This window comes from Rheinheimera sp. UJ63 (assembly GCF_021568285.1).
In the GTDB taxonomy this organism is placed as follows: Bacteria; Pseudomonadota; Gammaproteobacteria; order Enterobacterales; family Alteromonadaceae; genus Alishewanella; species Alishewanella maricola.
In genome coordinates this window covers 633,976-691,646 of record NZ_JAKGTQ010000002.1, presented here as the reverse complement: position 1 = coordinate 691,646, position 57,671 = coordinate 633,976, and the positions used below count along the sequence as shown (strand labels likewise).

The following is a 57,671-nucleotide window of genomic DNA, read 5'->3' as shown; positions in this document are numbered from 1 at the left end:
TATTCGAAAACATACAGGGTACCGAATGTGCCGTTGCTGTGCCGCAAGAGCTCACTTGCTGAAAACTAAATACCGGTAATTGACTTAATTTAGGGTTAGTGGCGCGCTGATAACCGTTTAATTGAAAATGATCAGCTCGGGCGGTTTCGCCTAACACCATGATAATTAACCGCGGTTTGCTTGGCCCAGCATAAGGCACGCGCACCGCATCTTGCCCAAGCAAAGTAAACTCTGTTGGAAATTGTTGTTGCAGCAAAGTATTTCCCATGGATACCGCAGCAGACACCGTACTTAACGGTAATGCCATATGTTTAACTTCACGGTTATTGCGAAAAAAAGGCGCGAGCTGTGCATATTCCACCACCACGATACTGCTTAAAGCCAACATCATTAACACTAAACACAGCAGCCAATGCTTAAGCCATTGCATACGGGGCAATCGCCGTATTTTAATCAAGGCGCTGGCCAGAAGCGGAAACAACATAATAGTGATCACCTGCCAGTACAGGTTTAATGACAAGATCCCTTGTGCTTCGGCTGCATCGGTTTCGATAGCATTTTGTAACATGGCTTTATCGATAACGATGCCAAAATTATCGATAAAGTAAAGACTGATGGCCCCTAAAGCAAACAGAGCGATTGAAATAGGCTTTTGTAATCGATTAACACTCAACAAAACCAATAACAACAAATTAAGTAACAGCAACATACTAAGTAAAAATGCTTGTAACACATATTGGCCTGGCACCTTGGCTTGTAATGCGGATAAAAAAGGCGCGTTTAACATGAAGGTCATGCCCATGGCCATTAATACGGCAAACCATAACGGATGCCAGGCATGTTGTAGTGCCCGTAAACTAAAGGTTGTATGATTTATCGTTAATGCCGCTTCAGCCATATTGACCCCTCTTAAAACCTTGCCATGTTTTTCGGCGCTGAAACACCGAGCTAAGCTGATGGCTCAGCTAACACCTAGCCGTTGTGGTAAAACACAGCATCGGGCAGCTGCTGAGCACCGAATACCGCGCAGCTTAGAGCAGCTTACTTAAGAGAGACTGAAGTTGCAGGATGAAGCAAAGGCAGTTTGCGCGTTAAATTTAAAGAAAATACCGCGCAACAACAGCAGCGTTAAACCAATAAAAGCGCCGCTCTCCTTATCGGTCAGGCTTAGGGTAAGTCGGTGTGATCAGCCTACACTTTCGCTAAGCCCCCTTAAATTTAACGAAAAGTACCAGAGCTAGGTTTTCGGTTGTTGCGGCATGTCGGCCTGCTTTTGCTTCCAACTCAGGCTTTCTTCTACCGCATTTAATACCCGATTAAAGGATAATGGTTTCATAATAAAGCTATTTATAATGCCTTGATCCATCGCTTCAGATAGCTGTTCAGGATAACTACCAGAAACCAGCACAATAAAACTATTTGCATTGTGTAAACGCAACTCATTGGCTAAATCGATACCATTCATTTCGGGCATGCTGTAATCAATAAAGGCTAATGAAATATCAGCGGCATGTCGTTTAAAAAAGGCCAAAGCAATCGAAGGCGAGGTAAAGCCTTTATTATCAATTTGCTGGCGCTCTAATAACTGACCAAGCGTGATCAGAAAATCCGCATTATCGTCCACTAACACCGTTAACCCCGTCCGGCTTTGATGGTTTTCTCGATCGGTAGTCGCAGGCGCGTCATTATTTAACTGATTAAAACGCTCGTAAGGTAAATAAACAGTAAACTCTGAACCCACACCGACTTCAGATTCACAGCGCACAAAACCTTGATGATTACTCACAATATTTTGTACTAATGACAGCCCAAGCCCCGTACCCTTACCTTCGGCCTTAGTCGTAAATAGCGGTTCAAACATATTATCCATAACAGTTTTACTGATGCCACAGCCATCATCGGTAACCCTTATTTTCACCCAAAAGTCGAAGCTCGACAGGGCAAAGAAATCGGTGTGATCAACAATGTACAGCTTGATATTTAAATGACCTTTCGCTTTACCGCCATGTTTAATCGCATCAATGCTATTACTGAGTAAATTGATAAACAGCTGATGTAACTGCGAGCGATTACCGCGCAAATTCAACATACCATCACCGGAATGATTACTGATGGATAACTCGATATTACTGGCAAGATTAGCTGAAATGAGTGTTTCTACGCCTTTAAGTACCTTGATCAGTGATACCGTACTTTTTTCTTCCTGCTCATTACGTGAGAATAACAAGATCTGGTTGATTAATTCTGCAGCACGTTCAGAGGCCGCCACAATATTATCTAAAGCGTCATGTACTTTGGGATCCGTTTTAATGCCCGACTTCTCCAGTAATAGTTGGCACATATCTGCATTAACAATGGATGCTGCCAAAATATTATTAAAATCATGCACTACGCCACGGGTTAACGCACCTAGCGCTTCAAGTTTATTCGATTCACGTAACTGTTTTTCTAAAGCGCGGATCTCGGTCAAATCTTGAATATTGGCTACACGAAAACATTCGCTACCCTCTTTGTTATTAACTTGGGAGACGTTGACGATAACCGGGATATGCGTGCCGTCTTTTTTAACCATAACGGATTCAAAGGATACAAAGCCCTCTAGTGCCACACGTTTAATAAAACGTGGTATTTTCTCATGCTCTTCCTCGCTATAAATATTTTTAAGCACATGGCCTTTCAGCTCGCCAATTTTATAGCCCAACATATAAGCAAAATGCGGATTATGCTCGCCAATAATGCCGGTTTCACCACGCGAAATGGCAATGCCCCAACGCGCGCTATGAAAGATTTGCTTCCAGATACTTAATTCGTTTTCAAAATTAACTTGCTGGGTAATATCACGTTGTAATGAAAAGTATTCTTTAATATTCCCTTGCGCATCCAGCAGCGGATGAATGGTTAATTCTACCCAATAAGGTTTGTTATCGGCGGTATAATTGACTAAGCGGCCTCTATATACATCCTTGGCATGTAACGCAGCGGAGATTTGTTTAATGACCTGTTTATCCGTATCAACACCCTGCAACAACAAACCAGGATGTTGGCCTTTACAAGCGGATAACGAATATCCGGTACAACGTTCAAAACTGGCATTTACCCATTCAATTTGTCCATTTTTATTGCACAGCACCACCATATCCGAGGTGCTTTGGACTACTTTGGCCAAACGATTAATTTCATCAATATCCGTATTTTGTTGCTGTAAAGATTGCGCCAAACGTTGCGTCAGCTTGGCAAAGGCAAGTTCGATCACTTTAATTTCAATCAAACTAGAATGAGGTATCACTTTGGGTATAGACAGCGCCAGCAATCCCTGCTCATTGCGCACGGCCACCTGACTAATATAGTTATTCACTCGAGCAAAGGCTTTAGCTAAACGCTGGATCGTTAATAAAATGAGTGCAGAGGAAAGTAAAAACAAGATAACCAAACCGAATAGCGCTTTACGATGCTGTGCTTTTAATGGCACTAAATACTCGCTGTTATCAAAGGCATTAATAACAATCCAGCGATAATCGTCGTTTATATTAATCGTATTAATGCTAATCGAATAGGCTTGTTGATCGTACTCTATCGTAAAATAATCAGTCTGATTAGCCAGATTTAACGCTTGTTGGTGGTGTTGTTGGTAAGCCTCATTAACCCGACTTAAAAATTTATCCTGAGTAAAAGATAATTCAGTGGTGCGCAGCGCCGTTAATGAAGAATGACTAATAATATGCCCAGCAGAATCAATAATGACGGCGCGATCACTAGCATGCAATAATAATTGCTTTAACATGTCATCAATAAAATCGACGAACAAATTAAGACCAAACACCCCCACTAATTGCTGCTCTTTATCATAAATCTTCGTACTTAACGGTAAAGCATAACGATCGTAAGCATGGTAGACAAACATCTTGCCCCACACCGGGCTATCACTGTTTAAAGCATCTAAATACCAAGGCCGCTTTGTTGTCATAAACTCGTTACGTCGCGTCATCAGATTGTTTATTTTGCCGCTGTTGTGCGTATCGTAAAACTCTATAGCGCCCTTGCTATCCGGTGTAACTTGCATTAATTGAATATCATCAATACCTATTCTGCTGTAACCGGTAAACAGGCCGTCTGGCGTACCAAAAAAAATGCCATCGATATATTCAAAAGACTGTATTTGATTGAAAAAAAGCTCAGTTAATGCGGTTAAGTCAGAACGAGTGGCTTGGGCTAAGATCACTTTAATTTCTTGTTGGTTAAACTCGAGTACCGATTCAGAATTGCGTAGCATCAAACCAATTTTTTGTTGAATTTGACTGGCCATATTTTCATGTAAGTTCTGTTGTACTTGTTGTAATGAACTGTTGTTCACTGAAATCATGGTCAGCGCAATAAAACAAAAGGTTATGCCACTGATACTGAGCCACAAAATAGAGAGATAGGCTTTCAAACTAATGCGTTTAAACATAATAAACCCTTTAAAATGGGTACGCTTCCAGCGTAGTGTTGCCAGTTAAACCACTAACTTGTAGCCAAAATTACGCACCGTAATTAATAGCTTCGGCGTGCGACTGTCTTGTTCAATTTTTTTACGAAGCCGGCTGATACTAATATCCACCGCCCGCTCCGACTCTGCCGTTTCAAGTTTTAAACAACTGTCGAGTAATTGCTGCCTGGAATACACCTTGTTCGGATTGCTGGCGAGTAACTTCAGGATCTGAAACTCACTCGGCGTTAGCGGTTGCACTTTACCCTCTTGATCCTGTAAATCGTGCGCTTCAATATCTAAACGCCAATCACCAAATTGTAAAACTGTCGCTTTTACCGGATTTTGATGTTGTGCAGTCAGTGCTAAACGCCGCTCAATGCGCAAACTTAATTCACGAGGCGAGAACGGCTTAACTAAATAATCGTCTGCACCTAACTCTAAACTGGCCACCCTATCGTCTATATCAGTTCGACCACTGATGATAATCACCGGTAATTGTTGGCTGTAACGCAATTTTCGTAATAAACATAAGCCATCTTCATCGGGTAAGCTCAGATCTAACACTAAAAGATCAGGTTTAATATTATCGAGCATGCTTAAGGTATCCGCCGCGTTTTGACAATACGTTACACGGTAACCCAAAGCGTCTAAATAGGCCTGCAAGGCAATACCAAACTGATAATCATCATCAGTTAATAACAAATGCTTTGCTTTCATGGTGTAATCCTTTTGCTGTACATTATTACACGGTAACAGCGCGTGTCTGTGGCGCTATAAACGGTTGCCACTGCCCATACGTTGAATTTGGCTAACCACCACCTCGGCGACATCAGCTAAAGGGCTGATCACTTTGACACCCCCAACCTTTATCGCTTCACCTGGCATGCCAAATACCACGCAACTCGCTTCATCTTGTGCCACAGTAAAGGCACCTTGCTGAAATAATGACAGCATCCCTTTGGCGCCATCTTTACCCATGCCGGTCAAAATCACCGCCAACACGTTTGCCCCCGCGCTGCGCGCTAACGAGCCAAACATGACATCAACCGAAGGCTTATGACCAGTAACCCGCTCACCATCATCAAGTTTAATGCGGTAATCAGCACCGCTGCGTTCAATTAACATATGCAAATCGCCTGGAGCAATATAAGCATGCCCTGGCAAAACACGTTCGCCATTCACAGCTTCTTTCACATTGATTTGACACAGTTTATTTAAACGTTCGGCAAAGGTTCGGGTAAATCCCGGCGGCATATGTTGGGTGATCACAATACCCGGCGAGTTTGAGGGTAAATCAATTAACACCTCTTTAATGGCTTCGGTGCCGCCCGTTGAGGCGCCTATGGCAATAATTTTTTCAGTACTGCTGTAACTCAGATGTTGCGGTTTACTTGTGCCGCTGCGTGTTTTTGTTTGTTTAGCCTTAGCCGCAGCAACCATTCTGATTTTTTCTAAAATCATGCCACTGTATTGCTGCATGCCTTCGGCAATGCCGACGGAAGGCTTAGCGATGTAATCAATTGCACCTAACTCAATAGCCCGCAAGGTGGCATCGGCGCCTTCTCGCGTGAGCGTTGACACCATGAGCACCGGTGTTGGCCTGGCGCGCATTAATTTATCTAAAAAGGTTAAGCCGTCCATTTTCGGCATTTCAATATCTAGCGTGATCACATCCGGGGCAAATTGATTCACCATATCTCTGGCCGCATAAGCATCCGCTGCCGCGCCCACTACCACCATATCGGGTTGGGTTTGCACAATAGCGGAAAGTAACTGCCTGATCAGCGCAGAATCATCGACAATCAGTACTTTTATCGCCATGCTCACTCCTCAAATAACTCAACATCACCTGCTCTAACAATTTCACGTAACTTCGAGCGATATAAACTTTCCCGATCCAAAATAGTGGTGTTGTTTAATGATTTAATCTTTCTAACTGAAACCTTGCCACTTTCTGGGAAAAAGTAAACTTTGCGTGGATAACAATCGAGTAAATCCGCATTTAACAGCGTGATATTTTCAATCGCCAGATAATCTAAAATAAACTCGGCGTTACGTTCCCCCACATTATTGATGGTTAAACCTTTTAGCACATTGCCCCCACCAAACACCTTGGCTTGTAACCTTTCACGCTGCGCACCTAGCTTCAACATTTCGTTAATTAACTTCTCCATCGCAAAATTGCCATAACGCGCTGAATCAGCGATACCTTGTGCGCTAATATTAGTATCGGTTGGTAATAAAAAATGATTCATCCCCGACACTCTTGCCACCGGATCGCGTAAGCATGCCGCCACGCAAGAACCTAATACCGTCACAATCACGGGATCTTTGCGTGTAGCAAAGTACTCACCTGGCAGTATTTTTACCGCCTCGCGCTTAAACTGCGTGTCAAAATAACTGTTAATGCCATCAACTAATTCTTCGCGTTGCGACGTCATGCCATGGTTTCCTGTGCAGCGCGATAGGTGGTTTTGCCCACAGGATGCACCAAATCCTTTAAATGACTAAAATTTTCTGAATGCCCAGCAAAGTACAATCCAGTGGGTGACAATAACGAAATCATCCGAGCCAATAACTGCTCTTGAGTAGGTTTATCAAAATAAATCATTACATTACGGCAAAAAATAATGTCGAGTGGTCCTCGTACTGGCCATTGTTTGTCTAATAAATTAATTTGCCGAAACAGTACCGTTTTCGCTAGCTCGGGTACTACCCTGACTAAGCCCGCATTACGGCCACTGCCCCGTTGAAAAAATTGCTTTTTGTACTCTAATGGCACGCGCTCAACTTTATCCTCGGTGTAAATAGCCGTTTTGGCCTGAGCTAGCACTTTACTATCGATGTCGGAGGCGATAATGCTTATCCCCGTATTAAATCGTTGCTTCACTTTTGCCACTGTCATAGCAATAGAATAAGGCTCTTCACCGGTACTGCTGGCGGCACACCAAATGTTTTTCACTTCAGGGTGCCGTCTTAGGTACTGCTCTAACATATCAAAATGATGCGGCTCACGAAAAAACGCTGTTAAATTGGTTGTTAAGGCATTAATAAAGTTTTCAGTTTCGGCCTTATGCTCGGCTAAATAACGCAAGTAACTGCGAAATGAGGCCATTTTTAAGGCCCGTAAGCGGCGACTCAAACGGCTGTACACCATGGGTTGTTTTGAGTCGCTTAACTTAATGCCGGCCAGCTGATACAAGGTGCGACGAATAGCTTCAAAATCTGCCGCGTCAAAACTAAATTCCCTTGCCTCATTAACCATAGTTAAAATTCATTCCATTCATCTTCATCCGACGGCTTAGCTTTTAACGCTTTCGGCTCCGGTTTTGCCACTTTTACCGGCGACTTAGTCGCTTTTTTTAAAGGTGCTGCCAGCTGTTTTTTCGGTGCCGCCTTTGCTGTTAAACCAATGGCTCTGGGCTCAGGCGCGCCTAAAATTTTAAATGACGCCACATTTAAGCTTAATTGCGAGGCTTGTGAGCTCATGCTCTCAGCAGCTGCCGCAGCTTCTTCTACTAAGGCGGCATTTTGCTGTGTTACTTCATCCATTTGCGATACGGCCTTACTGACTTCATCAATTCCCGCAGCTTGCTCTGCTGATGCGGCAGCAATTTCTGACATAATGTCGTTCACCCGCTTGATCGACACCACAATTTCTTTCATGGTGGCACCGGATTTATCGACCAGCGCATTACCATTAGCAATTTTACTGACAGAGTCTGATATTAAACCTTTAATGTCTTTGGCCGCATTGGCCGAACGCTGCGCTAAGGTTCTCACCTCAGAGGCGACCACGGCAAAACCTCGGCCTTGCTCGCCGGCTCTTGCGGCTTCTACCGCCGCGTTCAATGCCAAAATATTAGTTTGAAAGGCAATGCCATCAATCACGCCGATAATATCGGCTATTTTCTCTGACGATTCTTTGATTTGCGCCATGGTTTTAGTGACTTGATCAATCAGATCGCCACCTTCAGAGGCTACCTTGGTTGCACTCGAAGCCAAGGTACTGGCTTGATTGGCGTTTTCTGAGTTTAACCGTACCGTACTATTTAACTGTTCAATACTGGATGCGGTTTGTTCTAAACTGGCAGCCTGCTCTTCGGTACGGCTTGATAAGTCAGCATTGCCGGTAGCAATTTCTTCACTGGCTGTTTTAATCGTATCGGCAGCTTCAGCAATCTCACTGATCATCTGCGAAAGTTTTTCAGCCGTACTGTTAGAGAAGTCTTTTAACTCACCGAAAGTACCACTGTAATCGGTTTCGATACGATTGGTTAAATCACCATCGGCTAATGCATTTAACATGTCCGCCAGTTCTTGTAAGCTGGTACCCGACACCTCCATCAAAGCATTTAAGCGCTCGGCTAAACTTAAAATAAAGCCCTCTTTACCTTCAACAACAATACGTTTAGTAAAATTACCTTTACCTGCAGCTTCCACTAAGGACGAAACTTCAATTTCCGCTTCAACTTCGGCTGTACGATCTAACCATTCGACGCTGGTTCCTAAACGCGTTTCGCCATCAAAAATAGGATTAGCAACTAATTTAAAATGCAAACGTCCAACTTTAATTTGTGCTTCATGCGTGCCGGTTAATTTATCCAGTAAATTCATTTGGTGAGCGGGGTTTTTATGAAAGATATCAATAGAGCTGCCGATCACTTTATCTACAGCAAAATGCGGTAAGGCTTTACGTAATTCACTTTCTTGCCGGCGCAACATCGCTTCAACCGAGGTGTTCATATAAATAATTTTACGTTCGGCATCGGCAATCATAATATTGGTGGTGGTGCCATGCAGCGCAGTCATCATACGCTTAGCATTTACCTCATTAATCAGCGTTTGGGTAAAATCAATCCATTCTACTGAGGTACCTAAGTGACGATTTTGATTATCGATGATCGGGCTTAAAAACAATTTAAAGGTGCGGCGACCAATTTTAATTTGCGAAGTATGGGTTTGTGATAAACGCGATAACATATTACGCTGATGCGCGGGGTTTTTATGAAAGTTATCAATATTGGTGCCCACTAAATTTTTCACAGAAAACTGCGGTAGTTCTTTGCGAATATCGGCCTCAGCATCGGTTAATAATGACACCACCGATTTATTAACGTAAATAATATTCAGATCGTTATCGGCAATCATAAAAGCATTAGCGCTATTTTCCAGCGTTTGATAATAACGATCACGTTCAGCGGTTAACTCGGTGTTATTGTTAAACCAATTTAAATATTTCATGCAGTTACCCCTGTGACGTTGTAGTGTTAGCATCAACCAGGCCAAGCTCATCACTGCCGATTAACGCTTCAATATTGACTAAAATAAGCATCCGCTCTTCAACAGTCGCCAGACCTTGCAGGTACTTACTGTCGAAGGCGACACCAAACTCCGGTGGTGGCATGATTTCGGTAGCGGCTAAACGCACGACGTCAGACACGGCATCCACCACGATGCCGACAATACGCCCTAATACATTCAGCATAATGACAATGGTAAACTCATTGTATTTCGCTTCACCGATGGCAAATTTGATGCGCAAATCGACGATCGGCACCACATCGCCACGTAAATTCAACACCCCTTTAATATAAGGGGGGGCATTGGCAATTTTGGTCACGGCCTCGTAACCACGAATTTCTTTCACCTTCATAATATCGAGCGCATAGTGTTCGTTACCGAGCACAAAGCTAAGAAACTCAAACATTTCTGAATCTGAGTTCACGCCTTTGGCATTGTCTTTTGTCGCGTGATTCATACCATTTCCTTAGCACTGGTGTGGCTAACTAACCGAGCCAATGACTCGATATCTAAGATAAGCGCGACACTGCCGTCGCCCATGATCGTGGCTCCGGCTAAGCCATTGACCTTTTTGTAGTGTTTTTCTAAGCTTTTAATAACGGCTTGTTGCTGACCTTCTAGTGCATCGACAAATAGACCAAACCGATGTTGATTACTTTCAACCAACACAATGATGCCTTCTGCTGGAGTCGTGAAATGTGGTTGCACCCCCATCACTTCATATAAATTTAACAGCGGCCAATACTCCCCGCGTACTTTTAATAACGCACTGCCCTGAACCGTTTTAATTTGCTCGGGTTTGGGTTGAATCGATTCGATAATATTCACTAGCGGAATAATAAAGACACTCCCCCCGACCGACACCCCCATACCATCTAGGATCGCTAGGGTCAGCGGTAAATAGATATGAAAACTGGCACCAAGGCCATCGCGCGAGTCAATTTCGACACTGCCGCCTAGATCGGTAATATTACGTTTCACCACATCCATACCGACACCACGTCCAGAGACATCCGTTACGGCTTCGGCAGTAGAAAAACCTGGGGCAAACACCAACTGCCAGATATCTTGATCTGTCGGATTTGCAGGGATCTCAATGTGGTTATCTGCCGCTTTTTGTAAAATTCGTTCGCGATTTAAGCCTGCGCCATCATCAATAATACTGATTTGAATATTACCGCCACGATGCTGCGCTTTTAAAATCACACGACCGCTTGGATTTTTGCCCGCCGCCAGCCGTTTTGCAGGCAGTTCAACACCGTGATCGATGCTATTGCGCACTAAGTGGGTAAGCGGATCGGCCAGTTTTTCAATCAGGCTTTTATCAATTTCCGTATTACCACCCTCAATCAATAAATCAATTTCTTTACCTAACTTGGTGGATAAATCACGCACTAAGCGAGGAAATCGGTTAAATACAAAGGAGATCGGCAACATCCGGATCGACATCACCGCATCTTGGATCTCGCGGGTATTTCGATCTAATTCTAATAATGCCGATTGCAACTTTTCTGCCAGCGGCCCTTCTAGCTGCGCCCCAACCAAAGACAACATTGATTGGGTAATCACCAATTCACCGACCATATTCACCAAGTTATCCACCTTGCCGGTATCAACCCGAATGGTGGCACTTTCCACGGATTTTGCTGCAGCAGTAGGAGGCCGAGCTTTGTTCATCGGTTCAATATCGGGCGTTTTTGGATTAACATCGGTGGTTGGTACGGGGCTATTGTCAGTGACGGGCTCAAATAAACCAAAGCCGTCATCCTGCGAAACTTTCAGTGGTGCAGGGCTATCGAAAAAGCCGAAACTGTCCTCTTCATCCGCAGGTTTGCTTGGAACATCGGTGAAAAAACCAAAATCCTCATCTGCTTTGTTGTTGGCAGCTTGCTCAAATAAACCAAAGCCCTGTTCCGCTTCTTGTTTCGCAATAACGCTATCATGTTTATCTAATAAGCTTTGTAACTTCAATTTGGTTTGTGAAATTAATGCGGTATCTTGCGGCGCATCAGAGCGGTATGCCGCCAAGATGGCTTTTAACACATCACTGGTAATTAAGAATTCATCCACTAACTCGCGGTCTAGTTGTAATAAATGTTTACGCGCTAAATCAAGTAAGCTCTCCATAATGTGGGTGACTTGCGCCAGATGATCAAAACCGAAAATACCACTGCCGCCTTTAATAGAGTGTGCTGCACGGAAAATCGAGTTTAATTGCTCATCATCCACTGCCGTGATATCGATTGCCATTAATAATTGTTCCATTTCATCTAAATGTTCCTGACTCTCGTCAAAAAACACTTGATGAAATTGACTCATATCCACACTCATGACAACTCCTGTGTTAAGCCAATACTTTGGCAACCACTTCTAGCAATTTAGCCGGATCGAAGGGTTTAACCATCCAACCGGTCGCTCCGGCAGCACGCCCTTTTGCTTTCATTTCATCACTGGCCTCGGTGGTTAACATGATCAATGGCACCGTGCGGTAGGCCGCTAATTTACGTAACGACGAAATTAACGTCAGGCCATCCATACGCGGCATGTTTTGATCGGTTAATACAAAATCAAAACGTTTGACCTGGCATTGCTCTAACGCATCTTGACCGTCTTTGGCCAGTGTCGTGTTATAGCCTTTTGATTTAAGCGTCGTTTCAACCATTTGTCTGATTGACGCTGAATCGTCCACAATTAAAATCGCTTTACTCATCTGCAGCAAACCTCATGCTATTTATACTGGCGTTGCGCCATAGGTTAAAACAAGTCAATCGAGCCACTGTCCATTGACGTGGCAGAAACGGGATTGTAAATACTCTTGCGTTTCTCACGAACGTCGGCAAAGTAATGCTGGCATTCTGTCAAGACACTTTGAAGATGCTCACTGTCGTTGAATTTAAAGTGCTCTGATATAAAACCCAATATTTCAATAATATAGGTAATGTGTTGGCCGTTAATATCACCAAATTGCAAACCGCGAATGGCTTCGTTAATCGCCAGTTGTAACTCTGCGGCCAGTGTCGCTAGCTGGGCCACATTCTTTTCGTCTTTACTGGATTTTTCTAGGATTTCATCCAGTACCTTACGCACATCTTTTTTTGCTTTCGGTACAAAAGACAAATCTTGATTAGCCATGGTTTGTACCGATTCATTGATCACTTGAATTTGTTTGGTGATCGATTTCAGCTGCCCTTGAATTGACTCGCTAAAAGCAGCAGAACGGCTTGATAACGCCCGAACTTCATCGGCAACCACCGCAAAGCCGCGCCCAGCATCACCCGCTCTTGCCGCTTCAATCGCGGCATTCAGCGCCAGCAAATTGGTTTGTGATGCAATTTGGTCGATGTCTTGCAAGGCGCGCAGCACTTGCGGCATATGTGCGGAAATATCGCTGACTTTTTCGGTCAGTGCTGCGGTTGAACTAGCCGTAAAATCAGCCACTTCAGCAAACACATCAAAAGTACTGCCAATATCAAGGGCAAAATCATGGATCTTTTCTATATAAGATTTTTCGTGATTAGCGCCAAAGGTGACTAAATCTTCGATGACCTGTTGCTGTTGCTCTGATAATGAAGAGAATTGCGAAAATGCTGTGGTTAATGTTTCAACAGCATCTTGTTGAGTGGATAACACTTGCTGCAAACTTAATGCACTTTCTTGTAATGGCGGGGTGAGTTCGCTGGATAATTGCGCCAGCATTTGCTGCTGCTTTTGTTGCTCGCTGGCAAGATTTTGTTTGGCTTGCTGTAATTCGCTATTGTTGTCTGAACTTAGCGAACGCGCAGAATAGAAACTACTCCCTAAACACCCTAACATCGCCACAAGCGCGGCACTAATGTTGAAATGAGCCAATAATAATCCTGCACTTATCAGCACGCTGACCAGTGAAATTTTTCCCTCTACACTTTTGAACCAGTTTGAAATATTCACGCAGCTTCCTTCTTGGATAATGGGAAGTTTTTTAACAAACTCTTATTAACTGTAGTCTACAATTTGTAGGTTAACTGGTTTATTTCTGAAATATTGAAATAATTTCTGACATGAAAATTCGATGAAACATCATTCATAAGCTAGCGTTAGTGAAGAGCAAACCGCTCTTTCAATGCGCAATAGGAGTTTATATGTTTCTCGTTCAAACCATTTATTACAGTGAGGTTAATGCGTCATTAACTGCAAAAGATATTGAGCAAATTCTGCTGTCATCACGCAAAAATAACGCTAATAAACAATTGTCTGGCATCTTAGCTTTTAATGGTCAATATTTCCTACAAGCCCTAGAGGGCCTGCGTTCTGAGGTGTGTGAAACCCTATCAGTGATCGCTAAAGATCCCCGACACAATGCCATTTATATTACGTCTCATCGCGAGATCGCTGAGCGTGATTTTTCGGGTTGGGATATGGCCTATGTTGGCCAAAGTAAATTCAATCGGGAACGCATGTTACGTTTTTCGGGTCATGGTGACTTTGTGCCGAGCATGCTATCAGGCGCGAGTTCTCTTGCCTTGTTAAAATCACTGGCAACACATGCAGAAGACATAAAATGAAATATTATTGAAATAATTAAGAAATAAACTTTTGTGGTTTATTTTCTGTTTTTTGACGCAACACTGAAATATTAATGAAAACAAACTGAGGTATTAGCCAACTACCATTTAAACGTACTCCCTCGAAAAGGATAATCGACATGGCAATGTTACCTAACGGCATGATTAACAATGAGTGTGTGTTAATTGTTGATGATTCTAAAACGATGCGTGATTCGTTAAGTACGTTAATTAGTACGCTCAATTGCCAAACGGTAACAGCCAACGACGGCATTGAAGCGCTTAACGTGCTGCAGCTGCAACATATTGATTTGGTGATAACCGATTTACTGATGCCGAATATGACCGGGTTAGAATTATTAACTGAAATCAGAAAAACATTTTCATCGGCTGAACTACCTGTGATCTTGGTCAGTGGTAATCTTGATAAAGCCACTAAACAGCAAGCATTACACTCTGGCGCCTGTGATGTACTGAAAAAACCGTTTGAAACAAAACAACTGTTATTAGTTGTGCTAAAACAATTAACTACAGTGAGAGGTGGACCATGCTATTCCAACCTACCCATCGCCCCGTAATTTGTGCCGAACGCGCATCCTGTGTTAAATGCGAACAAGTTGAGATCGTCAATACACTGCCCGTTGCCGTCATTGCCAAAATTGTAGATGAAGTGGCATTATCTGTGGTGATCACCGATCATCAAGGGATTATTCGCTACGCAAATCGCCATGCGACGAGTGTGACTGATTTACCGCAACAACGGCAGGTTAACGAAACCGATCCGCTATTAGACGAGCTGCTTATTGGTGAGCAAAATAAAGCCATTATTTTATCCAGTCTAATAAAACAAAAGCGTTGGCAGTTTGATCAAAAAATTGTTTTGCATGATGATACAACCCAATGGGAACGCGTTTCCATGTCTGCTATTTCTGATGATGAAGGTAAACTCTGCCATATAGTTATTTATCGACATGATATTACCGAAGAACGTAACTCGTTAGAACAGCTGTTTTATAACAGCCGACATGACCGCTTAACCAAGCTAGTGAACAAAGATTTTTGCATTGAGCAATTACAAAAATCCCTTGCCACCTTTTCCAGTGATAACTGTAATATTGCGTTATTGGTATTAGACATTGATAACTTTCACGTCATCAATGAAGCGCATGGTTATAGCATTGGCGACCAACTGCTAAAAGATATTGCGGCCCGTTTAACCACACAACTGCCTACCGCCAAGCTGATCGGTCGATTATCTGGCGATAAATTTATTTTATTATTTAATGGGGTTAACGCGCTTTATAGTGTGCTGGATAATATTGAAACCATTCAACGTATTTTTAATCGTGAGTTTGAGTTTACCGACAGAAGTATTTTAACCTCAGTTTGTATTGGTGTGTCTTTAAGTTCGGGTGGAAGCGATGCCATTCAATTGTTACGCGATGCGGATAGCGCGGTACACCACGCTAAGGCTTCTGGGAAAAACAGCTATGTGATTTTTAATGAACAGTTGAAACATGGTGTGCTGCGCTCGTCACAAATCGAAGTCGCGATGCGTAGTGCCATTAGCAATAATGAACTGGCGGTGTATTTTCAACCGATTGTCGATAGTCATAGTGGCCAGATCGTCTGCGCTGAAGCCTTATTGCGCTGGCACAACCCCGCCTTAGGTTGGATCTCTCCAGCAGAGTTTATTCCAATTGCCGAACAAAGTGGTCAGATCGTCAAACTCGGTAACTGGGTGCTAGAGCAAGTGTGCCAACAGGTCGCTCAATGGCGCCAATTAGCCTTGCCTTTGTATGCTTGTGTCAATGTGTCGGCAGTACAACTGATTGAACATTATCAGTTCTACGCAACTTTTATGGCGTTACTTGAACGTTATGATCTCACCAGCGCTGACTTAGAGCTGGAAGTGACCGAAAGCTTGATGCTAGATAATGACGAGCGTCACGCTGAAACCTTACAACAGTTAATTGCGGCTCAATGTCGTTTTGCTATTGATGATTTTGGTACCGGTTTTTCGTCATTAAAAACCTTAAGCCAATTTGAGTTTCATAAGCTTAAAATTGATAAGTCTTTTATTCAAAACGTTTTAACCTCAAAACGTGATCGCTCAGTAACACAGGCCATTGCCCAAATCGCTAAAACTTTAGATATGCAAATTACGGCAGAAGGCGTTGAAACCGATGAGATGCTGCAGTTTTGTAAAAGCTTAGAGTGTGATTTCATTCAAGGTTTTTTGTTTTATAAACCGATGACAGCAAAAGCGTTGTTTGCTTTATTACAACAACAGGCCAGTATGCTGGAGACGAATGAAGCACGTTAACTGGCCAGTGATCCTTAATACCAAAACGCTAAGCCTCTTAGCGGCAACGCTAAACTGCTGGGTATAACACAGGTACTCTACTTTTAACGTGCTGTAGTGCAACAAAGCTTAAGATGATTGCTCTAACCAATAATTCACGGCAGAGAGCAATTCATCGGGGTGGAATTTAGCAATAAATTGCTCTGCCCCAACTTTTTTTACCATAGCTTCGTTGAACACACCGCTCAGTGACGAATGAAGAATAATGTGGATGTCTTTTAGCTTAGCATCGGCTTTAATTTCGGCGGCTAAGGTATAACCGTCCATCCGAGGCATTTCGATATCCGAAATCAATAACGGTACTTCATGAATCAAATTCGCCCCAGCACTTTCCGCTCGCTTATGTAACCAATCGAGCGCTTCTTGGCCATCTTTAACTAATTCTGCATGAATATTCACGCTATTTAACGCCCGTTTTACTTGGTTACGCGCTACCGCCGAATCGTCGGCTACCAGTACCACGATTTTGCTCAGGTCTAGTTTATGTGACTGCGCTTTAACTTGCTCGCTAACCTCTTCTTCCATTGGAATAATTTCAGAAAAGACTTTTTCAACATCAATAATTTGAATTAACTGCTTTTCTATTTCAGTCACCGCCGTCAGGTAATGACCCCGGCCTGCACCTTGTGGTGGCGGCTTAATTTGATCCCAATTTAGATTAACGATCCGATCCACACCCGACACGAGAAACCCTTGTACATGACGGTTGTACTCAGTCACGATAACAAAGGCTTTAGACATATCGGCAATCGGCACACCGGTTGTGGCTTGGGATAAATCCACCACAATAACGGAATCCCCCCGCAGCTGAGCAATGCCTTTAACACAAGCATGTGAGCCGGGCATTTCTGATAATTCGGGAGCTTGGATCACTTCGCGTACTTTAAATACGTTGATACCAAATAACTGCTTACCGTTTAACCGAAATAGCAGTAACTCAAAGCGGTTTTGCCCAGCTAAGTTAGTACGCTGATTAACTGAATTTAAAACATTACTCATTACTGCAACCCCTGCTTGCACGCATTCTGCTCATTTGGCAAAGCGTTATTTATTCTCTTCTAACGATAGCATAGTTTTTCCGCTTTCTTTTTACCACATCGTTAAATCTATGAATTAATTTAGCCAAGGTGCATAAACAATTTGTCGATTCAGCCCTTCACTGTCAGGATCGGCCACTGCCGGCAGAAATTGCCAGTGTTTAGGCTGACTCGCCGCCAGTAACAAGACAAACGCATCGATAATATCATCGGGTTTCGCGTGTTTTTTTAAGGTTTCGCTTAATGCCTGCTCAATAACGGGCAGCCAGTGCGGTACTTGTGCCGCGATCACCGCTAAGCGTGCTTGTTGCCCAGCGACAGTGCTTTTCAATTCTGCCATCGGCGCTTGGGCAAAGCCGGCAAACACCAATTCCGGATGCGATTCGTAATAGCGGCCATGACAGCCTGGTTGCATTTGCAATAATTGATGAACTTCACGCATTTTCGGCACTATGTGCCAGGTTTGAATGGGAAAACGTTTACCGATCTCAGCCGCATTAATGCCACAGGCGGTAGGATAATCATCCGCATACACCGCCTGACGACAAGGCACCGGAAAAACGCTACCGCGCCGTCCGGGTAAAGCCTGTCGGGCTAAGCGATCGCATTGGCGCTGCGCTTCACCGGGTTCAATAAAGCCAATGGGCATATCAATAAACACAATACTGTGCCGAGGCAAACGGGCATCCACTTCAGCTAAGGTCTGACACAGCTGAAAACGAAGCTGCTCGCCCTGCAATATCGCTACAAACCAACCGCTTTTGCAGCCATCAATGCCCACATAGGTTGTGCTATGCTCTGTTGGCGTTGTTTGCATAAATACTCCTTTTGTTTATTTCGCGATGAGCCCCGCTATTTCTGAGATAACTCTAGGGATTGTTGACGCCTGCTGTTTAGATTTTGTTCGTTTGGCGGTGTTTCGATCGCGAAACGAGGAGTGTAGTTTAGTCACTCTCAATAAACGACGAGTCACAAAAAGCAAAGCATCGCCAAACGAACCCTTCGGGCAGCGTGTGGCTGGCATTTCTACTACGTTATCGCTTGTTTATGTAGAATAACTACACGGCACAAGCTCTGCCTTGTATAAATACCAGCCACTCAGCTGCAAAAACAACCAGCAAACGTCAACAAGCCCTATTAAAACCCGCGTTTTCAGTTAGGATAAGCGCATACCTTACGTGCTTTAACCTGCTTTGTGCCAACACTCAGCTGAAAAAAGGATCATCTTATGATGTCTGTCTCTTCTTATTTGGTTCGTTCTGCGGTAGTCACTGCCTTGCTTGGCAGTGTTGTTTTAAGCGCTACGCTGACAGCCGCCACGCCGGCCAGCCAAGGCCGGGTGCTGAATAGCGCTGCTGATTTTGCGGTACTTAGCCCACGCCAGCGTATTGCACCTGAAAATGCGTTACTCAGTGAGCGTATAGATAAGCTTTTACCCGCCTTAATGGCCGAGCAAGATTTGGATATGTGGTTAGTGATTAACCGAGAAAACGCTGAAGATCCGGTGTATTTCACCTTAGTGCCACAACCCACTTTTGCTGCTCGACGCACCACTATGCTGGTGTTTCATCGTTTAGCCGACGGTACTATCGAAAAACTCACGGTGAATCGTTACCCGTTAGGTGCACCTTACAACTCAGCCTGGCAAGGCGGCAGTTTAGATGAACAATGGCAGGCCTTGGGAGAGTTAATTGTCAGTAAAAAACCGAAGCGTATCGGCATTAATGTGTCTAAAGATTGGCCGGTCGCCGATGGTTTATCGTCAGCTTTACATAGCCGTTTACAAGCCGTGCTGCCGCCAGCGTATCAATCGCGTTTAATCTCCGCTGAAAAGCTGGTGGTACGTTGGTTTGAACAGCGCACAGCAGCCGAGCTGAGCGTCTATCCACACAGTGTTAGCCTTGCTCGCGGTGTGATTGCCGAAGCCTTTAGCAGTAAGGTAATTACCCCCGGTGTAACCCATACCGATGATGTGGCATGGTATATCCGTGAACGTTTTGCTCAGTTGCAACTGCCGGTGTGGTTTATGCCCTATGTCAGCTTACAACGTGCCGGCACTGCTTGTGCGGCTGATGCTGCAAATTGTGGTCAAAGTGGCGTGATCCAACGTGGTGATATTTTGCATACCGATGTTGGCATTTGTTATCTAACCCTATGTACTGATACCCAAGAGATGGCTTATGTGCTTAAAGCCGATGAGGAGCAAGCGCCAGCCGGTATTCGTGCCGCTTTGGCCACCGGTAATCGTTGGCAAGATCTGTTAACTGAGCAATTTGTGGTGGGTCGTACCGGTAATCAGATATTAGCCGGCGTTCAACAAAAAAGCCAAGCAGCAGGTATCATCAGCAGCACCTATACCCACCCGATTGGCTTTACCGGCCATGCCCCAGGCCCAACTATTGGTATGTGGGATAATCAAGGCCCTACCGAGATCCATGGCGATTGGCCGCTTTACAGTAATACCGCTTATGCCATTGAAGGCAATATCAAGCAAGCCATACCCGAGTGGCAAAACCAACTGTTGCAGGTCAAGCTAGAACAAAGCGCCTATTTCGATGGCCGACGCGTGATCTATTTAGCCGGTCGGCAAACACAGTGGCATCTGGTGCGTTAAGCCCGTTACTTTTACGCCTCGTTGCTTAAATACGGGGCTAATAAAGCCCGTACATTAACGCGCGCTTTTAGCCGCGCCGCCAACAAATACAAACCGCCTATTTTACGATGTAAAAATATCGCATCTGCCGGCGGTGTATGCCAGTAATCTTGCTGCATACTTAAGGCGGTGCCCGCTTCACGAATTCGCAGTGCTAAATCCGTTTGCCCAAAATCAAAGGCGCTATCGTGCTTTAAAGGCTCGGCTGCTAAATTCACTAAAGCAAGTACCGCTTGTTTTTGTGCGGGTAAAATTTGTTGGCTAAAAAAGCCAATCTGCGTTAACGCAGCGGCCATGGCCGCGTGATCTTCTGCTAACGCTGCTGCAAATAATTGACGATAACCATTACTAAAGCGGCTGCTGTAATGCCTACAAGCGCCAAAATCTAACAACACCAACTGTTGGGTTTTCGTGTTGTATAAATAATTGGCAAAGTTCGGATCGGTTTGCACCAGTTTAAATTCAAATAATTCACGAAACAGCAGTTCAAACAACAAGCCCATCACCCGATCGCGCTCGGCTTGCTCATGGCTGCTTAATGCCTCTAACGCACTGCCTTCCACAAAACTCATTACCAAAATGTTTTCGGTGGTTAATTCTGAGAACACTTCGGGTACCACAAAGTGTGGGCTGTGCCCCAAGGCTTGGCGATACTGCCGCAAGTAGGTGGCTTCTTGCAAATAATCGGCTTCGCTGTGTAATTGTGCTTTTGCCTCGGTTAAGAGCCCACGATAATCGACACTTTTGGGCACCAGCCCGCTAATGCGTAATAAGGTCGCCACGTTATCCACATCGCTGTCGATACTGGCTTTAATCCCCGGATATTGAATTTTTACCGCAAGGCGCTGGCCATTGTCATGATAAGCCTGATGCACCTGACCTATCGAGGCGGCGGCTAAAGGCGTAAAGGTAAAATCACTGAAATGACGCTGCCATTGTTCACCCCATTCGTTGCGTAACACCTGTGCTAACTGCTTAACGGGCATCGGGTTACCGCTGGCACGCAAGCGCGCTAAGATCTCAGCTAAGGCCGGTGGCAGCATCTCACCGCTGTCCATCGACAATAACTGACCGACTTTCATCGCCGCACCGCGCAAATGCGCCAATTGATCGGCGACGCGTTTGGCATTGCCTGGGGTAAGTAACAAGTCTTTTTTAGACGGCACTTGGCCTTTGGCTAATTGCCGAGCCCCCTCAGCCAGCATGCCACCGGCCACACGACCGGCCAGTGAGGCTAAACTACCAAAACGGGATATCCGGTGCGCGGGCACCTTTGAACTACCTGCCGACATAAGTACCTTACTCTTGCAATCTGTATAGTAGGCTATACGCAGCCAAGCGCTTTTTGGTTGCTTCTCGGGCATAAGTTAGCACTTGTTGTGCAACCTGAAGCAAGGCATACTATACTGTATAGATAAACAGTATTCGAGGTAATGCCATGTCTGTTCAGTTTCTCGGTCAGGCGCAAGCCGGCGCACCCATTCGGTTGCCTTTCTTTAGCAGCAAGGTGCCTGCGGGCTTCCCTTCACCCGCGCAAGATTATATCGAGCAAAGTATCGATTTAAACCAGTTGTGTATTCATCACCCCACCGCCACATTTTTTGTGCGCGTATCGGGTGATTCGATGATTGAAGCGGGCATTTTTGAAGATGATGTCTTGGTGGTTGATCGCGCGCTGACCGCCGAACACGGAGACATTGTGGTGGCCTCAATCAACGGCGAATTTACCGTGAAGCGTTTAAGCTGCAAAATGAATTTGATGTTGCTGCCTGAGAATCCACGCTACCAGCCAGTGCACATTAAAAACGCCGATGAGTTACAGATCTTTGGCGTGGTAACCAATGCCATTCGTCGGTTTAATCGTAAATGAAAGCAACGTGTTTTGCGCTGGTCGATTGCAATAACTTTTATGCCAGTTGTGAAAAACTGTTTCGGCCTGACTTAGCACACCGCCCGGTGGTGGTGTTATCGAATAACGACGGCTGTGTCGTGGCGCGCTCTAAAGAAGCGAAAGCGCTGGGCATAAAAATGGGCGTGCCGTTGTTTCAAATTAACGAGTTAATTAAACAGCACCGTATTGTCACCTTTTCATCGAATTATGCATTGTATGCCGACTTGTCTGCCCGGGTGATGACCACCTTAGAATTAATGGCCCCCGCCGTTGAGGTGTACAGTATCGATGAAGCCTTTTTAGATCTGAGCCTCTTACCGCATACCGAGTTAACGCAGTATGGCCAATTCATTCGGCAGCGCATTGCCCAGTGGCAAGGCATTTCCGTGTGTGTCGGTATTGCGCCGAGTAAAACGTTAGCCAAATTAGCCAATCATGCCGCAAAAACTTGGCCAAAAACCCAGGGTGTGGTTGACCTTACTGCGGTAACACGTCAACGTAAGCTGCTGGCCTTATTACCTGTTGGTGAAGTCTGGGGCATTGGGCGCAAGTTATCGATCCGTTTACAAGCACTGGGGATCCACACCGCTTTACAGTTAGCCGATGCCAATCCCAGTTTTATTCGCCAGCAATTTTCGGTGGTGGTCGAACGTACCGTGCGCGAGCTGAATGGTGAGTCGTGTATCCCGTTAGAAGAGCAGCCCCCCACCAAAAAAGAGATTGTCAGTTCGCGCTCTTTTGGTGAGCGCATTACCGCGCAGCCGTTATTGCAAGAAGCCATTGCCGAGTATGTGGCACGGGCCTGTCAAAAGTTGCGCAAAGAACGGCAACATGCTCGACAACTGACGGTATTTTTACGCAGCAGCCCATTTAGCAAACCACAAGAGCCTTATTATGCCAACAGCGCCAATGCCACGTTGGGCGCGCCTAGTGCTGATACCCGTGATTTTCTGCCCTTAGCTAACCGCTTATTACAGCAGATCTGGCGCGATGGCTATCGCTATGCCAAAGCCGGCGTAATGTTAAGTGACTTTTATGATGAGGGCGTATATCAACCCAGCTTATTTGAACCCACCGCCAGTTATCATGCCGATCCCAGTTTAATGCAAACACTCGATCGGTATAATCAGTCGGGTAAAGGTAAGATCTGGTTTGCCAGCCAAGGCGTGAAGCAAAGCTGGGCGATGAAACGGCAACATTTGTCTCCGGCGTATACCACCAACTGGTTGCAGTTGCCGGTGGTAAGCTAAGACGGGGTAATCACCGGGTAAATCGCCTCACCCCATAATTGATCGGGCGCATTCATCATCAAACCAATAATCAGCGGTACCAGTTTACTCTGTAAATTACTGGCATCGTTCACTTGTTGACGATTTATCTGGCTATTCCACGTCGAGCCGCCATGCATAAGTTGATTACGTAAGGTGTATAAACGATTAAAAATATGCGATAGCGCCAGCGGCACATTCTTGTTGGCTAAGGCGTTGTGGGTTTGCTCTTTAGACTGCGCAAAACGTTTTAACCACTCAGCCTCACTGATACGACCGCGCTGAAACTCCCAATACGGTGCATAGACAAAATGATTACTGATTAACAGCCGAATACTGGATGAAAATTGCTGCCAAATCAGCTCATACAAGTGTTCACCGGTATCATAAGCGCAGATCTTAGCTAAAAACTGCTGAAAGTGTTCTTGCTCCGGTAACCGGTCGGCTTGACCAAAATCATTGGCATAGGCGGCATTAAAGCTGATCCAATAAAAGATAAAGGCACTGTCGCTATCTTGCGCCGCTCTGGCGGCTTCGGCGCGGGCTAGCCAACTCAGCGCCCGATGCACCCGCAACGCTAAATTTTCAGGGAAATGATCACGATGTAATCGCTGATAGGTTTTTAGTTTAGCGTAGGATAAATCCGTTAAAGTCAACATAAGAGCCAATCCATAGCATTCAATAACTTATGATGCATAAATATCGCGAGGATGGCAAGTACCATTCCCCCCTGAATAGCGCAGCTTATGCCGCGTTATCAGGGGGAGATTGACCGTAATATTAACGGCATGGGCTAGGGGCTAAAAGATAGATGCAATTGCCCTGCCCGGATCGTTGGCCGATCCACCGCGCCTATTAGCACCGCCCATGACGGCACCACTAAGGTCAGTTGCTGAGCAGCGCGGGTTAAGCCGGTATATAACAGTTCACGGCTTAACACCGGGTTATCACGATCCGGCAGTACTAACACCGTATGCGTAAACTCTGAGCCTTGTGACTTATGCACCGTCATGGCAAAAACAGTCGTCACCTCGGCTAAACGGCTGGGTAAGATCCAACGAAGCTGATTATCACTGTCCACAAACACCACCCGTTTCTGCTCTGTATCGGCGGATCGCAGCACGATACCAATATCGCCATTACGCAAATTCAAGTTGTAGTCATTCGCCGTGATCATCACCGGCCGCCCTTCATACCAGCTATCTTGCCGCCCTTGTGCCGAGGCGCTACGTGATACAAAGCTAAGGCTTTGCTGCACTAACGCATTTAAACCGCTGACACCAAAAGGGCCATCGCGTACGGGCGTTAACAGTTGAAAGCCTTGATAAGCCTTGAGCACCGAGCGTGCCCACCGCTCAAACTGCTCAGCACTCGCGCCAGGCGCAGGCCGAGCTGAAATTTGCTGCAAATAACCGGCAAAACCTTGCTGACAAAGTTGCTGCAGAGACGCTAACAGCGCTTGCTGACCTTCTGGATCTGGCTGTGTTGGCTGTAATAAATGCAGATCGGTAAAACCACTGTCCGGTTTAAATAATGCCGCTACCTCGTTACTGCGACCGTGATTAACAACACGAGCCAGTGCGCCAATACCACTGCTATCATCAAAACGTCGACTGACGCGCAACATGATCACATGCTGTAAATGCCGCGGTGCTTCAGCATCATGCATAAATTCAGGTAAGTGACTTTGAGTAAAACTTTGCAAGAAGGCTAAGGTTTCACGGCTATAACCGCCCTGCTCAGCGCCAGCACATAACTGCCCTAAAATGGCGCCCGCTTCCACCGAGGACAGCTGATCCTTATCGCCCAGCAATACTAATTTCGCACCGGGCGGTAAAGCCGCTAAGGTGGCATGCATCAATTCAATATCCACCATAGAGGCTTCATCAATAATCAATACATCTAAGGCTAAAGGTTTGGCGCGGTGGTGACGAAATTGCCGTGTACCTGCTTGCACCCCAAGTAATTTATGTAAAGTCGAACTGTCAGCGCTAATCTGCTGAAGCGCACTGTGCCAACTGGCCGGTAACTGCCGTAATTGCTCGGTGGCCGCTTGGATCGACTCTTTTAAACGTGCCGCCGCTTTACCGGTAGGCGCTGCAAGTTTAATCACCAACGGCCGAACCTGAGCATCGGCTGAGTCTGCCAAATGCAGCCGTTGCAATAAGGCCAATAAGCGCACCACCGTATAGGTTTTTCCGGTACCAGGCCCGCCCGTGATCACACTAAAATGACTGCGCAGCGTGTTCACACAGGCCAGTTTCTGCCAGTTAATGGTAGCGGTGGTTTGTGGGGTATCAAATAATTCACTTAACCAGCTATTAAGCTGCGCCACCGGCGGTAATGCTTTGACAACCGGCTGCATTAAACGCTGTAAATCAGCCGCTAACTGCCGCTCATATTGCCAATAACGGTAAAGATAGAGTGTCTCACCCACCAGCACTAAAGGATGTGCTTCCTGCTGTTCACTCGAACCTTGCACCGCGGCACTGTGCGCTAAGGCCTGCTGCAGCTCGGTAAGCGTTAAGCCTGCTAATAACGCTGTAGGCGTCACAAATGAAGCATCCTGCTCGTTGCCAAGGCTTGGCGCGAGTAATGCAGAGGACACCGCTGAAAGCGGCGTAAACGAAGCGCTAGTTGGCGCTGATAAGGCACTCTCCACAGAGATATTCAACAACCGCTCTGGCTCGGCTAATAACGCCCTAAGCGATAAACAGACATGACCACGCCCCACTTGATGCGAAAGCAAAGCGGCAAGTAGCATACTGATATTGTTAGACAGGTCCGTGGCAGTGCGGTTAGCTGTGTCACACTCAGCTGGGCTTGCAACCGCCGTATGCTGCTGAATAAAACGAGCAAAGGCTAAATCGAGCGCAGTTAACCAACCGACTCGCTGCCAATCAACCAATAACTGCAATAATTGCGGGCTGTTGATCTGTTTAAGTAAGGCGCTCTCGACGGCATTGCTCACCAGGTTATTCGACATCTTGCGACTCCTTACTGACGGTTTTAGCCGAGTCACCCTGCGGTGAACCTTGGTGTAAATAGTGCTCCAGCGCCGTAATTAGCGAGGCCGGTGGCAGATCGGTAAAGGCGGCACAGCCGTTAGATGTTTGGCCGCGCAAAAATAAATAGGCTACGCCGCCCATATGCTGCTCATAACAATACTGCTCTTTTAACCGCACTTTTAGCAGCTTATGTAATGCCAGCGTGTACAACACATATTGTAAGTCGTAACGACTACTTAATATTTTATCGCGCATCGCACTTGGCGTGTAAGCACTGTTATCTGGCCCTAAATAATTCGACTTGTAATCAATAACGTAATAACGTCCATTATGCTCAAACACTAAATCGATGAAGCCTTTGAGCATGCCATTCAAATAATTCGCTTGTAAACCCGGCCGGGCATAACCTGGCAGCACATGCTGACAGACCAACTGATCGAGCTGCAGCGTACTGATACCATTAACCGCAAACCAGAACTCGGGTTCAGCCTTATAGTGCTTAAGATCGGCTAAACACAGCTGAGTGCCATCGGCGAGCGTAAAACGAGATTGCAAATAGGCCATCAGCCAGCTATCGAGCTGCTCCCGCCGTGCCAGCCAACTGCCATGACGACAGCGCCGAGCCAAAATAGCGGCGCGAACAGCAGCGCCATGCGCCACGCTAGCAAAGCCTTCATCGGCTGCATCTTGCAATAGGTTATGTAAAAAGGTGCCGGGCCCTGCGCCGCGGGGTAAATCGTGTAGGTTCAGCGCCATAGCTTGCTTGCTTACGGCAGTGTCATGGTTCGGTGCACGACTTGCAGTATCTTGCGCTAAGGCATAAGCCAATTCATCCCGTGCATCGTCTTGCTCATCCAAAAGATTATGCTCACTCGGACTGTCCGGCTGGCGCAGTGCACCGTATTTTAACGCGGAATAACTGGCCACCCACCATAAATCAAACCGATGATCGGCTGGCGTATAACGCACTTGCGCAGCGGCGGCGGGCTCGGAGCTTGGCGCTACCTGATAGAACACGTTGCTACTAGCTTGCGGCAAAGGCGTAATAGCAATCGCCGGGTGTTGCCACACCTGCTGTGCTTGCTTAAGCAACTCATCAGGTAAGGCGTTGTTAGCCAAGCCGGCTAAATGTGCCCAGGCGGTTTTTTGCCAAACCCGATTGTTACTGCTTCCCACTGGCGCTAAACTCACCCAGCAGGCATGCTTGGCACGGGTGAGTGCCACATAAAGCTTACGGATATCTTCGCCTAAACGCTCTTTATCGGCGCGAGCCAGCATCAACTCGTCTGCTTGCAATACTTGCTGTAACTGACCGTGTTCATCATGAAAATTAAACACCTTGTCATCGGCTTTAATGGGTCTACAACTGCTGATAAAAGGTAAAAACACCAGCGGATATTCTAAGCCTTTTGATTTATGGATCGTGACAATTTGAATCAGCTCAGCATCGCTTTCTAGCCTAACAATTTGCTCATCGGCCGCTTGCTGCAAACTGTCACGCTGATAAATATGTTCATGTAAAAAACGGATCAGCGCCAAGGGCCCATCCAATTTCGCTGCAGCTTGTTGTAACACTTCAGCCAAGTGCAGCAGATCGGTTAGGTAACGCTCGCCAGCGATACCGCTGTTGCGGGCACTGTCGGCTAATAAACGCTCTGCAATAGCAAATTGCTGTAATAACTGGCGGATCATCGCCAGCACACCTTGCTGCTGCCAGGTAGCGGCAAATTGGTAGAATTGCCCGACCCGCTGATCCCAATACTGGTCATCATGCTGTAAGCGGTCGAGCTCAGTTAACGGCAATTGCAACAACGCGGTATAAAGTGCCGCTAACAGCGCACGCCGATCGCCAGGCTCAGCACAGGCATGCAAAACCGTTAGCAGATCGCGCGCCACTTCAGTATCAAACACCGATTGCCGATCAGACAAATAGACACTGGCCAGCCCACGTTGGCGCAATGCTTGCTGCATTAAATGCCCTTCCTTGTGGGTACTGACTAAAATGGCAATATCATTACTTTGCAGCGGCACTAACGGCTCGTCGCCCTGCTGAAATCCGGTTTTGCCGGCTGCCGCTTGCAATAACAGCTGCACGATATAATCACTAAAGTGCTCAGCCTGACTTTGCCGATAGCGTTCAATGCTCAGTGGTTTGCTGTCATCCATACTGCTATCTAGCATCGAGGCGCTGCACTGCCAAAGCGTTAACGCTTGGCTTGGTACCTTGCCATCAATCAGTAATTGCGCTTTAACGCCTTTGGCCGCGACCTCAACAAAGGGCACCTGATTACCTTGCGCGCTATTAAACAAAAAAGCTTTTTCGCCAGCGGCCTGCTCTGCTGGCATAAAGATGGCATTGGTGGCACTGACTAATGCTTGGCTAGAACGGAAATTCGTTGCTAAGGTGTAATGACGCCCCGCCGTGTCGCGTCGGGCTTGCAGATAGGTAAAAATATCGGCGCCACGAAAGGCGTATATGGCTTGTTTTGGATCGCCAATTAAAAATACCGCAAGATCTTGCCGATCGTTGGCTAACTGATACACCGCATTAAAGATGCTGTACTGCGCCGGATCGGTATCTTGAAATTCATCAATCAGCGCTACCGGATATTGCTGTCGCAGTACCTCGGTTAATTGTGCACCGCTCGCCGACGTGACCGCGCGCGCCGTTTGTTCAATAATATCGTCAAAACCCATTAATGCATCCCGCGCTAACTGCTGTTGAAACCGCGCTTTACACCAACTGACGGCATGGCTTAATAAACTCAGGGTTAAATCCGGGCCTTGGTTAAACAAGCTATTCAGAGCCAATAACTGCGCCGGAAAATCTTCCTCTAAAGCTGGGCCAGTGTAATTACTCTGAAAATCGCTACCGTAGTTTTTTAGTAGCGCGTCTTTTAAATCAGGAAAATCTTGCAGTACCTGCTCATCGGCAGTGGCTAACCATTGATTTAATGCCGAAAAGTCTTTGCGTACCTTATTACTATTATAAGTGCGTGGTTTATCCAGCCATTTGTTGTTGCAGGCCAAATCAACCCAATCGATATAACGTGGTAAGCGCGTTTGCCAATCTTGCTGCGCCGCTAAGATCTGCTGCTGATACTGCTGCTGTTGCGCGTTGATCATCTCGGCCAAATCAAGGGGCGTTAGGCTTGGCTTGGCATGCTCCCATAAACCGTTAATCCGCTCTAACAAGTCTTCTGGGCTTTGACAAACAGCACGCACCGCCTGCAATTGCTGCGCATTTAAGGGGTAACAAAAGTTACGCCAATAATCACGTACGGCTTCTAGCTTCAATTGACTGAGATCAGTGACTAATTGCTGGCTAAATAAACTGCCACTGCTAAAAGCATGCTCGCGCAGCACATTTTGACACCAGCTGTGGATCGTTTTAACACTGGCTTCATCCATCGCTTCGCTGGCCATTTGCAACGCATAAGCACATTGTGGCCAGAGCTCAACAGCAAACTCGGCTTTTAGCGCCGCCAAAAAAGGATCGGCGCCAGCCGGTGTTTCAGTGTCTCGAAACAACACCGCGGCTTCGACTAAACGCTGGCGAATACGATCTTTGAGCTCAGCTGTGGCCGCTTTAGTAAACGTCACCACCAAAATATCTGCTGGTAATAAAGGTAAAGCGCGACGAGCGGGTGCCAAAATTGTGGGAATATGCGCCAAAATAAAGCGCACAAACAAGGCCGCAATGGTAAAGGTTTTGCCCGTACCGGCACTGGCTTCAATTAAAGCACTGCCCGCTAAAGGCAATTGCAAAGGACTGCTTAACGTGACGCTCATGCCTCATCTCCTGCATCCTGAGCCGCATCCAGTTTCGTGGCGCTGCCTTGTTGTAATAAGGCAAACATCGGCTGGTAAAATTGCTGACAATAACTGACGAAGTTCGCGGCAAGCAGGCTCTGGGCATCGGTGTAAAAACGCGCTAAATACCCTAACTTGCTTTGTTCACCGGCAATAAAGTCATCACCTAGATATAATTTGCTTAAGTCTTGTTCAGTAAATTCCTGGTCTTTGTCTGATTTTTTCCACCAGGCTTCGGCTAAACTTAACGCAACCGGTAATGGCTGAGACAGCGCCTCGGTTAAGAGTTTAAATAGATTAGCCAGCTGACTTGTCGCCTCATCTGCTGCGATGGGTGACAGGGTTAACATGCTGCCTTCACCAATAATAACCGTACTAAGTGACTGATTTGGTAACGCGGCACTGGCAAAAAGATGCTTTAAATAAGCCACGATAACGTTACGCCAAACCAGTTCGTAACTGCGCGCTTTAAAATTAGCCACTTTACTCACGTTTAATTCGATTTGCAGCAACTGCCCATCGGCAACGTGATACAGGCTGTTTAGCTCATCTTCTAACTGGTAACCTTCGAAAGATAAGCTAAATCGCTCTGCGCTAAGCGGCTTTTTGGTATCGCGTAACTTACAAAAGTGTTCATATATCGTCAGTACTGCCGCCTCGCTGTCGGCTAAAACCGGATCAGCCGCATGGCCATAAGGCAGATGACCGCGCTGCCTAAGCCGAGTAATACTCTGTTGCAACAACAGTGTCGGCGCGATGCTCATGCTGTTGGTTTCGGCTTGCAATAGTTGCTGTAACAACAGATCGCGTTGTTGCCAGGCCACTAAATTATCGGCCGTAAATTGCTCAACATCGGTGGCGGCTTGCTCAACACGCTCAAGATAAACCCCAAGCCGTCTGCGGGCTAACATTTGTGCCGGTTCACGCAGTAATATGCGTAAGTCAGCTAAACTAAACGCCGCTTCAGCTTGATACGCCGGTAAAGGTGTCAGCGTAGCTGCAGCCGCAGTTGTATTAGCCTGATGTAACGGCAACCACTCTTTGGCATAACTAAAATAGCGGGCATCCGCCTCAGCTTGAAAATAACTACTGGCAAAAGGTTGTAAGCGATGGTTAAGCGTTAAAGCCGCAGCGCAGTCTGCACCCCATACCGCATTCAGGTGATCTTGTAATTGCCCCACTAATACCGATGGCGGCAAATGGCTATTATCTTGCGCACTTTGCCCAACCCAGCTGATATAAAATTGCTCACGCGCCGAAAGCATGGCCTCTAAAAATAAATAGCGGTCATCTTCACGACGCGAGCGGTCACCGGGCCGCGTGTAGTAACTCATTAAATCAAAATCGGTTTTACTGCTGGTTCGTGGGTAATCTTGATCATTCATTCCCAGCAAACAAATACGTTTAAACGGAATAGCCCGCATCGGCATTAAGGTAGCAAAGTTGACACTGCCGGCCATAAAGCGCTGTTGTAAATTAGGCTCATCCACCGCACTTAACCAAACATCCAACACGATGTTATAACGCAGCTCGCCGTGAAACTCGGCTTCATCAGTACTGCTTAACCACTCATCAAGGGTATCGCGTAACCGACCAAGCAGTAAATACTCCTCATCTGACTTGGCTAAAAACAGTTCATCCAGCAAGTTTTGTAATAATTGATGCCACTGTGCCGGTGTTTGGCTTTGTGCCAAGGCTTGCCAATAATGCTGTAATAGCTGCAGTACATTGGCAAGTGCCCCCACCGCTTGCGCAGCAATACCGGCGACTTCAGCATAGGGTTCAATCTGCTGCCACGGTTGCTCAACTTGGCTGCCAGCGGCATAGCCATACAACATACGATCTAACGCAAATTGCCAACTGTTGGCATTAAAGGAATAGTCTAAACCCAAGGCTTGGCGCTGCTTCGCATCTAAGCCCCAGCGAGCACCGGCTGCTTGGCTCCATTGCTGCAGTTGCACTACCTGCGCTTGGTTGATCGCAAAACGCTGTTGAATTGCTGGCACATAAAGTAAGTCGAACACGTCGCTTTGGGTAAAACGCTGTTGTGGCGCACTGAGCACCAATTCAAGGGCTTGCAACATCGGGTTACGCTGCCGTAACCCTTGATCGGCAATGGTATAAGGAATAAAACGTTTATCCTCGCGCGCCAGTTGACCGAACACGGCATCAATATAGGGCGCATAATGGTTGATATCCGGTACCATCACCATAATATCGCGCGGTTGCAAGCTTGGGTCGGCGGCAAAGGCGGCAAGTAATTGATCATGCAGTACTTCCACTTCGCGCTGTGGGCTATGACAAGATTGAAAAAGTAATGACTGATCCGCTGCTTGGCGCTGCCGCCCTTGCTGACTTTCTGCTAAAGGCCGTAAATTCAAAATATCACTTTGTAATTGTGCTAATAGCGTGTCGTTTTCATCTTCATCAAATAAATCAAAATGCAGATCGGCAAAACGCTCAGCCTTAGCCCGCGTTTCATCAAACTCATCCAGTAAACGAATATAATCACGCCCCTGTTTGCCCCAAGACGCCAGCAAGGGTTGAGCAAATTGATGTAACTCGGCTTGCGCCACAGCTGTTAAGGGCTGTTTTTCTTTAAAGCGAGGCTTCGCTGCCTGATTTAACAGCTCACGACCATCCACAATATCGGCCCAGTGGTATTTACACGGGTTATGAACGCATAGCACCACCTGACACAGCCCTTTAAGGGCGTGTAGCACTTCTAAGGTTTGCCGCGGTAAGGAGGAAATACCAAACACCACAATGCGCGGCGGTAAGGCGGCCGGTTTGCGACCCGTGGCGGTGAGGTTGGCGGCTTCTGTCAAAAAGCGCTGATGCAAGGTGGCGCGGTTACTACAAATTTGCTCGGCACCGATATCTTGCACCAAGGCTTGCCACAACAGAGCTTGCCATTGCTGATCGGCGGCTAAAGGCTCGGCTTTACCACGATGCAAAATTGTTGCCTGACCGTTAGCCCAAGCGTCCAGCCAATCGGCTCGATACACTTGATACTGATCGAACAAATCAGCAAGCTTGTCACTTAACTGAAATAGCTTACGTTGATCGGCATCTTCTGCCACATAACTTTGCAGCGCTGCAAACTCGGCATGTTGCTGCATCAACGCAGGTAGTAAACGCAATAAGCGCCAGCGTAAACGGCTTTTATCAAACGGTGATTGCCTGGGGATCGCTTGGCCAAGCACGGCCCGATAAGCACGCCACACTAAACGCGCAGGCAAAGTCACCTCCAGCATAGTGGCAATACCGGTATGGCTGGCCAGCGCTTGTTTTAACCACTGGGCAATACCATTAGATTGCACCAATACCACTTCTTCTTCTAAAGGGGCTATCGGATATTGCGCCACTAACTGCACCACAAGATCAGTTAAGGCTTCTAAGCGATGGCTATGGGCAGCAATAAAGCCGGGGGTGAGGGGCATTGTTTCGTTCCTGAAAACTTGACTGCACTTGCTAAAACGGTAAGTTAACTGTTTGCAAAGGCAATAACGATGGTTGCGATATCATAACGAGCAGGCAGTATAACGCCACACTGTAAATTTGCACAGTGTAGCGTTGGCGTACATATCAGTATCATTATAAGCAAACTGCGGTGATCAGAAGCCTGTCGCGCTGGCGAAGCGTTAACCCAAATAGCTTAAATTGTCGCGCTAGGCTGTAACAAAACACGAGCAATGGCAAAACCCACCCCGGTTAATAGTAAAGAACCGAAAAGATGGAGGCCTGCAGTGGCAGCAGCGTGTGCCATTTTTTGCTCTAGCAGCATTTCAATCACTTCCGCAGAAAAGGTGGAAAACGTCGTTAAGCCACCTAAAAAGCCGGTGATAATCAATAAACGCCACTCTGGCGCTAAGCTAGAGTGTTGCGCCAACCATGGCACCGCCACCCCGACTAAAAAACCGCCCAGTAAATTGGCAGTCAAGGTACCCAGTGGTAACACATGCCAATGTTGATTCAGCGCTGAGCCAAGTAACCAGCGCAACACCGCGCCGCAGGAAGCGCCAACACTGATGGCGAGAATAGGTAGTAACATTGCGCACTCTTTGCTTGTTATTGGGGTTTGTAAAGCTCACCGCACCCTGCCAACGCTCTGGCAAACTTATCAGCTTTGGTGAAAACTTACTCCGTTAAAAATTGCAGTTGCGCCAATTCTTGATACAGCGCACAACTTTGTAAAAGCTCGTCATGCTTACCGCTGGCAATTATGCGACCTTTATCTAACACTAAAATGCGATCGGCAGTCAGTACCGTGCTCAGTCGATGGGCAATGATCAAGGTGGTGCGACCTTGCATCGCTTGCTCTAACGCTTGCTTAACAGCGTGTTCGCTGCTGGCATCTAAAGCGCTGGTGGCTTCGTCTAATAACAAAATCGGCCGATCCGCTAAAATGGCGCGGGCAATGGCAATACGTTGTTTTTGACCACCTGATAAGCGCACACCGCGCTCACCCAGTTGTGTTTCGTAACCGGCACTAAACTGCTGAATAAATTCATCGGCACGCGCGGCTTGGCAGGCCGCTTTAACGTCAGCCAAGCTGGCCTCTGGCCGACCATAGCGCACGTTTTCGACAACAGAATCGGCAAATATTACGGCATCTTGCGGTACCAGTGCAAATTGTGCGCGTAACTGCTGAGGGTCAAGCTGTGTAATGGCTTGGCCATCTAGTGCTATGCTGCCTGCGGTAACATCATAAAAGCGTTGTAACAATTGAAATAAAGTACTTTTACCGGCGCCACTGGGGCCAACAAGGGCTAAACGCTCACCGGGTTGAATGTGCAGATCCAGTTGTGACAACACGGTTTGTTCAGGGACTTGCGGATAAGCAAAAGCAACCTGCTTAAATTGCAGCTCACCGCGCACCGGAGCGGTAAGCGTTAGCGGTTGCACTGGCGCACTAATCGTCACTGGCATTTCCGCTAATTCAATTAAACGTTCAGCCGCACCTGCGGCACGCTGTACCTCACCAATGACTTCGCTAATCGTCGCCATGCCGCCGGCCACCATTACGGCATAAAACAAGAAGGCAGTTAATTGCCCAGGGCTGACCTTCCCGCTCACCACATCTAAAGCGCCGACATAACCGACAATGGTGATAGCGCCGATACTCAGCAGCATCACCGTACCAATTAACAACGCACGATAAAAAATACGGCCGCGCGCGGCAGCGAGCACCTGCTCGATTTTTGCATTAAACACGGTTTCATCGCGCGCTTCGTGACCATACGCTTGTACGGTATGAATTTCGTGCAGACTTTGATCCACATGAGCACCAATAACGGCTAATTTGTCTTGGCTGTCTCGCGCCAGTTGCCGTACCTTTTTGCCTAACACTAAAATAGGTAACAGCACTAACGGCACCGCGATAAATACCAAGGCTGTTAATTTAAAGCTGGTAAAAGCCATCATAATTAAACCGCCGATAGCCGTCACCGCAGAGCGCAGTGCCATCGAAAGGCTGGATCCGACCACACTTTGTAACAAGGTGGTATCGGCGGTAAAACGGGAAATGACTTCGCCAGTGCGCGTTTCACTGTAAAACGCCGGTGAGAGCCTCAGCATATTGTGATACACCGCATTGCGAATATCGGCACTGACGCGCTCACCCAGCCAGCTCATAAAATAGAAGCGTAAAAATACCGCAACCGAGGCAAGTAAAGTGATGCCAAGCACTAGGGCAGTGAGTTGATTTAAACGCGCTAAATCTCCGGTAACAAAGCCTTCGTCGACCATCAGTCGCACGCCCTGCCCTAAACCCAGCCAGGCTAAAGAACCAATCAACAGAAACACAATGGCTGCGACCACACGGCCGCGATAAGGTAATAAAAAGCGGCCGATCCACGGTAATACAGCACGTGTGGCAACGCCTTTGCTGGCAACAGTCATACATTCCTCGGGTAAGTCAGCAAACAGGCTAGCTTGTAAATGGTGACAACAAACACTGAATACAAGCGCTAATTAAACTTTAACGCTGTTGACTGTGGCATGGCCTTGTACCCACTTACAAATAATAAAATTCAAGTAATTTATTCACTTAGCGTGATAAGTGTTGTCATAGTAACGGATCCCGCTAAACCTTACTCCTGGCTGGCCGATATAGGATTATTGTAGGAAAAAGGATCTGGCATAATGAGCAGCAAACACGATAACAGCAGCATTACTCCCGAGTTTACCGAAGAATTGCGTTATTTACACAAAGTGATGCAAGCAATTGATATTTTGGGCGAGCAACCTGAGCTAGCAGTGGTTGCCTATGGCCGGATCTGGCAATACCCTGATTTATTAAAAACCGCTATACGTTATGCGTGGCTGGCGCAATTACACGGTTTTGATATTGAACCGTTTCGGCGCTGGTATAACCGCGATGCCGAGATATTTACGCATTACGGTGTAGAGTGGCAACCGCATTAAGCTGCCACTTTTAGCCATTTATTTTAACCACCAATTCATTTCCTAATTCAAAAAAGCTATTAGACTGTTCGGAATAAGTCACTTTAAAAAAATTTGTTAGGGGTCTATAGTCAATGCAGTTACAAACGGCTTAGCCGTAAACGTTTTTGCAACGACCTCAACAAGGAGTGATCAATGAGTACGAACAATTCCTCTGGCAAATGCCCTATCGCGCACGGCGCGAACACGGCCAATGCCAACAGCACTATGGCCTGGTGGCCAAACTCCCTTAATTTAGACATCTTGCACCAGCATGATCAGAAAACCAATCCGCTGGGTGCTGATTTTAACTACGCCGAAGCCTTTAAAACTTTAGATTTAGACGCAGTTAAAACCGATCTGAAAGCCTTAATGACCGACAGCCAATCTTGGTGGCCGGCTGACTGGGGTCATTATGGTGGTTTATTTATTCGAATGGCTTGGCACAGTGCCGGTAGCTACCGTATTGCCGATGGTCGTGGCGGTGCCGGAACGGGTAACCAACGCTTTGCGCCACTGAACAGCTGGCCTGATAACGGTAACCTAGACAAAGCTCGTCGCTTACTATGGCCAATTAAAAAGAAATACGGCAATAAACTCTCTTGGGCCGATTTAATGATCTTAGCCGGTAACATGGCTTATGAATCTATGGGTTTTAAAACCTTTGGTTTTGCCGGTGGCCGCGAAGATATTTGGCATCCAGAAAAAGACACCTACTGGGGCTCAGAAAAACAATGGTTAGCCCCATCTGGTAGCCCAGGTACTCGTTACTCTGGTGAGCGAGATTTAGAAAACCCACTCGCTGCAGTGATGATGGGCTTAATTTATGTCAATCCGGAAGGGGTTGATGGCAAATCCGATCCGCTTAAAACCGCACACGACATGCGCGTGACTTTTCAACGCATGGCCATGAATGACGAAGAAACCGTTGCTTTAACGGCAGGTGGCCATACCGTCGGTAAAGCGCATGGTAACAACAAAGAGAGCAATCTAGGCCCGGCGCCAGAAGGCGCGCCGATTGAAGAGCAAGGCTTTGGCTGGGTTAACCACAAAACCCGTGGCATAGGTCGCGATACCATGACCAGTGGTATTGAAGGCGCGTGGACTACCAACCCTACCCAATGGGATAACGGTTACTTTTATTTACTGCTAGAACACGATTGGCAACTGACCAAAAGCCCAGCCGGTGCCAGTCAGTGGGAGCCGGTAAGCATTAAAGAAGAAGATAAGCCGGTTGATGTGGAAGATCCGTCAATTCGTTGTAACCCGATGATGACCGATGCCGATATGGCGCTGAAAATGGACCCAGAGTATCGCAAAATCTCTGAGCGTTTTTATAAAGATCCGGCTTATTTTGATGACGTATTCGCCCGGGCCTGGTTTAAATTAACGCACCGTGATTTAGGCCCTCGTAGCCGTTACCTTGGCCCAGATGTGCCAGCAGAAGAGTTAATTTGGCAAGATCCGATCCCCGCTGCCGATTATCAACTCAGCGATGCTGATGTAACGGCATTAAAAGCAAAAATCTTAGCCAGTGGTTTAACCATTGGTGAGTTAGTGGCAACCGCTTGGGATAGCGCCCGTACATTCCGTGGCTCAGATTATCGTGGTGGTGCTAATGGCGCGCGTATTCGTCTGGCGCCTCAAAAAGATTGGGAAGGTAACGAGCCTGCTCGTTTACAAAAAGTCTTGGCGGTGTTTGATCACATCAAAGCCAGCTTCGGTAAAAACGTCAGTATCGCTGATCTCATTGTGTTAGGGGGTAGCGCCGCAATTGAGCAAGCCGCCAAAGCGGCAGGCGTGAATGTTAGCGTGCCCTTTGCTGCTGGTCGTGGCGACGCGTCACAACAACAAACGGATATCGAAGCGTTTGAGGTGTTAGAACCCTTACATGATGCCTACCGCAACTATCTGAAAAAAGATTATGCGGTACAGCCAGAAGAAATGATGTTAGATAAAACGCAGCTATTAGGCTTAACAGCGCCAGAAATGACCGCGTTAATCGGTGGTATGCGGGTACTTGGCACCAACTATGCTGGCAGCAAACATGGTGTCTTTACCGACCGTGAAGGGGTGTTAAGTAATGATTTCTTTGTTAACTTAACCGACATGCAATACAGCTGGAAACCAACGGGCCGCAATAGCTACAACATTGTTGACCGTGACACCGGCACAGTAAAATGGACAGCGACACGAGTCGATTTAGTCTTCGGTTCAAACTCTATTTTACGTGCTTATGCCGAAGTGTATGCGCAAGACGATAACCAGGAAAAGTTTGTAAAAGACTTTGTTAACGCCTGGGTAAAAGTGATGAATGCCGATCGGTTTGATCTGAAATAATTCGCTTTTAAAAGAATCAAAACAGGCACCCACGCGGTGCCTGTTCTTTTTGTAGACCCTAATACTCAGACATTAAGGCCACAAACCCAACACCAAACCGTACAACAAAAACTGACAGATATGATAGCCACCATCAATTAACCACAAGCGACCACTGCGTTGCACAAACTGATAATTAATGCCAAAACTGGTGGCGACAAAACACACGCCAACTAATAAACCCATGTGCAAGGCCGTGGCCAGATCTGCAGACGACCCCATTAACACTGCAAAGGCATAAGCTGCCAGCAAACTGCAGATAAAACTGATACCAAATACCTTAGCGGGGTGACCCGGTGTTGTCGGTGCGCCACTTTCTTTCAGCCAAGCCTTACCAAACAGTAAGGGGGAATACCACAAGCCACCCAGCACAAAACTACTGATTGCTGCTACCAATACGGCAAGTATACTTACCTCAACCATGTCAATTCTCCATCACCACGGCAACCATACTGGGTATGCCATATTATTATTGTTAATGAATCTCGCTCGCGCACCTGCCGCTACTGCATAACACTTTACCCTAGCTAGGGTTTTGGTCTTTGCTAGGCTTTTTAGCAACGGTTTTTTCAGTATGATTTTGCCAAGGCCAACGCCCTTCCACTTCAACATGCAAGCTCATGGTTAAAAAGGCCCGTATCAGAATAATCAGCCCCAACAAACCCACGTTTTCCAATGTTTCGGCCGCCACCACCGTTCTGACAATATCGCCTGCAATCAAAAACTCTAAGCCCAAAATAATTGAACGCCCCAATTGTCGACGATACGCCAAATAAGCCTGCCCCTCAGCCATCTTTCGAAAATTACGCAGATAACTGACAGATGAAATCACCATACCGGCGACAATCACAAACACCCCCACCGCTTCGATGGCATAACCTACAATCAAGAAAAATTCAGCAAAGTGCATTAAATACATCACCTATAAAGTTAAATTAACGTATTAAATAAGGCCTAACATGGGTAAGTCTTATTTAAAACAGCCCAACTGCCAGCTGTGCCCACACCAAACAAAATAACGCGACACAAAGTAGCAGTAAGCTCAGCCGCGTTATTCTGCCAGTTACTTTGCGCCTAATAACCAAAATAGTAAAACCGAAGACAAACAATAACGCTGCCGCCAGTATAAAGTCAGTGAGGCTCCAATAGACTTCTGCAGTAACTTGCATGGCTAAAAAAGGGAACATTAACAGCACGAAAATACTGAAGAGAAGCACAAGTAAACTATGTTGATCAATCAGTTTTTGCACAACAAACTCCCAATGACGAGATAAAAAAATCCATATCATTTTGCAAGTAGCAACAGCTAACATCGCAGCAGGTACAAAAAAATCGATTTGTAAAAACAATATCTTAAATATAGCTGAATAATCTTCGGCTGTAATAACTGCATGCTCGGTGTAACGAAAACCTTGTTATCAATGCAGTCAAGCACTGACTTAACACAAATACATTAGGGCTTGAATTTTAAATATTCATTTAAAATGAAGAGCTTAAATTTAAGCCAGTTTGGGGATGCCTCAAGATTGTGCTATACTATGTCGCTTGTTTAATAGACCCATCTAAAACAGGCACTTCTTATGATCAAAAAATCACTGTTGGCACTCTTTATTACTGCCGCCTTAACCCCTGCTACCGTTGTTGCTGATGAGCAACAAGATGTCAAAGCCCAACTCGAATTATTAAAAGCACAAATCGCCCGTCTTGAAGCCCGTTTAGCGCAACAAGAAGCGACAACAGCTGACGCTAAAACCGTCACCGTTGTTAAAGAAGTTGAAATAGAGGCCACTGAGCCGGCAGAAGAGAAAGCAGACGGTATTCGCGTGGGGGGTGCTATTCGTACCAACTTTAGTCATACCTCTTATAGCGATGGTAATAAGAACCGTGGCGGTGATTTTGATTTTGATATTTTTCGCTTAAACCTGCATGGCAGCGTTGGCGATGTCACACTGGATGCCGAAATCCGTTTCTTTGATTACATGACAGCCATTAAATACGCCTATGTTGGCTATCAATTATCTGAAAATTGGCAAACTCAAGCCGGTATTATTCAAGTCCCGTTCGGCAACTGGCCTTATAACTCGCATAACTACTTCTTTAGCACCAATTACTACCTAGGTTTAGAAGATGATTTTGACTTAGGGGTCCTGTTTAAGCGACAAATTGCCGACAACTGGCAGTTAGATGTGGGTTTCTTCAAAAATGATGAGCTCGGCGGCGTAGATGGTTATGTCGAAGACCGTGCAGATCGTTATTCTTATGACATCGTGGGTGGCCGTGTGGGCAACGAAGGGATTTATGCCGATCCCAGTTATGCGATTGGCGAATACAACACCTTAAGTGGTCGCTTTGCTTATCACACCGAATTTGCCGGTGTAAAAACCGAACTGGGGATCTCGGCTTTAGCCGGTGGCTTACATGACGGTCGGCAACGTGCGGGTGACTACAATGCCTTTGGTTTACACCTTAACAGCCACTATGGTCGCTGGAACTTGCAATTACAGCACACCGAGTACAACTACAACTTAGATGACACAACACGGATCGCCGTTGGCGCTTATGCCTTCTACGACAGTATTGCCGCTGAAGCCAAATCAATAACAGCCAATATTGCTTACAGCCTGCCCGTGCAATGGGGCCCAGTAACGGGTCTGCAATTTTATAACAACTACGGCTTGGTATACGACAAATCGGACGGTACCGCCGATACCATGATGAATGTCGCCGGTTTCTCTGTTGCTGCAGGCGGTCTCTTCACTTATTTCGATTTAGTGCATGCCCGCAACCAACCCTTTGTTGGCGGCAGTGCTGCAGGTAACAGCGATGATACCGAGCGCCGTTTCAACATCAATATTGGTTATTATTTCTAAGCAAAGGATTTAATGTATGACACAACAAAAAGATCCGATGATCCCCGATGGGGCCGTCAATCCGATTGATACCGATTACCAAATTGGTCAAGACAATGTTGTCGTGAAAATTGGTCCTTTTGGTCTGGATATTCACAACCGCGTTTTTTTAATTTCCGCTTTGGCGATTATTGCTTTTGTCATTTTAACCCTGGTTTTTCGGGAAGAAGCTGGCCCAGCATTTACCACTTTGCGTAATACCTTAACCTCAAACCTCGATTGGTTTTTCCTATCGGCAGCCAATATTTTTGTGTTGATTTGTTTGGCGCTTATTGTTAGCCCCTTGGGGAAAGTCCGTTTAGGCGGTACTGAAGCCACACCTGATTTTAGCTATATGGGTTGGTTTTCCATGCTGTTTGCCGCCGGTATGGGTATTGGCTTAATGTTTTATGGTGTTTCTGAGCCACTAACGCATTTTGGTACAGCAATGCAGGGCACACAATTTACCGACGGTGTACGCACCGACTGGGCGCCGTTAGGCGGTGCCGCGGGTGACAGCGCCGCTGCAGCAGAACTTGCGATGGCAGCAACGATTTTTCACTGGGCGCTGCATCCATGGGCAATTTATGCCATTTTAGCCTTAGGTTTAGCTTTATTTAGTTTTAATAAAGGCTTACCTCTGACCATTCGCTCAGTGTTTTACCCTATCTTAGGGGAACGCGTTTGGGGCTGGCCTGGGCATATTATCGATATCCTCGCGGTGTTTGCTACCCTATTTGGTTTAGCCACCTCGCTGGGTTTTGGTGCATCACAAGCCAGTGCCGGTTTAACCTATTTATTTGATATTCCAGGTGGGACTACTACCCAAGTACTGTTGATTATTGGTATTACCGCAATCGCCTTATTCTCAGTGGTTGCTGGCTTAGAAGCCGGTGTTAAACGACTGTCGGAAATTAATATGGTATTAGCCGCATTACTGCTGCTCTTCGTCATCATTGTTGGCCCGACGTTAGCGATCTTCTCCGGTTTCACCACCAACCTGATTAGCTACCTAGAACATTTACCCGCACTATCTAATCCGATAGGTCGCGAAGATACCAATTATTCACAAGGCTGGACGACCTTTTACTGGGCATGGTGGATCAGCTGGTCACCGTTTGTTGGTATGTTTATCGCACGGGTTTCTCGTGGTCGTAGCGTACGCGAATTTTTAATCTCAGTACTGTTAATCCCGTCATTAGCCTGTGTATTCTGGATGACCGTATTTGGTAGTACCGCCATTAGCCAAGTGGTGCAAGACGGTTATCAGGCGGCAGTAGAAGCGGCTTTGCCACTGCAATTATTCGCCATGCTTGATGCGTTACCGCTAGCGCAAATCAGCTCGTTTATCGCCATTATTTTGGTTGTGGTGTTTTTTGTGACCTCTTCAGATTCAGGCTCACTGGTTATCGATACCATTGCCGCCGGCGGCAAAGTAAATGCGCCAACGGTACAACGTGTGTTCTGGTGTACTTTTGAAGGGTTAGTTGCTGTAGTGCTATTACTGGGTGGTGGCTTAACAGCCTTGCAGGCCATGGCGGTCTCAACCGGCTTGCCGTTTACCTTGGTGCTTTTGGCAGCGTCTATCGCTATTATCAAAGGTTTGATGTCTGAACCCAGACCGGATTAAACGACCCAATGAGCAGCGATCAATTAGAAATTGAACAACTCGAGGTATTAAGTTTCTTGCAACGACACTCGCCATTTCAAGAGCTGTCGTTGCCGGAGCAAACCACTTTGGCACAACAGATTGATGTGGCCTATTATCGCGCCGGTAGCGAGATCCTCACCTACAATGCTCCGTTAGATGCCTTGTATGTGATCCGCTCAGGTGTGGTTGAAACCTTTCGGCGTAATGGCGATTTATATAATCGCCTGGCTGAAGGCGGTTTATTTGGTGAACAAGGCTTGTTGCGTGGTAAAAAAGTGCGCTTCCCTGCCCGTGCGCTGGAAGATACATTAATTTATTTAGTGCCAGCAGTGGCCTTTGAGCAATTGTTCGATAATAACGAATTTTTCGCTGATTATGTCGAAGTCGGTGATGCGATGCGTCGCGCAACGCCTCGCTTAGCCAAAGCGGCGGATCATCAGCTAATGAGTGCCCAGGTCTGCGAGTTAGTTAATCGTGAGCCGGTCATGTTGTCAGCGGATGCCACCGTGTATGAAGCGGCGGCCTTAATGCGCGAAGCGAGCGTCTCGTGTTTATTATTAACCGATCCTGCAAAGCCTGAACATATTTGCGGTTTAATTACCGATCGCGATATTCGTAATCGCTTAGTTGCCGCGGGTTTGCAAAGTGATATTAACGTTCAGCAAATCATGACGCGAGAACTGGTCACTGTTCAAGCCGAGCAGTTTGTATTTGAGGCGATGATGATTATGCTGAGGCATAATTTGCATCATTTACCGGTGTTGCAACAACATAAAGCGCTGGGTGTGATCGCCATTGCCGATATTATTCGACACGAATCAAACAACAGCTTGTATATCGTCAGCAGCATTTATCAGCAGCAAACCGTTGCAGAATTAGCGCAGTTGCGCCCTGCGGTTCAAGCCTGCTTTGTGCGAATGGTCAATGAAGATGCGAATTCACAAATGATTGGCAGCGCCATGGCCACCATTGGCCGTAGTTTTAAACAGCGGCTGTTAGAATTAGCCGAACAACAACTTGGCCCACCACCTATTCCCTATTGCTTTGTCGCTTTAGGCTCAATGGCGCGGGATGAACAACTGATCGTCACCGATCAAGATAACGCACTTATCTTAGATGACCGCTATGTTGCCGAGCAACATGATGCTTATTTTGCAGCTTTGGCCAACTTTGTTTGTCAGGGGTTGGATCAGTGTGGTTATCCTTTATGTAGTGGCAATATTATGGCCACTAATCCTCGTTGGCGGCAGCCCTTAAAAGTGTGGCAACAGTATTTTAGTGACTGGATCTTAAAACCCGCACCCGAAAAACTGCTACACAGTAATATCTTCTTTGATTTAGACGGCGTCTGGGGGGAAAACCAATGGGCCACGCAATTAAATCAACAAATTGCCCAACAAGCGCCTTTACATAAAACCTTTTTGGCCTCAATGGCGCGCAATGCGCTGCTGCGCACGCCGCCACTGGGCTTTTTTCAAGATTTTGTGATGGATGAAGATGGTAAGCATAATAAATCGTTGAATATTAAACGCCGCGGTACCGCGCCGTTAGCCGATTTATTACGAGTGTATGCCTTATCGCTTGGCTTTGATAACCCGAGTAGTTACCAACGTTTAGCACGATTAAGTAAATTGAATATCTTACCCAAAGGTCGGGCTGACGATTTACGGGATGCCTATGAAGTGATTGCGATGACGCGCATTCGCCATCAGGCAGCCATGTTACAACAACAGCAAAACCCCGATAATAATGTCCTGCCTGAACAACTGTCTGAATTTGAGCGTAAGCATTTAAAAGCGGCCTTTCAAGTGCTGGCTAATGCGCAGAAGTTTCTTAAATTTCACTTTCAGGCCTAACCATGTTCTATCTTGGATCAACTCAGCCCAGCCCCACTCGCCTAAATTGGCAGCAACGTTTTAGAGAATTGGCCCAAAGTAGCCGGCATTTATTATTGCGCCAATATTATCAACAAGGTTTAGTCAGCCCCGATACGCCGGTGAGCGAAACACCCATCATGGCATTAGATCTGGAAACCACCGGTTTAGATCCCAGCCAGCATGGTATTGTAAGTATTGGCTTAGTGCCGGTGCAGGGGCAGCGTATTTTAAATTCAGCGGCACAGCAATGGCTGGTAAAACCGCGTTTTGAGCTAACTAATAGCTCAGTACGCGTTCATCGCATTACCGACAGTGCCCTACAAACGGCACCCGATCTGATTGAGATATTACCCGAGTTTTTAGCGGCCATTGCCGGCAAAATTTTATTAGTGCATTGTGCCGATATTGAGCGGCGCTTTTTAACCGCCGCTTTGCAGGTTCGCTTAGGTGAGCCATTACAGTTCCCGGTGATTGATACGATGGCCTTAGAAGCCAAAGTACATCGCGCTAAACCGTTGAGCTTATGGCAGCAATTTCGTAAAACGCCCCGCACTTCAATCCGCTTATCGGCCAGTCGGCAACGCTACGGCTTACCGCCCTATTTACCGCATCATGCCGTCACCGATGCTTTAGCCTGCGCTGAATTATTTCAAGCTCAACTCGCCACCCGCTACACCCCAAACACACCGATTGCCGACTTGTGGAGCTAAAGGCCACTCATTATTAATGCGATTTTAAAAAAATTAAATTAACACGCCTGCCAATAAACCTAACAAACCACCGAAAACACCGCCCCACACCACTAACCAACCGAGATGCTCGCGGATCATTTGTTGGATAATGTCTTTTACTAATGCCGGGGTTAACTCATCTAAGCGCTGTTGCACAATGTGCTCAACTTGTTCGGCCAGTTGATGCAACTGATCGGCCTGTAATAACTGGGCTTGCACTTGCTGATGAAACTCTGGAGTTTGCGTGATATCAATTAACGATTGCTTCAGCTTCGTTAAAAATGGCTCTTGTAATGGTTGCAACACCGCACTGCCACCAAACATTGCCAACATGCCGCCTAATGAAGATTGCTCCACCACCTTTAACAAACCGGTAAAGGTAGCCGATAAATCAGTTTGCTCAATAATGGGGGCAAAATCAAAAGCCTGCTGCTGCTCTTTTGCGGTTAAAAAACGCTGCATATGTTCACGGCTAAAAAACTGTGTCATGACTAACTGGCGAATACCCGTTTTAAACTCATTAAAACGCAATGGGATCACGCCCGATCCATATAAAAACGGCACGCGCTCAAACAGCATATGAATGGCCAAGGTATTGGTAATGGCGCCAGCCAACGCAAATAACCCCATATTGAGTAACAAGGCATGGTCGAGCAACCAACCGATCAACACCAAGACACAGGCTAAAAAATTGGTTAAAAAGTTTTTGTTTAACACGGTGTAACGCTTCCTTTATTAACAACTTACGCGATCGGCAATTGTAAGCGTCGCGTGGCAAATCAGCAATCCTTTAAATTATTCGCCGCTAAGCTAAGCTAGTTTTCAAGCAGCGAGTCAGCTTATACTGCACACCATATTGGTAAACACAGAGACGTTATGGCCGTATTACAACGTATTGCGCTAGTGCAAGGACGCTTACGCAAAACAGAACAAGCAATTGCCGATTTTGTGATGGCAAATCCGCAACTTATTCGTCAATTATCCTCGCAAGAATTAGCACAACAAGTGGGGGTCAGCCAGGCCACCGTAGTACGTTTTAGCCAAAAACTCGGTTATAAAGGCTATCCCGATTTTAAGTTTGCTGTTAATGATACCGTGCTTAACTTTCCTGAGCCGCAAGATGATAAATTACACGGTGATATTGCTTTAGATGACTCCTATTCAGAGATGGCCCGCAAGTTATTAGCCGGTAAAATTGCGGTGTTAACCCACACACTCAGCGCAAATGAACAACAACTGATGGAACAGGTATGCCGTATCTTATTGCAAGCGCGGCGTATCATGCTGACCGGTAAAGGCGCATCCTTTTTAGTGGCACAAGATTTTTGTCTTAAGCTGCGTAAATTAGGCATGAACGCGACGGCAGAGAGTGATAACCATATACAGTTATCTGAGTTAGCCCATTTTGGCAGTAAGGATGTGCTGTTTATGCTCAGTGAATCGGGCGAAACGCCAGAAATGGTGGCGATTGCCCACTATGCGCGCAGTCATAAATTAAAGCTCCTCAGCTTAACCGGCTTTGCGCCCAACACCATTGCCAAATTATCGGCCGTTAACCTGAAAACCATGGCCAACGAAAGCGCGGTGCGTCTGTCGTCAATCTTGTCACGTAACGCCCAAGAGTTAGTGATCGATTTGCTGTTTATTTTACTGACGCAATCTTCTGCTAAAGGCCGAAAAATGCTCGCAGCATCCAATGCAGCGGTCAGTCGCTATCGCGATCCCAATGCCAGTAATAAAGTCTAAGCACTTTCACAGCCGCTACTCGCGGTAGCCCCTGCTGCCGGCGAGCGTTGTGTCTAGCGTAATACCCGAGTAAACTACTCAACCATTAGTCGCACACGCTGCTTCGCGGCGTGCTCAACAGTGAGTCGTTTATGTCGTCATTTCAGCCTGAACACAGTTATCGCCAGTTACCGCCTATCTGTTATGCAGATTGCCAGCCGACACCGGTAAAAGCGCCACAATTTATCGCCTTTAATCAAGCATTAGCTGCAGAGCTAGCCTTACCTGAAGCATATTGGCACAGCACCGCGGGCTTGGATCTGTTCAGTGGTAACCAACTGCCCGCATGGACAGCGCCTTTAGCGCAAGCTTATGCTGGTCATCAATTTGCCCATTATGTGCCTCGACTTGGTGATGGCCGTGCCATTTTATTGGCTGAAGTACGAGACAGCCAAGGCAAACGGCTTGATTTACAATTAAAAGGCGCGGGGCAAACCCCCTACTCGCGTCGCGGTGATGGTCGCTCCCCCATTGGCCCCGTGATCCGCGAATACCTGATCAGCGAAGCCATGCATGCATTAGGTGTTCCGACTACACGCGCCCTTGCTGCAGTCAGTACCGGTGAGGTGGTTTTTCGAGATGAAGGTTTAGCGGGCGCTATTTTAACTCGAGTGGCCAGTAGCCATATTCGTATCGGTACCCTGCAATTTGCTGCAAGCCAAAGCGATAGCTCAGTGGTAAAAGCCTTAGCCGATTATGTGATTGCACGCCATTACCCAACATTAACTCACACAGAAAACCCTTATCGTGGTTTGTTACACGCCGTGATTGCTGGCCAAGCGGCCTTGGTGGCGCAGTGGATGAGCTTAGGTTTTATTCATGGGGTGATGAATACTGACAATATGCTGTTGTCGGCTGAAACTATCGATTACGGCCCTTGCGCTTTTATGGAAGCCTACAACGCGCAGCAAGTGTTTAGTTATATTGACCAACAAGGTCGCTATGCTTATAAAAATCAGCCTGCAGTGGCGCAGTGGAACCTTGCTCGTCTGGCCGAAGCACTGCTTGGCCTACTGGCGCCGGATCAAGCCGCGGCCATTGAGTTAGCCATGGCCGAGTTAAATCAATTTCCTGATATTTACCAACAACAATGGCTCAGCCGTTTTGCTGCTAAACTGGGTATTGCCCACCCGGTTGCGGAGGATCGTTCGTTAATTGAAGATTTTCTAAACTTATTACAAGATGCTGCGGCTGATTTTACCTTGTCTTTTCGGGATTTATTAAACGCTGATACACCTTACTTACAGCAAAAGATCGCTTTAGCGCCCTTACAACAATGGCTAGCTCGCTGGCAACAGCGTTTAGCAAGTCAGCAGGTTGCTGCTCATGCCATTATGGCCAAAGCAAACCCCGTACTGATCCCACGTAATCATCTTATTCAACAAGTGATTGATGAGATTAGTGATACCGGTGATTTAACCTTGTTTAATACCCTGCATAAGCTGTGGCAAGATCCTTTTAGCGCTACGCCAGAAAATGCGCCTTATCAACAACCGGCGAGCGCCGCGCAATGTGTTAAACAAACCTTTTGTGGCACCTAACTCGAATAGCGCGGGTTTAGCTCGGCACTACACCCGCAGCACGTTAAAGTTTTAAGCTAACCAGCTTTGATAAAGCGGAATACCGACGAGGATATTAAACGGAAAGGTAATGCCCAACGAGGCAAGTAACGCAAGGCCTATATCGGCTTGCGGAATAGCCGCACGAATAGCCGCGGGTGCGGCAATGTAAGACGCACTGGCCATTAAGGTCGCTAACACCAACGCACTGCCTGCGGGTAAACTGAGCAAGGCCGCTAACAGTAAACCAAAGCTGGCTAACACCATGGGCGTAACGATTGCGAAGATCATTAAGCGCCATTGCCGCCATGGCAGAGGTTGAAATACTTTAGCGGTACATAAGCCCATTTCAAGTAAGAATAACGCAAGTAAGGTTTTAAAACCGCCTACCAAGACGACTGAAATATCCGCCAAACCTGACTGACCATATAAGGCACCAATCACCAAGCCACCGGTGAGCAAAAGTACGCCACGACTGGTTAACGCTTCATGCAAAATCGCTAAACCGCTGGCTTTGCTACCATTAAGATAACGGTACAACCACAGCATCATCACAATCGCTGGCAACTCTAATAACACCAAATACAAGGTTGTTTGTGGAGACATCGCTAAGCCACTGGCGCTGACCACCGCGAGCACCACCGCAAAAGTACCAGCACTGACTGAGCCATAATGCGCCGCAATACTGGCTGCATCCGCGCTTTCTAATTTTACTAACTTACGTAACACCGGATAGAGCACCAAGGGCAACACGGCACCGGCTAAAATAATGCTGCCTAATTCAGGCAGTAATGGCAGTAGTGGTACGCCATGTAATGCCATGCCACCTTTTAAACCAATGGTCAGCATTAATAAAATCGATAAGGTTTCATAAATCGGCACGGGTACTTTTAAATCAGACTTAACCAAGCCTGCAATCAGACCCAACGCAAAAAACATGATGACGATATCTGGCATTTTTAGCTCCTTTCATTTTGGGCGCTATCTTGCCTAAGCCTAGCTTTTTATGCTAATTAATAATAAAGCAAATCAATATAGATAATTATCTATGGATCAGCGTTTACTCACCTTTCGTTTATTACAGGTTTTTCGCCAAGTGGTGCAGCATGGCAGCATAACCGCGGCTTCACGAGCGCTGCATCTGACACAGCCCACCGTATCGTTGCAACTTAAAAAACTCAGCGATGCGGTCGGTACGCCGCTGGTCGATTATCAACAACAAAAGTTACAGCTCACCGCCGCAGGTGAGTTACTGTACCAAGCGGCTCAGGATATTGATGAACGGCTATCAGAACTCCGTTTTCAATTAAGCCAACAACAAAGTGGTAGTATCGGTAGTATCTCACTGGCGGTAGTGAACACCGCCCAATATTTATTACCCGAGCTATTAGCGGCGTTTTATCAAGATTATCCGGCAGTTCAAGTGACCTTGCATATTGGTAACCGTGCACGCATCTTAGAGCGGTTTGAACAACAACAAGATCACCTCTATTTATTTAGCCACCCACCCAGTGGCGACCATGTGCATGCTAAACCTGTTGTGCGAAACCCCTTGTATTTAGTGGCGCCCTTAACACATTGGGCAGCTAAACAAAGCAAACTGAGTTTTAAACAATTAAAAACAGAACGCTTCTTGTTACGTGAGCCGGGCTCTGCCACACGGATGATTTTTGATACTTGGCTAAGTAGCCAAGCGATTGAATTAGCGCACAGTATGCAGATAGAAACCAACGAGGCGATCCGCTTAAGTGTCAGTGCCGGTTTAGGCTTAGCCGTATTGTCCGCACATACATTGCAGTTGCCCCATGATCGGTTAGTTATTTTACCGGTACAAGGCTTTCCATTGAGTAGCCATTGGTATTTAGTACGCCATACCAACAAACGCTTACCGCCAGCCGCGGTGCGTTTACAACAGTTTATAGAGCAAAGCCTGGCCAAATGGCACGATCCGCTTGGGGTTTAAACCAAGCTAAACGACAGCAATAGCCGCTTAAGCCTCATTAAAAAACGTACCACCTTGGCTTGAAAACGATGTTAACCAAAGACTGAAATCTTCAGCAGAAAGTGGTTTAGAAAAGTAATAGCCCTGCACATTCTGACAACCGGCTTGCAGCACGCTGGCTAAACCACTGCGATTCTCTAGCCCCTCTGCTGTGACTTTCAAGCCTAAGCCTATTGCCAGCTGAGTGGCGGCTTTGACAATCAACGCATCTTGGAAATTGTTTTCAATATCTTTAATAAAAGCACGGTCTATTTTTAGCTCATGCACCGGTAAGGATTTTAAATAGGCTAATGACGATTGGCCCGTACCAAAATCATCAATGGCTAAGCGAATACCCGATGTTTTCAGTTGCTGTAAATTATTAATGACTTTTACCGTGTCTTGCATAACCGCGCTTTCGGTCACTTCTAAACTTAAGGCTGAAACCGGTACTTGCCACTCTTCTAGCCACTCGACAATCGTCTGCGGTAAATGTTCATCTAATAAATCATTAGCCGACAAGTTAACCGCAACCGTCAAATCCGGATGGCATTCTTGCCAGGCTGCCAACTGCTTGATCACCGATTGCAGCATCCAATTTGAAATCAAATTAATATTACCCGAGCGTTCAGCCAACAAAATAAACTCGACAGGTGAAATAAAACCCAATTGCGGATGTTGCCAGCGGATCAAAGCTTCAGCACTATTACAATGTTGCGCCATAATATCGACTTTGGGTTGATACACGATATGCATCTGACCGCTGCTCAAGGCTATCGGTAAATCACGAATTATTGTCAGCTCTCGCTGATGACTTTCATCTTGGCCACTTTGATACAGCGCCAGCGCCAAACCCTTATTTTTGGCAGAGTTTAAGGCAATATCTAAGCGGCGCAGCACCTTATTCACATCATCCTCGCCTTGAAGATATAAATAGCTACCGGCTATCAATTGCAAAGAAATCGCCGAGCCGGCGATATCAAAGGGTTGGCTTAATTGTTTTAACAGTACATCACGCGCGATATCACTGATACTCTCGGGTAAGACAATTAAAAACTCATCGGCGCCTAAGCGTGCAGAGAAGGTAATGTCATTATTTAACACCAAACGAGAAGCCAATTGCTGTAACAACACATCGCCGTTGCTAAAACCAAAACTATCATTCACATGCTTAAATTTAGCGATATTAATTTGCAGTAACTGGCCATCCCCCATCGCAAACAAGCGCGGCAAATGTTTCTCCACCGCCAAACGATTACCTAAACCCGTTAAGCTATCTCGCTCGGCTTGTTCTTTTAATTGCGTTTCTCGCTGATAAATACCCGTACGCATTCTGGTTAACGTATTGGCTAACATGCCAATTTCAGCGAGTTTTACTTCCGGCGCTGCAACTGTAGATCCCTTGCCTATCGCGGTAGCAAACTGCACCAACTGTTCTAAAGGGCGTGTAACACTGCGGGTGTAAAAGAACGCCACGACTAAAGCTAAAGCCAAACCCAGACTAAAAATTTGCACTAATTGACTGCGTAACTGCTGATAATTGCTTAACCAACGCTCATTCGGTAAATGCAGCCAAGCCCATAACTGATTGTCTTGATCTAAAGCAAAGGCTTGCGAAATGTAGTTTTCACTCTCATCCATTAAAATTTGCGACTCACCCAGCAGCACGTTTTGCAGCATAGCTGAAAATTGTTGCTGTGCCCCCGGCACTAAGGTCGTTGTTAACATGTTACGGTTAGCGCCAGATAACTGAGAGAAACTAACATCTAAGCCGGTGATATTCTGAATTTGCTGTGCAAGCTGCTCATCGACAGTAAACCCCATGCCAACCCAAGCCACCACTTGCGGGGCTCGAACCGGCACTAATACGATTTGATAGGCTTCGTTGTCCAAACTGATGATATCGGCAAAGGCGCCCTGCTGTGAGCGGGCGGCTTGAAAGCTTTGCTGTAAGGGGTCAAGATTGATAATCGGCAACGTTGAGGCTAGCATGCGACCATCAAGGGCAAATAATACCGATAAATTTGCATTAATTCTGCCGCCATGATTTTCTAAAACACTTTGAATGGTGCCTTGCTCAGCGGTAGCAACGGCTTGGCGAAAACCAAAATCAGCCGCTAAAATGCGGACACTTTCCGTTAACTGATCGCTTCTAACCTGCAGTGTTTGCCGAAACACATTAGTAGAAACCTTGAGAATTTGACGGGCTTGTTCTTCGCTATCTTGGCGCATCGTGCTGAGGGTAGCGTAGCCGGTGACAACTGCCAGCAATACCAGTAAAGCAACCAGCAATAAGGTTAACTGACTACGTAAAGAATTAAACATCTCGAGCCTTCAGCCTAAATCAACACCTCTAAATACTCAGAGGAAAAGTTAAAAACATGATATATATTTTTAATAACAAGAACTAAGATGCACCGGAAAAGCATTACCGTCAATCATTACGTTGTAAATAATTCAATACTTTTCAGGCTTTAACCTATCAAGGTGTTAAAGCCCTATGTTAATAAAATACTAACGTTTAAAGCGATGCACCATTTCCGCTAAATCATCAGACACCGTATTCAGTTGCTCTAACGTTACTGAGGCTTCAATGGCAGCTTTAGTACTTTGCTCTGCTAAAACCGAGATATTGACGATCTGCCGATTAATATCGTCAGCGACATGCGCCTGCTCTTCTACCGCGGTGGCCATTTGAGTCGACATTTGAGCAATATCACTGACCGCAGCATTAATACCATTAAGCATATCGCTACTTTCTTGCACTTTATGTACACCGGCATCGGCGTCAATCGCGCCTTGTTTGGCTACTTGCACGGCATTCTCTGCACGCGCGGTCAACTCCGTCACAATACCATAGATCTCTTGCGTAGACTGTTGAGTGCGCCGTGCTAAATTTCGTACTTCATCTGCTACCACCGCAAAACCACGACCCTGCTCACCGGCTCTGGCCGCTTCAATGGCCGCATTTAAAGCCAATAAATTCGTTTGATCGGCAATTTGTTCAATCATTTGCGCCGCTTGCACAATCTTACCGGTTTGATCGGCCACTTCGGTAACCGAATGGCCAATAGTCGCGACGGTTTCCCGCAGTTTCTCTATCGATTGACGGGTGCGATCAGCAATTTCATTACCTTTGCTTGAAAGTTTATTCGCTTTGTCGGCCTGCAAAGCGGTATCCGTAACATGATGCGCTACTTCTGCTATCGTGGTGGTCATCTCATTCATCGCCGAAGCCACCTGCAGCGTTTCGGCTTGCTGGCGATCAATTTCAACATTTGCTTCACGCGTGAGTACCAAACCACGGCTTGAATCACGTGATACATCTTTTGCTGCACTTTCAATACGGGTAATCATCGAGGCCAAATGCGCCCTATCGCTTAAAATACTGACTTTTAATAACCCTATTTCTGAGCGATCATCGGTATAACTTGACGCTGCTAAAGGATCGGTAAAACGACCGGCTAATAAGGTTTTTAAATCACTTAATAACTTAGCGCGTCGTTGCTGATAAGTGGCGGCAAGAACCAATAAACCGGCAATGAGCACCCATTGTGCAACGGCGAGATCGGCAAGTAAGAATGTCGCCACACTAATCAATAAAATGGCCATTAGCACCATAATAGGAATACTGGGTAAATTTAATGATTTTTTGCCTTGGCTGATCTGCTTGTATAATTTCTCAGCGCGAACCACGTCCTCTTCTCTTGGACAGCATCTAACCGACTCATAACCCACCACATTGCCTTTTTCCGTGATCGGCATGACATAAGCATCAACCCAATAATAATCACCGTTTTTACAACGGTTTTTAACCAGCCCCATCCAAGGTTGGCCTTTTTTTAAGTATGACCACATATTGGCATACGCTTCGGGAGGCATATCAGGATGGCGCACTAAATTATGCGGTTGGCCAATCAACTCTTCACGAGAAAAGCCACTGATCTTCATAAAAGCATCATTGCAGTCAACAATGACGCCACGGGTATCTGTTACTGAAATTAACCGCTGTTCAAGGGCAAAGCGTTGCCGTTGATTTGTTACTGGTAAATTTTTTCTCATAACCTATTGTTAGCCTTTGCAAAGGGTCAGATACCGTAAAAGATCATAACCGCGAGTTGAACTTACAGAACCGATCTTCAATAACAACAGTTGTTAATAAAACCGGAACCTACCACCATAAATCAAGCATTTAGATATTATAAGCATATCAGAGATTTTGACATTCAACCTGATTTTAAAGAAATTAACTGCTGCAGCTTTTAGCGAAGCGAGACATTTTACGGTATGATCACACCATCTTAAGTTGCAGCTGCGCTGCTCTGATAAAAAAGGTCTGGCATGACTGATTCGCCAAGTTTTTACTTTTATGATTACGAAACCTGGGGCGCCGATCCCAAGCGCGATCGCCCCTCGCAGTTTGCTGGTATTCGTACAGATTTAGCCTTAGATGAAATCGCTAAACCGGACATGTGGTATTGCCAATTGGCGCCTGATTATTTACCGCACCCGGCTGCCGCGTTAATCACAGGCCTGACCCCACAACTGTGTAATCAAAAAGGCTTACCCGAAAATGCCTTTATGCAGCAGATCCTAGCGCGTTTTAGCCAAGCCAATACCTGCGTGTTAGGCTACAACAGCCTGCGCTTTGACGATGAAGTAACACGTTACAGTTTGTATCGTAATTTCTTTGAGCCTTATGGCCGTGAATGGCAGCAAGGCAATAGCCGTTGGGATTTAATTGATGTGGTGCGCGCCTGTTATGCTTTACGACCAGACGGCATTGTTTGGCCACAAAAAGCAGACGGTAGCCCCAGCTTTAAATTAGAAGAATTAAGTAAAGCCAATAACTTAAGCCATGCTAATGCGCATGATGCCCTCTCTGACGTATATGCCACCATTGGTTTAGCCAAACTGATTAAACAACAACAACCCAAGTTGTTTCAGTACCTCTATGAACTGCGCAAAAAGCAAAAAGTAGCAGAGTTGATTGATGTTGCAGCTTTAACCCCCCTGGTGCATGTGTCATCAAAATTTCCAGCCACGCAAGGCTGTGTTAGTTGGATTGTGCCGCTTGCCTTTCACCCTACCAATAAAAACGCGGTTATTTGTTTTAACTTACAGCACGATCCTCGCCCTTTGCTAACAGACGATTTAGCAACACTGCAAGAAAAACTGTATAAAAAAACCATTGATCTGGCTGAGGGTGAACAACGGCTGGGCTTAAAATTAGTGCATTTAAACAAATGCCCCGTGTTAGCTAATGCCAAAACACTCACGGTAGAACGTGCCACGGAACTGGGCATCGACCGTGCTGCCTGTTTAGCGAATTTAGACTGGATCAGGCAACATAAACAAGTGCAACAAACTGTGGTGGATTTGTATCAATTACCTCATGAGTATGCTGCAGAGACTAACCCTGATTATCAATTGTATAGTGGCTTTATTAGTGATGCTGACAAACAAAAAATGCAGCAATTACAACAGATGTCAGCTGAGGCGTTAGCGGCCAATCCGCCCATATTCTCTGAAGATCGCCTTAATCGTTTATTATTTTTATATCGTGCTCGTAATTATCCGTTGACCTTAACCGAAGCCGAGCAACAAAAATGGCGCCGATATTGCTCAGATAAGCTGTTACATGGTGAAGATAACCCCAACTTAACCTTTGAACAGTTTACGTTGGCCTTAGAACATTTTGTCGAGTTACACAGTGGCGATGAGAAAAAAATCGCCTTATTAAAATCCTTGTATCGTTATGTTGAAGCGCTGTAATCCCCTTAGCGATGGCTTAATGCTGGCGTGGCGGGCATTTCACTTTAACTACAAGGTTTTTGTCATAAAGTATTTCTCGCCACCGGCAAACGGATAATCTGCTTGGATCCACTCTACGCGATAACCTTGGCGCTGATAAAACGGGCGCGCCTGAAAGTTTAGCGTATCTAAAATCACATAACGACAGCCTCGCGCTTTAGCAATCGCTTCGGCCTCAGCCAACATCGCTCGCCCGATCCCTTGTTGTCGC

44 protein-coding genes (2 of these 44 only partly in view) are annotated in these 57,671 nt (G+C 46.3%); 16 read left to right on the top strand and 28 right to left on the bottom strand.

The features are described 5' to 3' along the window. The 11 genes from L1N97_RS09230 to L1N97_RS17020 all read right to left on the bottom strand — a co-directional run. Nucleotides 1–898, bottom strand: the 5' portion of a protein-coding gene (locus tag L1N97_RS09230; RefSeq protein ID WP_236129578.1) for a phosphoethanolamine transferase. It extends 752 nt beyond the left edge of the window; the window shows 898 of its 1,650 coding nt (coding positions 1–898); its start codon is at nucleotides 896–898; its stop codon lies off the left edge, out of view. 339 nt (nucleotides 899–1,237) lie between these two features. Further along, nucleotides 1,238–4,447, bottom strand: a complete 3,210-nt coding sequence (locus L1N97_RS09225) for a PAS domain-containing protein (RefSeq protein ID WP_236129577.1) — start codon at nucleotides 4,445–4,447, stop codon at nucleotides 1,238–1,240. Between the two features lie 45 nt (nucleotides 4,448–4,492). After that, a complete protein-coding gene (locus tag L1N97_RS09220; protein WP_229585713.1) occupies nucleotides 4,493–5,185 on the bottom strand; it encodes a response regulator transcription factor in 693 nt (230 codons plus the stop codon). Nucleotides 5,186–5,239: 54 nt separating this feature from the next. Beyond that, nucleotides 5,240–6,289 carry a protein-glutamate methylesterase/protein-glutamine glutaminase gene (locus L1N97_RS09215; protein WP_236129576.1) on the bottom strand — a complete coding sequence of 350 codons (1,050 nt, stop codon included), beginning with the start codon at nucleotides 6,287–6,289 and terminating at the stop codon, nucleotides 5,240–5,242. Nucleotides 6,290–6,291: 2 nt separating this feature from the next. Next, nucleotides 6,292–6,909, bottom strand: coding sequence for a chemoreceptor glutamine deamidase CheD (gene cheD, locus L1N97_RS09210; protein ID WP_229585715.1), 618 nt, complete (start codon nucleotides 6,907–6,909; stop codon nucleotides 6,292–6,294). Then, nucleotides 6,906–7,733, bottom strand: a complete 828-nt coding sequence (locus tag L1N97_RS09205) for a CheR family methyltransferase (RefSeq protein ID WP_236129575.1) — start codon at nucleotides 7,731–7,733, stop codon at nucleotides 6,906–6,908. Before L1N97_RS09205 ends, cheD begins: the two co-directional genes overlap by 4 nt. Before the next feature lie 2 nt (nucleotides 7,734–7,735). Further along, nucleotides 7,736–9,712 (bottom strand): methyl-accepting chemotaxis protein, encoded by a 1,977-nt coding sequence (locus L1N97_RS17025; RefSeq protein WP_329605548.1) that lies wholly within the window; start codon nucleotides 9,710–9,712, stop codon nucleotides 7,736–7,738. Between the two features lie 4 nt (nucleotides 9,713–9,716). Continuing rightward, complete coding sequence (locus L1N97_RS09190; RefSeq protein ID WP_236129574.1) at nucleotides 9,717–10,229, bottom strand: chemotaxis protein CheW; 513 nt, start codon at nucleotides 10,227–10,229, stop codon at nucleotides 9,717–9,719. Continuing rightward, on the bottom strand, nucleotides 10,226–12,103 hold the full coding sequence (locus L1N97_RS09185; RefSeq protein WP_236129573.1) for a chemotaxis protein CheA: 1,878 nt from the start codon (nucleotides 12,101–12,103) through the stop codon (nucleotides 10,226–10,228). The genes L1N97_RS09190 and L1N97_RS09185 overlap by 4 nt, the downstream gene beginning before the upstream one ends. A 13-nt stretch (nucleotides 12,104–12,116) precedes the next feature. Then, nucleotides 12,117–12,482, bottom strand: coding sequence for a response regulator (locus L1N97_RS09180; protein ID WP_229585719.1), 366 nt, complete (start codon nucleotides 12,480–12,482; stop codon nucleotides 12,117–12,119). 44 nt (nucleotides 12,483–12,526) lie between these two features. After that, a complete protein-coding gene (locus tag L1N97_RS17020) occupies nucleotides 12,527–13,699 on the bottom strand; it encodes a methyl-accepting chemotaxis protein (protein ID WP_329605547.1) in 1,173 nt (390 codons plus the stop codon). A 191-nt stretch (nucleotides 13,700–13,890) separates the two neighbouring features. Between L1N97_RS17020 and L1N97_RS09170 the strand changes: the two genes are divergently transcribed. The 3 genes from L1N97_RS09170 to L1N97_RS09160 all read left to right on the top strand — a co-directional run bounded on the left by L1N97_RS09170 (nucleotide 13,891) and on the right by L1N97_RS09160 (nucleotide 16,639). Beyond that, nucleotides 13,891–14,313, top strand: a complete 423-nt coding sequence (locus L1N97_RS09170) for a BLUF domain-containing protein (RefSeq protein ID WP_229585720.1) — start codon at nucleotides 13,891–13,893, stop codon at nucleotides 14,311–14,313. Between the two features lie 140 nt (nucleotides 14,314–14,453). Further along, entirely contained in the window at nucleotides 14,454–14,891 is a 438-nt protein-coding gene (locus L1N97_RS09165; RefSeq protein WP_236129572.1) for a response regulator, read from the top strand. Next, nucleotides 14,861–16,639, top strand: coding sequence for a putative bifunctional diguanylate cyclase/phosphodiesterase (locus tag L1N97_RS09160; RefSeq protein WP_236129571.1), 1,779 nt, complete (start codon nucleotides 14,861–14,863; stop codon nucleotides 16,637–16,639). Before L1N97_RS09165 ends, L1N97_RS09160 begins: the two co-directional genes overlap by 31 nt. Nucleotides 16,640–16,747: 108 nt before the next feature. On the opposite strand, the gene L1N97_RS09155 is transcribed toward L1N97_RS09160, so the two are convergent. Next, the gene (locus L1N97_RS09155) at nucleotides 16,748–17,677 is read right to left on the bottom strand and encodes a chemotaxis protein (protein ID WP_229585723.1); all 930 of its coding nucleotides are present in this window, start codon (nucleotides 17,675–17,677) and stop codon (nucleotides 16,748–16,750) included. 114 nt (nucleotides 17,678–17,791) lie between these two features. Then, nucleotides 17,792–18,532, bottom strand: coding sequence for a DUF429 domain-containing protein (locus tag L1N97_RS09150; protein WP_236129570.1), 741 nt, complete (start codon nucleotides 18,530–18,532; stop codon nucleotides 17,792–17,794). Between the two features lie 411 nt (nucleotides 18,533–18,943). Here L1N97_RS09150 and L1N97_RS09145 point away from each other — a divergent pair, with 411 nt between their 5' ends. After that, complete coding sequence (locus tag L1N97_RS09145) at nucleotides 18,944–20,329, top strand: M24 family metallopeptidase (RefSeq protein ID WP_236129569.1); 1,386 nt, start codon at nucleotides 18,944–18,946, stop codon at nucleotides 20,327–20,329. Nucleotides 20,330–20,340: 11 nt separating this feature from the next. Here L1N97_RS09145 and L1N97_RS09140 read toward each other — a convergent pair whose 3' ends face one another. Then, entirely contained in the window at nucleotides 20,341–21,660 is a 1,320-nt protein-coding gene (locus L1N97_RS09140; protein WP_236129568.1) for an ABC1 kinase family protein, read from the bottom strand. A gap of 146 nt (nucleotides 21,661–21,806) precedes the next feature. On the opposite strand from L1N97_RS09140, the gene umuD reads away from it, so the two are divergent. Beyond that, on the top strand, nucleotides 21,807–22,238 hold the full coding sequence (umuD, locus tag L1N97_RS09135) for a translesion error-prone DNA polymerase V autoproteolytic subunit (protein ID WP_229585727.1): 432 nt from the start codon (nucleotides 21,807–21,809) through the stop codon (nucleotides 22,236–22,238). Beyond that, on the top strand, nucleotides 22,235–23,509 hold the full coding sequence (umuC, locus tag L1N97_RS09130; RefSeq protein ID WP_236129567.1) for a translesion error-prone DNA polymerase V subunit UmuC: 1,275 nt from the start codon (nucleotides 22,235–22,237) through the stop codon (nucleotides 23,507–23,509). The genes umuD and umuC overlap by 4 nt, the downstream gene beginning before the upstream one ends. Here the strand turns inward: umuC and L1N97_RS09125 are convergent. The 6 genes from L1N97_RS09125 to L1N97_RS09100 all read right to left on the bottom strand — a co-directional run bounded on the left by L1N97_RS09125 (nucleotide 23,506) and on the right by L1N97_RS09100 (nucleotide 36,252). Beyond that, nucleotides 23,506–24,186: a HEPN domain-containing protein gene (locus L1N97_RS09125; RefSeq protein WP_236129566.1), complete on the bottom strand. Its 681-nt coding sequence runs from the start codon at nucleotides 24,184–24,186 to the stop codon at nucleotides 23,506–23,508. The two genes, umuC and L1N97_RS09125, sit on opposite strands and share 4 nt — an antisense overlap. A gap of 134 nt (nucleotides 24,187–24,320) precedes the next feature. Next, entirely contained in the window at nucleotides 24,321–26,513 is a 2,193-nt protein-coding gene (recD, locus tag L1N97_RS09120) for an exodeoxyribonuclease V subunit alpha (protein WP_236129565.1), read from the bottom strand. Next, a complete protein-coding gene (gene recB / locus L1N97_RS09115; RefSeq protein WP_236129564.1) occupies nucleotides 26,503–30,327 on the bottom strand; it encodes an exodeoxyribonuclease V subunit beta in 3,825 nt (1,274 codons plus the stop codon). The genes recD and recB overlap by 11 nt, the downstream gene beginning before the upstream one ends. Next, nucleotides 30,324–33,791 (bottom strand): exodeoxyribonuclease V subunit gamma, encoded by a 3,468-nt coding sequence (gene recC, locus L1N97_RS09110; protein ID WP_236129563.1) that lies wholly within the window; start codon nucleotides 33,789–33,791, stop codon nucleotides 30,324–30,326. The genes recB and recC overlap by 4 nt, the downstream gene beginning before the upstream one ends. A gap of 215 nt (nucleotides 33,792–34,006) precedes the next feature. Then, entirely contained in the window at nucleotides 34,007–34,402 is a 396-nt protein-coding gene (crcB, locus tag L1N97_RS09105) for a fluoride efflux transporter CrcB (protein ID WP_236129562.1), read from the bottom strand. 86 nt (nucleotides 34,403–34,488) lie between these two features. Further along, on the bottom strand, nucleotides 34,489–36,252 hold the full coding sequence (locus L1N97_RS09100; protein WP_236129561.1) for an ABC transporter transmembrane domain-containing protein: 1,764 nt from the start codon (nucleotides 36,250–36,252) through the stop codon (nucleotides 34,489–34,491). 243 nt (nucleotides 36,253–36,495) lie between these two features. Here L1N97_RS09100 and L1N97_RS09095 point away from each other — a divergent pair, with 243 nt between their 5' ends. Next, nucleotides 36,496–36,777: a hypothetical protein gene (locus L1N97_RS09095; RefSeq protein ID WP_226752099.1), complete on the top strand. Its 282-nt coding sequence runs from the start codon at nucleotides 36,496–36,498 to the stop codon at nucleotides 36,775–36,777. 174 nt (nucleotides 36,778–36,951) lie between these two features. Further along, nucleotides 36,952–39,135 (top strand): catalase/peroxidase HPI, encoded by a 2,184-nt coding sequence (katG, locus tag L1N97_RS09090; RefSeq protein WP_236129560.1) that lies wholly within the window; start codon nucleotides 36,952–36,954, stop codon nucleotides 39,133–39,135. A 72-nt stretch (nucleotides 39,136–39,207) separates the two neighbouring features. Here katG and L1N97_RS09085 read toward each other — a convergent pair whose 3' ends face one another. The 3 genes from L1N97_RS09085 to L1N97_RS09075 form a co-directional block, all read right to left on the bottom strand. Continuing rightward, on the bottom strand, nucleotides 39,208–39,597 hold the full coding sequence (locus L1N97_RS09085) for a DUF1761 domain-containing protein (RefSeq protein ID WP_236129559.1): 390 nt from the start codon (nucleotides 39,595–39,597) through the stop codon (nucleotides 39,208–39,210). Nucleotides 39,598–39,697: 100 nt separating this feature from the next. Beyond that, a complete protein-coding gene (locus L1N97_RS09080) occupies nucleotides 39,698–40,084 on the bottom strand; it encodes a DUF1622 domain-containing protein (RefSeq protein ID WP_236129558.1) in 387 nt (128 codons plus the stop codon). A gap of 64 nt (nucleotides 40,085–40,148) precedes the next feature. Then, nucleotides 40,149–40,424 (bottom strand): hypothetical protein, encoded by a 276-nt coding sequence (locus tag L1N97_RS09075; RefSeq protein WP_236129557.1) that lies wholly within the window; start codon nucleotides 40,422–40,424, stop codon nucleotides 40,149–40,151. A gap of 330 nt (nucleotides 40,425–40,754) precedes the next feature. Between L1N97_RS09075 and L1N97_RS09070 the strand changes: the two genes are divergently transcribed. The 4 genes from L1N97_RS09070 to L1N97_RS09055 are packed head-to-tail and all read left to right on the top strand — an operon-like array spanning nucleotide 40,755 to nucleotide 46,300. After that, a complete protein-coding gene (locus tag L1N97_RS09070; protein ID WP_236129556.1) occupies nucleotides 40,755–42,044 on the top strand; it encodes a carbohydrate porin in 1,290 nt (429 codons plus the stop codon). A 16-nt stretch (nucleotides 42,045–42,060) separates the two neighbouring features. After that, entirely contained in the window at nucleotides 42,061–43,692 is a 1,632-nt protein-coding gene (locus tag L1N97_RS09065) for a BCCT family transporter (protein WP_236129555.1), read from the top strand. 8 nt (nucleotides 43,693–43,700) lie between these two features. Beyond that, nucleotides 43,701–45,569, top strand: a complete 1,869-nt coding sequence (locus L1N97_RS09060; protein ID WP_229585741.1) for a DUF294 nucleotidyltransferase-like domain-containing protein — start codon at nucleotides 43,701–43,703, stop codon at nucleotides 45,567–45,569. A gap of 2 nt (nucleotides 45,570–45,571) precedes the next feature. Beyond that, nucleotides 45,572–46,300 carry a 3'-5' exonuclease gene (locus tag L1N97_RS09055; RefSeq protein ID WP_236129554.1) on the top strand — a complete coding sequence of 243 codons (729 nt, stop codon included), beginning with the start codon at nucleotides 45,572–45,574 and terminating at the stop codon, nucleotides 46,298–46,300. A gap of 33 nt (nucleotides 46,301–46,333) precedes the next feature. Here the strand turns inward: L1N97_RS09055 and L1N97_RS09050 are convergent, their stop codons facing one another. After that, on the bottom strand, nucleotides 46,334–47,038 hold the full coding sequence (locus tag L1N97_RS09050; RefSeq protein ID WP_236129553.1) for a DUF445 family protein: 705 nt from the start codon (nucleotides 47,036–47,038) through the stop codon (nucleotides 46,334–46,336). A gap of 159 nt (nucleotides 47,039–47,197) precedes the next feature. On the opposite strand from L1N97_RS09050, the gene L1N97_RS09045 reads away from it, so the two are divergent. Together L1N97_RS09045 and L1N97_RS09040 are read left to right on the top strand one after the other, a co-directional pair. Further along, on the top strand, nucleotides 47,198–48,067 hold the full coding sequence (locus tag L1N97_RS09045) for a MurR/RpiR family transcriptional regulator (protein WP_236129552.1): 870 nt from the start codon (nucleotides 47,198–47,200) through the stop codon (nucleotides 48,065–48,067). 131 nt (nucleotides 48,068–48,198) lie between these two features. Then, nucleotides 48,199–49,647, top strand: coding sequence for a protein adenylyltransferase SelO (locus L1N97_RS09040; protein WP_236129551.1), 1,449 nt, complete (start codon nucleotides 48,199–48,201; stop codon nucleotides 49,645–49,647). A 51-nt stretch (nucleotides 49,648–49,698) separates the two neighbouring features. Here the strand turns inward: L1N97_RS09040 and L1N97_RS09035 are convergent, their stop codons facing one another. Continuing rightward, a complete protein-coding gene (locus L1N97_RS09035; protein ID WP_226752113.1) occupies nucleotides 49,699–50,622 on the bottom strand; it encodes a sodium-dependent bicarbonate transport family permease in 924 nt (307 codons plus the stop codon). Between the two features lie 91 nt (nucleotides 50,623–50,713). Between L1N97_RS09035 and L1N97_RS09030 the strand changes: the two genes are divergently transcribed. Then, on the top strand, nucleotides 50,714–51,628 hold the full coding sequence (locus L1N97_RS09030; protein WP_236129550.1) for a LysR family transcriptional regulator: 915 nt from the start codon (nucleotides 50,714–50,716) through the stop codon (nucleotides 51,626–51,628). Between the two features lie 27 nt (nucleotides 51,629–51,655). Here the strand turns inward: L1N97_RS09030 and L1N97_RS09025 are convergent, their stop codons facing one another. Beyond that, nucleotides 51,656–53,971, bottom strand: coding sequence for a putative bifunctional diguanylate cyclase/phosphodiesterase (locus L1N97_RS09025; protein ID WP_236129549.1), 2,316 nt, complete (start codon nucleotides 53,969–53,971; stop codon nucleotides 51,656–51,658). Between the two features lie 189 nt (nucleotides 53,972–54,160). Further along, nucleotides 54,161–55,708, bottom strand: coding sequence for a methyl-accepting chemotaxis protein (locus L1N97_RS09020; RefSeq protein WP_236129548.1), 1,548 nt, complete (start codon nucleotides 55,706–55,708; stop codon nucleotides 54,161–54,163). A 279-nt stretch (nucleotides 55,709–55,987) separates the two neighbouring features. On the opposite strand from L1N97_RS09020, the gene sbcB reads away from it, so the two are divergent. Next, nucleotides 55,988–57,421: an exodeoxyribonuclease I gene (gene sbcB, locus L1N97_RS09015; protein WP_236129547.1), complete on the top strand. Its 1,434-nt coding sequence runs from the start codon at nucleotides 55,988–55,990 to the stop codon at nucleotides 57,419–57,421. Between the two features lie 48 nt (nucleotides 57,422–57,469). Here the strand turns inward: sbcB and L1N97_RS09010 are convergent, their stop codons facing one another. Next, on the bottom strand, nucleotides 57,470–57,671 hold the 3' end of the coding sequence (locus L1N97_RS09010) for a GNAT family N-acetyltransferase (protein ID WP_236129546.1). Its footprint extends 311 nt past the window's final position; 202 of the gene's 513 nt are visible here — the last part of the coding sequence; the start codon falls outside the window, past its right edge; the stop codon is at nucleotides 57,470–57,472.

Excerpts from the sequence above, each read along its gene's own strand:
- L1N97_RS09225 (WP_236129577.1), bottom strand. The coding sequence starts at position 4,447 with ATGTTTAAACGCATTAGTTTGAAAGCCTATCTCTCTATTTTGTGGCTC.
- L1N97_RS09220 (WP_229585713.1), bottom strand. The coding sequence starts at position 5,185 with ATGAAAGCAAAGCATTTGTTATTAACTGATGATGATTATCAGTTTGGT.
- L1N97_RS09215 (WP_236129576.1), bottom strand. The coding sequence starts at position 6,289 with ATGGCGATAAAAGTACTGATTGTCGATGATTCTGCGCTGATCAGGCAG.
- cheD (WP_229585715.1), bottom strand. The coding sequence starts at position 6,909 with ATGACGTCGCAACGCGAAGAATTAGTTGATGGCATTAACAGTTATTTT.
- L1N97_RS09205 (WP_236129575.1), bottom strand. The coding sequence starts at position 7,733 with ATGGTTAATGAGGCAAGGGAATTTAGTTTTGACGCGGCAGATTTTGAA.
- L1N97_RS17025 (WP_329605548.1), bottom strand. The coding sequence starts at position 9,712 with ATGAAATATTTAAATTGGTTTAACAATAACACCGAGTTAACCGCTGAA.
- L1N97_RS09190 (WP_236129574.1), bottom strand. The coding sequence starts at position 10,229 with ATGAATCACGCGACAAAAGACAATGCCAAAGGCGTGAACTCAGATTCA.
- L1N97_RS09185 (WP_236129573.1), bottom strand. The coding sequence starts at position 12,103 with ATGAGTGTGGATATGAGTCAATTTCATCAAGTGTTTTTTGACGAGAGT.
- L1N97_RS09180 (WP_229585719.1), bottom strand. The coding sequence starts at position 12,482 with ATGAGTAAAGCGATTTTAATTGTGGACGATTCAGCGTCAATCAGACAA.
- L1N97_RS09170 (WP_229585720.1), top strand. The coding sequence starts at position 13,891 with ATGTTTCTCGTTCAAACCATTTATTACAGTGAGGTTAATGCGTCATTA.
- L1N97_RS09165 (WP_236129572.1), top strand. The coding sequence starts at position 14,454 with ATGGCAATGTTACCTAACGGCATGATTAACAATGAGTGTGTGTTAATT.
- L1N97_RS09160 (WP_236129571.1), top strand. The coding sequence starts at position 14,861 with ATGCTATTCCAACCTACCCATCGCCCCGTAATTTGTGCCGAACGCGCA.
- L1N97_RS09155 (WP_229585723.1), bottom strand. The coding sequence starts at position 17,677 with ATGAGTAATGTTTTAAATTCAGTTAATCAGCGTACTAACTTAGCTGGG.
- L1N97_RS09150 (WP_236129570.1), bottom strand. The coding sequence starts at position 18,532 with ATGCAAACAACGCCAACAGAGCATAGCACAACCTATGTGGGCATTGAT.
- L1N97_RS09145 (WP_236129569.1), top strand. The coding sequence starts at position 18,944 with ATGATGTCTGTCTCTTCTTATTTGGTTCGTTCTGCGGTAGTCACTGCC.
- L1N97_RS09140 (WP_236129568.1), bottom strand. The coding sequence starts at position 21,660 with ATGTCGGCAGGTAGTTCAAAGGTGCCCGCGCACCGGATATCCCGTTTT.
- umuD (WP_229585727.1), top strand. The coding sequence starts at position 21,807 with ATGTCTGTTCAGTTTCTCGGTCAGGCGCAAGCCGGCGCACCCATTCGG.
- umuC (WP_236129567.1), top strand. The coding sequence starts at position 22,235 with ATGAAAGCAACGTGTTTTGCGCTGGTCGATTGCAATAACTTTTATGCC.
- L1N97_RS09125 (WP_236129566.1), bottom strand. The coding sequence starts at position 24,186 with ATGTTGACTTTAACGGATTTATCCTACGCTAAACTAAAAACCTATCAG.
- recD (WP_236129565.1), bottom strand. The coding sequence starts at position 26,513 with ATGTCGAATAACCTGGTGAGCAATGCCGTCGAGAGCGCCTTACTTAAA.
- recB (WP_236129564.1), bottom strand. The coding sequence starts at position 30,327 with ATGAGCGTCACGTTAAGCAGTCCTTTGCAATTGCCTTTAGCGGGCAGT.
- recC (WP_236129563.1), bottom strand. The coding sequence starts at position 33,791 with ATGCCCCTCACCCCCGGCTTTATTGCTGCCCATAGCCATCGCTTAGAA.
- crcB (WP_236129562.1), bottom strand. The coding sequence starts at position 34,402 with ATGTTACTACCTATTCTCGCCATCAGTGTTGGCGCTTCCTGCGGCGCG.
- L1N97_RS09100 (WP_236129561.1), bottom strand. The coding sequence starts at position 36,252 with ATGACTGTTGCCAGCAAAGGCGTTGCCACACGTGCTGTATTACCGTGG.
- L1N97_RS09095 (WP_226752099.1), top strand. The coding sequence starts at position 36,496 with ATGAGCAGCAAACACGATAACAGCAGCATTACTCCCGAGTTTACCGAA.
- katG (WP_236129560.1), top strand. The coding sequence starts at position 36,952 with ATGAGTACGAACAATTCCTCTGGCAAATGCCCTATCGCGCACGGCGCG.
- L1N97_RS09085 (WP_236129559.1), bottom strand. The coding sequence starts at position 39,597 with ATGGTTGAGGTAAGTATACTTGCCGTATTGGTAGCAGCAATCAGTAGT.
- L1N97_RS09080 (WP_236129558.1), bottom strand. The coding sequence starts at position 40,084 with ATGCACTTTGCTGAATTTTTCTTGATTGTAGGTTATGCCATCGAAGCG.
- L1N97_RS09070 (WP_236129556.1), top strand. The coding sequence starts at position 40,755 with ATGATCAAAAAATCACTGTTGGCACTCTTTATTACTGCCGCCTTAACC.
- L1N97_RS09065 (WP_236129555.1), top strand. The coding sequence starts at position 42,061 with ATGACACAACAAAAAGATCCGATGATCCCCGATGGGGCCGTCAATCCG.
- L1N97_RS09060 (WP_229585741.1), top strand. The coding sequence starts at position 43,701 with ATGAGCAGCGATCAATTAGAAATTGAACAACTCGAGGTATTAAGTTTC.
- L1N97_RS09055 (WP_236129554.1), top strand. The coding sequence starts at position 45,572 with ATGTTCTATCTTGGATCAACTCAGCCCAGCCCCACTCGCCTAAATTGG.
- L1N97_RS09045 (WP_236129552.1), top strand. The coding sequence starts at position 47,198 with ATGGCCGTATTACAACGTATTGCGCTAGTGCAAGGACGCTTACGCAAA.
- L1N97_RS09040 (WP_236129551.1), top strand. The coding sequence starts at position 48,199 with ATGTCGTCATTTCAGCCTGAACACAGTTATCGCCAGTTACCGCCTATC.
- L1N97_RS09035 (WP_226752113.1), bottom strand. The coding sequence starts at position 50,622 with ATGCCAGATATCGTCATCATGTTTTTTGCGTTGGGTCTGATTGCAGGC.
- L1N97_RS09030 (WP_236129550.1), top strand. The coding sequence starts at position 50,714 with ATGGATCAGCGTTTACTCACCTTTCGTTTATTACAGGTTTTTCGCCAA.
- L1N97_RS09025 (WP_236129549.1), bottom strand. The coding sequence starts at position 53,971 with ATGTTTAATTCTTTACGTAGTCAGTTAACCTTATTGCTGGTTGCTTTA.
- L1N97_RS09020 (WP_236129548.1), bottom strand. The coding sequence starts at position 55,708 with ATGAGAAAAAATTTACCAGTAACAAATCAACGGCAACGCTTTGCCCTT.
- sbcB (WP_236129547.1), top strand. The coding sequence starts at position 55,988 with ATGACTGATTCGCCAAGTTTTTACTTTTATGATTACGAAACCTGGGGC.